Below are 56,809 nucleotides of genomic sequence, written 5' to 3'. Positions count from 1 at the left end.
GGAACAGATCGACTACACCCGTGCGCACGAACGAGAAGCCGACAACATCGGCATGCAAATCCTGGCTGGCGCCGGACTGGATCCCCACGGCATGCCACGTTTCTTCGAGCGGCTGCAGCAGGCCACCCGCTTTCTCGACCGGCCACCGGAATACCTCAGCACGCACCCGGTGACCGAGAGCCGCATTTCCGACTCGCGTGCTCGCGCCCAGGCTTATGGCGAACGCGATAGCAACGAGAGTCCGATGTTCGGCTTCATGCGGGCCCGGCTGATCGCGCAGAAGGCCGACTCAGGCGAGGCTGCGGAACGCCACTTCCGGGCGGCCAAGGAGAATGCGGGCACGGACGAGCAACGCGCCTATGCGAAATACGGCCATGCGATTGCATTGATTCGCAAGGAGCGATTCGCCGATGCCGAACAGGCGTTGGAAGGCGTCATGGAAACGCTCGGTGAACATGTCCCCATCTTCAGCGCCAAGGCCATGGCCGCGCGGGAGGATGGCCGCCTGTCGGAAAGCATCTCTCTCTATGAACTGGGCCTCAGCCTGTTTCCGCACAACTATCCGCTGACCGTTGGCCTGGCCGAAGCCCTGCTGGAGGCCGGCGAACCGATGGAGGCCCGAGAACTGGTGCGCCGCCAGCTGCGGCGCAGTGGCCCGGACGCGCATCTCTACCGCCTGCACGGCCAGGCCGCCTCCGAGGCCGGCCGACCCCACGAGAGCCGCTTGGCGATGGCCGAGCATTACCAGATGTACGGCAGGCTGCAACTTGCCGTGGAACAGTTGAACCAGGTCATCGACGCGTCAGATGCCGACATCAACATCCGCTCCCGCGCCATCTCCCGACGGGACGAACTGGTACGGCTGTTCGAAACGCAGAGCGAGTTTCGCTGATCATGCATGGTGGATTCCTCGATCAGTGGCTGACCTGGTTGCAGCATGCCGGCGGTGACACCCCCGATGGCCAGGCGCCCTGGCAGGGCGGGTTGCGCGCGGCGATGCAGCAGATGGCGCACCATCTCCGTCAGCAGGCCAACTGGCAGGATGCCTTGTCGGACCAGACCCGGGATCTGCTGGATGGCTTGCGCCACTACGTGGAGGAAGCCGACCAGGTCAGCCGGCGGCTGGCCGACTGGCTGCAGCAGGTTGCTGGCGGAAGCGCCGACCCGGGGTCGCCGGAGGCTGCGGCACTGCTTGGCCCGCTGCTCTGCCAATGGCCCGCACTCGGGCTCACCGCCTGCCGCGACCGGGAATGGCGGCAACTGCGGGAGGCGCTGCCGGAGTTCCAGCGGGCGCAACGTGACTACGGCATCTGCCTGTTGCAGATGAGCGAGGATGCGAGCCGGCGCTGGCGCGAGGACCTGACCGCGAGCGACGAGCCCCCGGATGCCGAACGACTGGAGCAGGCCTGGCTCGCAGCCCTGGAGTCGGCCTGGCAGGAATTGCTGCAGGATCCAGCCTACCAGCGCTGCCTGCGGCGTCTGAACACGGCACTGGCGGCCTTGCGCGATGCGGGCGGGCGGCTGCTGGAGGACGTACTGCAGATGTTTCGACTGCCCACCCGCCGTGACCTGCTGTCCACCCAGCAGCGCCTGCAACAGCTGCGTCGCCAGATGCCAGACCCGACAGTCCCCGTCGAATTGGCGGAACTGCAGGCGGACGTCCAGCGCCTGCGTACCGAGCTTGCCGCCTTACGGCGTCAGGTCGCCGCACACCAGTCATGACGTTCATCGGCCCGGAGATGTTGCAGGCGCTCCGCCGCTGCAGCGCCCGACAGCCAGTGCGCCGTGACGCCACGCCCTTCGATACCGTACTGCGGCAACTGCCCTTCAGCCTGCGCCGCTACCATCTGCCAGAGCAGGAGCCCGGCGGCACGCCGTTATTGCTGGTCTATTCAACGGTCAATCGACCCGATCTGCTGGACCTGTCGCCACGCCGCTCCATGGTACGGCGCCTGCTGGAAGCCGGCCACGACGTCTACCTGGTGGACTGGGGTCGACCACTCGCGGCCGATACCCTGCTGGACCTGGATGACTATGTGGATGATTTCCTTGGCCGAGTGGTTCGCTGGCTGCGCCACCGCAACGGCGGGCAACCGCTGAATGCCATTGGCGTCTGCCAGGGCGGCATTTTTCTCAGCTGTTACGCGGCATTGTATCCGGAGGCAATCGGGCGCCTGGTCAACATGGCAGTGCCACTCAACCCGCCCGCCTGCGGCCACGGACTGGGGCATCTCGCGGCGACCTGGCAGCCGACCACGGCCGCAGACGGCAATATTCCCGGCCCGGCGCTTTCCGCCGCCTTTACCGCATTGAAACCGACCGACCTGTTGATCCGCCGCTACAGCAACCTGCCCGAGATCACCGGCAACGATGAGGCGCTGGACGACTTTTTGCACCTGGAAGCCTGGATGTACGACTGTCCGGACCAGCCGGCCGCCCTGTTCAACCAGTTCGTTGAGGAGATTTACCAGCGCGGCGCCCTACTCGCCGGCGAGCTTCGGATTGCCGAACGGCAGGTGGACCTGTCCGCGATTCAGGCCCGGGTCCTGTCGGTCATTGCCGATGCCGACCACCTGGTGCCTCCGGCGGTCACCAGGGGCCTGGAGCACCTGCTGCCCGCCGAGCGTTACAGCAACCACTGCCTGCCGGGTGGTCACCTCGGCCTGTTTACCGGCGGCCGGCAGGGGCGAGCGGCCGTCGCGCGCATCCTCGACTGGCTCGCTTGAGATGCCGCCCGACCCTTTCCACCGCGGCACAACTGATGCGCCGCAGCATCAAAAGGGCTTGCGACTGTCGGTACATCGCGTACACTTCAAACCAGTTATCCGTTCGGCTGAATACCGGACAAAAAAAACCCCCTCGGGCGAGGGGGCGAAAGAGGCGGCACGGGTGCCGCCTTGGAGGAGATGGTTCCAGGTCCGAGAACCTGGTTTCCGGAAGCACCAACTTACAAAGCGCTCCGCTGGTCGCAAATGGCCTTCAGGCCGATAACAATCAATAAAGCCAGACTCCAAGAGAGCGCCATGCCAGGGACCATCCGGTCCCTTTCTTTTTGTCTGCCTTTGTTGCTTTGCAGCATAGCCAGACCTGACTAGGCTGTCAACATATTTTTGCACCGCATCCGAAACCCTGCAGGTCTGGCGCTTAACGCTTTCGGGCATCCACCGCCAGACCTGGAAGACCCTGACGGGATTGTCAGAAACTGGTGAACAGGCCGCCATTCACCGGGATGTTGGCGCCGTTGATGTATTCCGCTTCGTCGGCGGCGAGAAACACGACGGCACGGGCGATTTCATCCGGACGACCCATCCGGCCCGCCGGCACCTGGGCAACGATACCGTTACGCACTTCTTCCGGAATCGCCGCAGTCATTGCGGTTTCGACATAGCCCGGCGAGATGGTATTCGCGGTAATGCCCTTGCGTGCGCCCTCTTTGGCCAGCGCCATGCTAAAACCGTGCATGCCTGCCTTGGCCGCAGAGTAGTTGGCCTGACCGAACTGGCCGGTCTGGCCGTTTACCGATGCAATATTGATGATCCGGCCAAAGCCACGCTCGCGCATGCCCTCGACAAACTGCCGCGTCACGTTAAAGACGCTGTACAGGTTGGTCTGGATAACCGAGTCCCAGTTCTCCAACGGCATCTTGTGGGCAAAGGCATCGCGGGTGATACCGGCCGCATTGATCAGCACATCCACCGGACCGAATTTTTCGGTAACCTCCGCGGCCATTGCCTTGCAGGCTTCGAAATCGGTGACGTTACATTCCACCCAGTCCACCTGGGTGCCCGCCGCGGCGAGTTCCTTCTGCCAGTCGGCAATCTTTTCACGCTCGGCATCGACACAGGTCGTGACCACCCGATAGCCCGCAGTGGCAAGCTGCTTGCAGATCTCGGTGCCGATACCGCCATTTCCGCCGGTGACCAGAGCAACACGATTCGCCATGGATAAACCCCTTGCTATTCAATTAACTATTAAACACCGACCGACCCACCGGAGACGGCGTCGGGTCGATGAAGACAATCAGGATTTGATGCAACGCAACAATTGAGGGGCACAGTAAAGACAGGTGGTTCACCTGTCAACTTTGCCCGCGGAAAAACCGGAGCCGCGGGCTCAAACCGGCAGCCAGGTACCGTCGGGGCTATTTACCGCTGGCCTGGCGTCGGGAATCCGGCGTGGGCTTGTCGCCGCCGGTCTGCTCTTCGGTGTTAGCCGCTGACCTCTGGCTGGAGGCGTCGGCGCCTTTGCCTTCCTCGCCGGCAACGCCGCTCATGGCACGCCACATGGCAAGATTGCGCTCGGCGATCTGGGTCAGCATGGTCATTGGGTTGCCATCAATGAACTCGCGCGTCCGCTCACGGAATGCGCGCTGCTGCTCGGACCACATGTCCATGCTTTTTTCCAGATAGCTGGTCAGCAGATTCTGCATGTTGCCGCCGTACGAGCGAATGATCTGGGCCAGCAACTCACTGCTGAAAATGGGCTCGCCGCCCTCCTCCTCCTCGCTGATGATCTGCAGCAGGATGGTGCGCGTAAGGTCGTCCTTGCTCTTGGCATCGATGACCTGAAAATCGACACCGTCGATGACCAACCGCTTGACATCCGCCAGCGTGATGTAGCTGCTGATCGCGGTGTCGTAGAGGCGGCGGTTCGGATACTTCTTGATGATACGGACGTCCGTCATACCCATTCACTCTCGCAGTGTTCAATAACGGATCGCGTCGTCATGACGCGATCCGGGCCAGGCAGTCGGTTTTATCGTTCCACCGCCAACGCAACACCCTGGCCGCCACCGATGCACAGTGTGGCCAGGCCCTTGTTAACGTCCCGGCGCGTCATCTCGTGCAACAGCGTGACCAGCACGCGGGCACCGGAGGCCCCGATCGGGTGACCCAGTGCGATTGCGCCGCCATTGACGTTGACCTTGGCCATGTCCCACTTCATTTCGCGCGCCACGGCCAGGGCCTGAGCGGCGAACGCCTCGTTGGCTTCCACCAGATCCAGTTCGTCAACGGTCCAGCCTGCGCGCTCGAGGCAGCGGCGGGTGGCCGGCACCGGGCCGGAACCCATGATAGCCGGGTCGACGCCGGCACTGGCGAAGGCCTTGATGCGGGCGATCGGCTTCAGCCCGAGAGACTCCGCCTTGCTCGCCGACATCACCAGCAGGATTGCCGCGCCATCGTTGATCCCGGAGGCATTGCCCGCGGTCACGCTGCCACCATCGCGTTTGAAAGCTGGCGGCAGCTTGGCAAGTCCTTCCGCCGTCACGCCGCTTTTTGGGTATTCATCCTTGTCGACGACCACCGGATCACCCTTGCGCTGAGGCACGCTGATCGGAACGATCTCGGCCTCGAAATGGCCGGCGCCGATAGCGGCCTCGGCGCGCTGCTGCGACGTCGCCGCCAGTTCGTCCTGCTCTTCCCGCGAGATCTGGTATTTCTCGGCCAGGTTCTCGGCCGTGACACCCATGTGATACTGGTTGAAGGCGTCCCACAGACCGTCCTTGATCATGGTGTCTTCGAGCTTCCAGTCGCCCATTCGCTGCCCGGTGCGCGACCGCGGCAAGACGTGCGCCGACTGCGACATGCTCTCCTGGCCGCCGGCCACCACCACCTCGGCATCACCGGTGGCGATGGCCTGGGCGGCCAACTGCACGGTCTTCAAACCGCTGCCGCAAACCTTGTTGACGGTCATTGCCGGCGTGGTGTCCGGCAAACCGGCGAGCAGGGTCGTCTGCCGCGCGGGATTTTGGCCGACACCCGCGGTCAGGACCTGCCCGAGAATGACTTCATCGACCTGATCGGGCTGCACGCCGGTACGCTCCAGCACGGCCTTGAGAACCTGGGCCCCGATCTGGGCGCCGCTGAGCGATGCCAGCGCTCCGTTGAAACTCCCAACCGGACTGCGGCCGGCGGCGACAATGACGACATCTTGCATGTTCATCTCTCCAGTTTGCGGCGGTTCGGAGCGCACTGTCCGGCGATTACAGGTTCGACATCACGTGACGACATACGCTTGCCCACCCGCCGTCTGCGTCTTGGGAACGGCTCCGGGGACGGCAGACTCGCACGTTTGGCGGTCCCCGAGTCAGGATGACGGGTCTTGTCGACCGGATGTTGCGCAGCAAGCTGCGTTGACGCGGCGCAGCATCCCAGGCCAGAAGATAGGTGTGGGGCGGCCTGGGTGTCAAGCGAAACGGGCCGTGCAGACGTCGCAAACAGCAGCATTCACGCCACGTCGTCGGCACCTTCCGCCAGTGCGTAGAAAGCGCGAGCCTTGTCCACCGTTTCCTGGAATTCCTCGTCCGCCCGCGACTCGGCAACCAGCCCGCCACCGGCCCAGTAGCGGGCCACACCGTTGTGCCAGACCGCGGTACGTATCGCGATGCTGGTGTCCATTGCCCCGTCCAGACCGATATAACCGATCGCTCCGCAATAGGGGCCGCGCTCGCGCGGCTCGAGCTCGGCAATGATCTCCATGGCCCGCCGCTTGGGCGCTCCGGTGATCGAACCGCCGGGAAAACAGGCCCGCAGCAGGTCACAGGCATCGGCGTCAGCGCGCAGACGACCGGTTACCGTGCTCACCAGATGGTGCACCGTGGCGTGACTCTCGACCCGGAACAGTTCAGGCACCGAGACCGAGCCGGTCTCGCAGATCTGGCCGAGATCGTTGCGCAGCAGATCGACAATCATGACATTTTCGGAGCGATCCTTCGGACTGTCGCGCAGAGACTGCACCAGGGCCCGGTCGACCGCCTCGTCCTCGCCCCGTGGCCGGGTCCCCTTGATTGGCCGTGTCTCCACATCGCCGTTGCGCAGCAACAGGAAGCGCTCCGGCGAAATGCTGAGGACCGCCGCCTCCGGCAACAGCAGACACGCCCCATGCGCCGCCGGCGACAGGGCACGCAAATTCAGGTAGGCATTCGCCGGGTCGCCACTGCATGCAGCGCGCAGCGGACGCGCCAGATTGACCTGGTAGCAATCACCGTCGTGGATGTAGCTGCTGACCCGCTGGAAGGCACGTTCGTAACCCGCCCGATCCTGTTCCGGTGTCACGGCGGCCAGGCCGTAACCGGCCAGCGCCGGCGGTTCCACCGCCAGCAGCGCCTCGATGCGATGCGGCGTCATCGGCGCCTGCGGCAGATGCGCAAGCCAGGTTCGCTGCTCGGCATGATCCAGCACCAGGGCCCAGTCGTGCAGCCCCACCACCATATCCGGCACGCCGGCACTGCCACGCGGCTGACGTGCCAGCTGCTGGCAGGCGTAACCAAGTTCGTAGCCGAAATAACCGACCGCGCCGCCGGCGAAGGGTCCGCGCACGGCCTGCGCCGGCCATCGGGCCAGCCGCTGCTGCAGCAGCCGGAACGGGTCTCCGCGCAGCACGGACTTTTGGCCATCGCGCTGCTTCAGGCGAACCTCACCATGGGAAGCCACCAGCACCTCGGCCGGTTCCGCAACGAACACATCGTAGCGGCCGAGTTCGATGGCCGGGCGACCGGAATCCAGCCATTGCAGGCGCCGCAGACCTGCCAGTTGCCGAAAGGCGCGGACCGGATCAGGCTGGTAGGGCAAGGCATGATAGGAAAAAGCTGACATCGTTCCTCGGATCTGGAGGCTTGCATCCGCGCCGGCGCGGCGCCCCGTTACAGACAACGCGCCAGCGGTGCCCGGCACCGCGGAGAACCGTCTAAACCCGTGCCGGCCATTAGCCCATCGCCCGGGCTACAGCCTGATGCGCCGGCCGACAGGAGGTAGCAGAGCATGGCCGACAACGCTGCAGATGCCAAGACAGCCTACGCCCGACAACCCTGGCGGCAAGCCTACGCCAGCGATATCTCGCCGGATTTCGAACCGCTTGCCGATACCAACCTGGGCGCGCTGATCCGGCGAAGCAGCGAACGCTTTGCCGATCGCACGGCGTTCACCACCTGCCTGGACAACGGGCTCAACGGCTCGCTGCGTTTTGCCGAGGTCGAGCGCCTGTCAGACCAGTTCGCACGCTTCCTGCTCGGCGAACTGGGGCTGAGCCCGGGTGACCGGGTCGCGATCCAGATGCCCAACTGCCTTGCCTATCCGGTGACCGCCTTCGGCGTGTTCAAGGCCGGACTGGTGCTGGTCAACGTGAACCCCCTCTACACGGCGCCGGAGATGCAACAGCAGTTGAAGGACAGTGGCGCCCGCGCGTTGGTCCTGATCGACCTGTTCGCAGACAAGCTGGAAACGGGATTGCAGGATACCGACGTGGAGCAGGTAATCCTTGCCGGCGTGGCCGATTTCTTTCCGCTGCTGTCGCGGGCCCTGATCCGCGCCGTACTGACCCTGAAAAGGGAACTGCCGCGCCCCGCCCGACCGGTGACCCGTTTCACCCGTGCACTGGAACTTGGCCGGACTCACGCCGGGCAACAATTGCCGGAGCCGAACCAGAAGGACCTGGCGGCGCTGCAGTATACCGGTGGCACCACCGGCGTACCGAAAGGCGCGATGCTGAGCCAGGCCAACCTGCTGGCCAATCTTGCCCAGATCCAGGCGATTGCCCGCCCGGCCCTGCGCGAGGAAGGTGAGACCGTTCTCACCGCGCTGCCGCTTTATCACATCTTTGCCTTCAGCTTTAACCTGATGACCTTCTACATGAATGGCGCGCACAACATCCTGTGCCCGTCGCCGCGACCGCCGTCCAAGCTGCGCAAGGCATTCGAGAAGTATCCGGTCACCAAGTTCTCCGGCGTCAACCTGCTGTTTCGCGGCCTGCTGAAGGAGGACTGGTTTCGCAGCAATCCGCCAGCCATCGACATGAGCATTGCCGGCGGCACCGCACTGCACGAGGCGGTGGCCGAGGAATGGCAGGAACTGGTGGGCAGCCCGATCTGCGAGGGCTACGGCCTGTCGGAAAGCAGTCCGGTGGTCAGCGTCAACCAGCCCAGCGGCGAAATCCGGCTCGGCACGATCGGCCTGCCGGTGCCCGGTACGGAGGTGCTGATCCTGGGCGATGACGGCTCCCCGGTCCCGCTTGGCGAGGAAGGCGAACTGGCGGTACGCGGGCCGCAGTTGTTCTCCGGCTACTGGCAGCAGGAGGAAGAGACCCGCAACGCCATCCGCGATGGCTGGTTCCTGACCGGCGACATGGCCTGCATGGGCGAGGATGGCTTCCTGCGCATCGTCGACCGAAAGAAGGACATGATCGACGTCGGCGGCTTCAACGTTTACCCGAACGAGGTTGAGCAGGCCCTGGAGCGGCACCCGGGCATCGACGAGGCGGCCGTGATTGGCCATCGCGACGAGGAAGGCAATGAAAGCGTGCTTGCCTTTGTCGTGCGCAACGATGCAACGCTGGACGAGGATGCGGTCAACCGGCATGCGAAGGACAACCTGACCGGCTACAAGCGGCCACGGCACGTCGTGTTCCGCGATGAGCTCCCGAAAACCTCGGTGGGCAAGGTGCTGCGCAAGACGCTGCGCGACGAGGTGAGCGCAGACTGATGCAGCGCTCGTTGTTGCGCCCCCTGCTGCGCATCCTGCGATCACGGCCGCGAAAACTGTCGCTGGCGCTGCAGGGCGGCGGCAGCCATGGGGCGTTTACCTGGGGTGTGCTCGACCGACTGCTGGAAGAGGACATCCTCGTCGATGGCGTCAGCGGTGCCAGTGCCGGGGCGCTGAACGCAGCAGCGCTGGTGGATGGTTGGTCACGCAACGGCCGGGAGGGCGCGCGCGAGGCCCTGGAACGGCTCTGGCAGACGATCAGCCGCACGCTGCAGGGCACGCCCGCCCGCAGCACCCCGCTGGATTACCTGTTGTCCGGCTGGAACCGGGATCTGTCTCCGGGCTTTCTATTCCTCAACCGGCTGACGCATCTGGCCTCCCCCTACGCGCTGAACCCCTCCGGCTACAACCCGATCACCGACATCGCGGAGGACGTCTTCGACATGGAGCGCCTGAACCGAAGCGACGGTATCCGGCTGTTCGTCTCGATGACCGATGTGCGCAGTGGCGAACTGGCGCTGCGACGGAACGGCGCAATCAATGCCGATGTCCTGGCCGCCTCCGCCTGCCTGCCGCTGCTGTTTCAGGCCGTGGAAATCGATGGGCGGCCTTACTGGGACGGTGGCTACACCGGCAACCCGGCGCTCTACCCCCTGTTGTTTGAATGCCGGGCCCGCGACATCTACCTGGTTCAGTTTACCCCCGCCGATTGCCAGCAGGCACCGCGACGTGTCAATGATATTGTCGCCCGGGCCCGGGAAATCGCATTCCACGCCAATCTGTCCCGGGAACGGGCGTTTGTCGAAATGCTGCAGCAGCAGGGACCGGGCTGGTTCGGCTTGCGCCGTTGGCGGCCACGCCTGCATCGCATCGAGTCCGGCGAAAGCATGCAGGGGCTCGGCAGCTCCAGTCGCCTGAACACCGAATGGGCCTTCCTCTGTCATCTGCGCGACCTGGGCAGGCAGCACATGGACAACTGGCTGCAGGGACAGGCCGGCGAGGGGCCGTGAGGCCCCGCCTCATGGTACTCTTGCGCGGTTTATCGAACGCGTCCCACGACAGTGAACGAGGACTCAGACCCATGGCAGGCCATAGCAAGTGGGCCAACATCCAGCATCGCAAGAAGGCCCAGGATGCCAAGCGCGGCAAGATCTTCACCCGCATGATCCGTGAAATAACCGTCGCCGCGCGCATGGGCGACCCGGATCCGGCAAGCAATCCCCGACTGCGACTCGCGGTTGACCGGGCGCTGTCGGTCAACATGCCGAAGGACAACATCGAACGTGCGATCAAGCGTGCCTCGGGCCAGGAGGAAGGTGTTGTCTACGAGGAAATCCGCTACGAGGGTTATGGCCCCAACGGCGTTGCGGTCATGGTTGACGTGATGACCGACAACCGCAACCGAACCGTGGCCGAGGTACGCCATGCGTTCACCAAGCATGGTGGCAACCTGGGCACGGACGGCTCGGTGGCGTTCCTGTTCAGCAAGGCCGGGGTACTCAGCTACGGTCCGGACACCGATGAAGACCGCCTGATGGAAGCGGCCCTGGAGGCCGGCGCCGAGGACGTTCTGAGCCATGAGGACGGCTCCTTCGAAGTGCTGACCGAACCGGACGAGTTCATCACCGTCAAGGATGGCCTGATGGCGGCCGGGCTTGAGCCGGCAGATGCCGAAGTCACGATGCGGCCGGCGACCACGGTGGCGGTAGGCGGTGACGAGGCCGCGGGCATGGTCAAGATGCTGGAGGCGCTGGAAGATCTGGACGATGTGCAGCAGGTATACAGCAATGCGGACATCGACGAAGAGGCCTATGCCTGAGCAAGCCTTACCGGGGCAGGCGCATGCCACGCATACTCGGCATTGACCCCGGCTCCCGGGCAACCGGCTTCGGCCTGATCGAGGGCGACGGCGCCGGGGCCAGCTACCTCAGCAGTGGCGTGATCCGCACCAGCGGCGATTTTGCGCCCCGCCTCCGCACCATTTTCCTGGAGCTGCAGCAACTGATCGCGGCACACAGTCCGGACGCGGTTGCAATCGAGCAGGTCTTCGTGCAGCGCAATGTGGCCAGCGCCCTCAAACTGGGCCAGGCGCGTGGCGCGGCAATCTGCGCCGCCGCGGTACTCGACCTGCCGATGGCCGAATACGCACCGCGCACCATCAAGCAGGCACTAACCGGCTCCGGCGGCGCGACCAAGGACCAGGTGCAGCAGATGGTCAGGCAGTTGCTGTCGCTGCGCGGTACGCTGCAGGAGGACGCCTCGGATGCGCTTGCGGTGGCGCTGTGCCACGCCCAGCAGGCACGGCTCAGCGAGCGAGTCCGCAGCCTGCGATCAGGAGCAGCACGATGATTGGACGGCTGCACGGCGTATTGCTGGAAAAGGATCCGCCACACCTGCTGATCGATGTCCAGGGCGTCGGCTACGAGCTGGACGCGCCGATGTCGACCGTCATCGATCTGCCGACCACCGGTGCCGAGGTGACGCTGCATACGCATCTGGTGGTACGCGAGGACGCGCAGAGCCTGTTCGGCTTTCTGAGCCTGACCGAACGCAACCTTTTCCGCAGCCTGATCCGGATCAGCGGCGTCGGCCCGAAGATGGCCCTGGCGCTGCTCTCCGGCATGTCGGCGGAGGATCTGATCCGCTGTGTCGAAAACCAGGACGCGGCCCTGCTGACCCGCCTGCCCGGCATCGGCAAGAAAACCGCCGAGCGGCTGGTCATCGAACTGCGTGACCGGGTCAGCACACTGCCGGCGCGGGCGACATCGATTGGCCAAGGGTCACGGCCGAAGGACGGTGACGCGCGCGCTGACGCGGTCAGTGGCCTGGTGGCGCTTGGCTACAAGCCGGCCGAGGCCAGCCGCCTGTTAAGGGACTTGCCGAGTGACGGGCTCGCCAGCGATGAGTTGATCCGGCAGGCTTTGCAGAAATCGGTCCGCTAAGGAAGGGTCCTCCCCCATGATCGAATCCGACCGTCTCGTCACCGGCGAAAGCGCCCCGGAGGAGGCCGAGCTGGACCGCGCCATTCGGCCGAAATCACTGGCCGAATACGTTGGCCAGCCTGCGGTTCGCGAACAGCTCGAAATCTTCATCCCGGCGGCGCGGCGGCGCGGCGAGGCGCTGGACCACCTGCTGATCTTCGGCCCCCCCGGCCTGGGCAAGACCACCCTGGCGCATATCGTGGCCAATGAAATGGGCGTCAATCTGCGCCAGACCTCCGGACCGGTGCTGGAGAAGGCCGGCGACCTGGCCGCGCTGCTGACCAACCTGGAACCGGGCGACGTGCTGTTCGTCGACGAGATCCACCGGCTCAGCGCGCCGGTCGAGGAAGTGCTGTATCCGGCGATGGAAGACCAGACCATCGACATCCTGATCGGCGAGGGACCGACGGCACGCTCCATCCGCATTGACCTGCCGCCGTTCACGCTGGTCGGGGCGACCACACGTGCCGGCCTGCTGACCTCACCGTTGCGCGACCGCTTCGGCATCGTGCAACGGCTGGAGTACTACGATGAAACAGACCTGACCACCATTGTGCTGCGCTCGGCCGGGCTGATGAATCTGCCCATCGAGCAGGACGGCGCACGCGAGGTGGCCCGGCGATCACGTGGCACACCGCGGATCGCCAATCGGCTGCTGCGGCGGGTCAGGGACGTGGCCGAGATTCGCGCCGATGGCCGGGTCACCGCGGCAATCGCCGATGAAGCCATGCGTCTGCTGAAAGTGGACGACAACGGATTCGACACCCAGGACCGGCGCCTGCTGCTGGCAATCATGGACAAGTTCGATGGCGGCCCCGTGGGCCTCGACAACCTGGCGGCCGCCATCGGCGAGGAACGTCACACCATCGAGGAAGTGGTCGAGCCGTTCCTGATTCAGCAGGGCTTCATGATGCGCACGCCCCGCGGCCGCATCGCAACGCGAACCGCCTATCAGCATTTCGGCCGGGTCCTGCCGCAGCGCCCCGAGGTGGACCTGTTCGCGCCGAACGGCGATCCGCGCGACTGAGCCGACAGAGAACGCAACGTGGCCTACCAGCCGAAATCACTGCGCAAGCTCATCCTTTACGGTTTCGGCATCGTCTCGCTGCCGTTGCTGCTGGCACTGGCCTATGCCGTGGTGCACATGGACCGAGTCGCACAGAAAAGCCAGCATGCCGTCTATCAGGCGGTGCAGGCCACCACCAGCAGCCATCAGTTACTGGACCGGCTGACCGACATGGAGCGGACTGCCCGGCAGTTCCTGATCCTCGAGGACGAGGCGCTGCTGGAAGACTATGCGGAAACCCACGTGGAAACCGCCGAGATCCTCCGCCGCCTGCAGCGGCTGCCGCTGGAAGACGGCCACCGGCAGCAACTGAACAGCTTTTCGGTGACGGAACTGGAACTTTACCAGCAACTCCAGGACGGCGAGGTCGGCAGCCAGGAAGACCTGGTGCAGACGTTCCAGAACCTGAACCTGCTGGCCCGCCGGCTTCTCGCCAGCAGCAATCGCCTGGTCGACCGCGAGGCGGACGCCATGCGCGAGACTGCCGCAGACGCGCGGCGCATGCTGCTGCTGACCGCGGCCACATTGCCGCCGCTCACCGTGCTGTTGGCAATCCTTTTCGCCGTGCTGATTACCCGGCCGGTCAAGCAACTTGACCAGGCAATCCATCAACTCGGCGACGGCCGCTTTGGTCACGAGGTCGCGGTCGGCGGCCCGCAGGACCTGCAAGACCTGGGACGGCGGCTGGACTGGATGCGGTTGCGGCTGAAGGACCTGGAAGAACAGAAGAGCCGTTTTCTGCAGCACATGTCGCATGAGCTGAAAACACCGCTGACGGCGATCCGCGAAGGGGCCGAATTACTGCAGGACAAGGTGGTCGGGCCACTGAATGCCGAGCAGCAGGAGGTCGCCCTGATCCTGCAGAGCAACACGCTGGCCCTGCAGCGCCTGATCGAGGACATGCTCAATTTCGGAACCTCCAGGGGCGAGCGCCGAAGCCTGCACCTGGCGCATGTACAGCTGGCGCCGCTGATCGACGCGGTCTGTCGTAATCACAAGCCGGTAATGATCAACCGTTCTCTTCACCTGCAGACCGACCTGCGGGACGTTCGCCTGGAGGCCGACGAGGAAAAACTGCGGACTATCGTTGATAATCTATTGTCGAACGCGGTGAAATTCTCGCCCTCGGAGGGCGTGATTCGCGTCCTGACCGAACGCCATGGAAACACTGTTGTCATCGAGGTCAGTGACCAGGGACCCGGAATACCGGACAGCGAGCGGGAATCGGTCTTTGGCGCCTTCTTTCAGGGCAGTCACCGGGCCAGCGGCTACGTCAAGGGTTCAGGGCTGGGGCTGTCCATAGCGAAGGAGTATGTGGATGCCCACGATGGCAGCATCGAAGCCTTGCCGGGCGAAGGCGGCGGCACAAGAATGCGCGTCATTCTGCCGCTGGGCCAGGCTTGAGCAGATGTGTCGGGATTTTACGTCGTGTTGACCCGCGGCGCAGCGGTAGCACTATTGTCCGCCCTGGTCCTGTTCGGTTGCGAGCATCTGCCGCAGGTTGAGGACAAGGTTCGCGAGCGGCCGGCGGAAACGGCACCGATTGCGGCCACGCCAGCCGAGGTGTTGCTGCGCAGCGAACTGGACTGGTTCCATCAGGCGGACCTGGACGCCCGCCTGGCCCGTTACGAATCCATGCAGCGGACCGGCCGGTTTGATCGCTGCGGCCAGGAAAGCCTGGTGATGGCCCTGGTCCAGTCCGGCCGGGACCCGGTGCCGGTGGAGGACCGACCTGACCTGATCCGTGCGATGGAGCATTGTCTGGATGACGAGCGCCGCGCGGTGCCGGGCGGCATGGCCGCAACGCTTCTCAACCAGTTGCAGGTCCGAGAATCGGAGCGCCAGCGGCGGGCCGAGTTGCGCCAGGAGTTGAATGCCCTGCAACAGCGGGAGGAGACCACCTCACGGCAGCTGCAGGAGCTACGAGAAATCGAACGGAGTCTGCGCGAACGCGGCAATTCCAACGACTGAGGAGACGCTGCCGGCGCCCGCGAGCCTGCGGAGCCGTCAGTCCATCCAAGCGAGGTGAAGCGATGAAACACGGTTCAATTCTACTGGTTGACGATGATCCGGGATTGCTGCGGCTGCTGTCACTGCGCCTGAAATCCGCGGGTTACGAGGTCACCGCCGCCGAGAGCGGCGAGCGGGCGCTTGCGATCCTCGCAACCTGGCGTCCGGACGTCATCATCACCGACCTGCGCATGGACGGCATGGACGGTCTGGCCCTGTTTGATACGGTGCACCGCCAGCATCCGACGCTGCCGGTCATCATCCTCACTGCCCATGGCTCGATCCCGGACGCCGTCGAGGCGACCCGCAACGGTGTTTTCAGCTTCCTGACCAAACCGTTCGAGAGCCAGAACCTGCTGGAACACGTCGCCAACGCCATCGAGGCGGCCGGCGGCAGCACCGGCACGGTGTCCGACACCGTGGACTGGGCGCGGGACGTAATCACGCGCAGCGCCCTGATGAAGGATGTGCTGAGCAAGGCGCGCAAGGTTGCCGACTCCGACGCAAGCGTGTTCATTCGCGGCGACAGCGGCACCGGCAAGGAACTGTTGGCACAGGCGGTGCACCGTGCCAGCGGCCGACACGAGGGGCCGTTCATCGCGCTCAACTGCGCCGCCATTCCGGAAGATCTGCTGGAAGCGGAACTGTTCGGTTACGCCAGGGATGCCTTCCCCGACGCGACCGAAGACAAGCCAGGTCTGTTCGCAGCCGCCGACAAGGGCACCCTGCTGCTGGACGAGGTCGGCGAATTGCCGTTGCCGCTGCAGGTCAAGCTGCTGCGTGTGCTGCAGGACAGGGAGGTCCGGGCGCTCGGGGGCCGTCATGCGGTGCCGGTGGACGTGCGGATCATCTCGGCCACCAACCGTGACCTGGAAGAGGACATGAACGAGGGCCGTTTCCGGGAGGATCTCTACTATCGGCTGAATGTCGTGTCGCTGGAGGTGCCGCCATTAAGTGAGCGCCGCGAGGACATCCCGCTGCTGGCCGCACGGTTCCTGGGAGAGCTCAACAGCAAGTACAAGCGATCGGTGCGTGGTTTTGCCCCGGACGCGATGGAACGGCTGGTGAGTGCGCCATGGCCGGGCAATGTCCGCGAGCTGTACAACGTCGTGGAACAGTGCGTCACCCTGAGCACCACGCCAATGGTCAGCGACAAGCTCGTGCAAAGCGCCCTGCACGACCAGCCGGCGGACATCCTGGCATTTGCCGATGCGCGCAAGCACTTCGAGAAGGATTACCTGGCCCGGCTGCTGCAGACCACCGGCGGCAACGTCAGCCAGGCCGCGCGGCTGGCCAAGCGAAACCGCACGGAATTCTACAAGCTGTTGCACCGGCACAAGATCAACCCATCGCAGTTCAAGAACGTGGACCGCGCCTGAGCCTGGCTGATCCCGGTGCGCGCCGTCGCGGGCACGCACCGGGGTCACAAGCCACCCGAAAGCTCCATTCCCTACCGGTCAGCGGACCAACCGGCCGCGGACTCCAACGCAGGCGCGCGAATAATTCAGTGTTTCCTTTAGGCAACGCGTTTCAGCTCGCGAGCTGCCGCATTACCATCCGTCGAAATAGCACTGGCGTGCCGGCGACCTGTCCTGCAAACTAGCAAACGAGTTCTTCATGTACATTATTGGGATGTAAAGCTAAGGTTATGAGTTAAATTGCGTTATGGCCGCAAACACACTGGTCAACGAAATCAATCGTTCAGCCGGCGTGCGGCACAACGATGAAAGCAGGCACCGCATTTCGTTCGAGGGCCACACAGCTCCACTGAGGGGAACGTGTTTCGACTTCCAATCCGGATTTACTACGAGGATACCGATAGCGGAGGTGTGGTCTATCACGCCAATCACATCCGCTTTTTCGAGCGCAGCCGCACCGAGTGGCTGCGCCAGCTCGGCTTTGAGCAGGACGAGTTGCTGCAAGAGCGGCGCCTGGTGTTCGCGGTACATTCCATGGAGGTGCGTTACCTGAAGCCGATCCGTTTCAACGCCCTTGTCAACGTCACCACCGAATTGCTGGAGCAGCGGCGGACCAGCCTGAATCTGGATCAGCGGATCCTGAGCGAGGACATGGAAACCATGTTCTGCCTGGCCACCGTGCGTGTGGTTTGCGTCGACGCGGACCGCTTCGTCCCCACCCCCCTGCCCGACGACCTGTCCGCGGAGATCGCCCATGCATGACGAGATGTCTATCCTGCGTCTGATTCTGGATGCCAGCCTTCTGGTTCAGTTGGTCATGCTGATCCTGGTCCTGGCCTCGGTGGCGTCCTGGGCCATGATGTTCCGCAAGCGGGCGCAGTTGCGCCAGGCCGTCGAGGAGGCCGAGGAATTCGAGGACCGCTTCTGGTCCGGCGGCAACCTGGCCGAGATCTACGCGCGGATCGAGCCAACCGAGGAGGTCGACGGCGCCATGGAGCGCATCTTCCGGGCCGGCTTCCGAGAATTTTCCCGCATGCGCAAACAGACGGGTGTTCCCGGTGAGGCGCAGGTGGAGGCGGCACAGCGCGCCATGCGGATTGCCCTGGCGCGGGAAGAGGACGACTTGGAGCAGCACCTGCCGTTTCTGGCGACGGTGGGTTCGGTGAGCCCCTACATCGGCCTGTTCGGTACCGTCTGGGGGATCATGAATTCCTTCCGCGCACTGGGTATGCAGCAACAGGCGACCCTGGCCACCGTGGCACCGGGCATCGCCGAAGCCCTGATTGCGACCGCACTGGGGCTGTTCGCCGCGATTCCGGCCGTGATCGGCTACAACCGCTACGCCAACGCAGCAGAGCGCACCGCAGGCCGCTACGAGACGTTCATGGAGGAGTTCATCAGTATCCTGCAACGGCACTCCCATAGCACACCGGCCATGCCGGAACGCAGCACGGAGCGACGGAGCGACTGATGGCAACCGTGAGCCCACCACGCAGCGCACGACGCGGTCGCCGCAAACCGATGTCGGAGATCAATGTCGTACCCTACATTGATGTGATGCTGGTGCTGCTGGTCATTTTCATGGTGACCGCGCCCCTGTTGTATCAGGGTGTAGCCGTGGATCTGCCGCAGGAGGCCGCCGAACCTCTGCCGCAGGACGAGAGGGATCCGGTGGTCGTCACGGTGAGCCGTGACGGTGAATACACACTGAGCATCGGTGATGATCCGGATGCACCGCTGGGCATGGACGAGATCATGGATCTGGTCAGCCGGGTCATGCGCAACAGCCCGGAAACACCGGTGCTGGTACGCGGAGACCGCAACGTCGCCTACGGACACGTGCTGCAGGTCATGTCGACACTACGTGGCGCAGGAGTGCCACAGGTGGGGCTGATGACGGAACCGCCCCGGGAGCAGCAGTAGTGCCGCACAAGGCATTTCGCCCCAGCGAAGGCCGCTATCTGCTCTACTCCCTGCTGGTTCATGCCGGGCTGCTCGCTATTCTGCTGATCAACCTGAGCCCGATCACCAGCGTGCAGCAGGCACAGCCGCCGGAGATCATCCACGCCATCACCGTGGATGAAGAGAGCCTGGCGCAGGTCCAGCAGGAACGCGAACAACGCGAGGTCGAACAGCGTCGCGCCGAAGAGGCTGCAGAACGGCAGCGGCAGGCCGAAGAGGAACAGCGCCGGGCGGAGGAGGAACGCCAGCGCCAGGTCGAACAGGAGCAGCGCGAGCGCGAACAGCAGGAGGCCGAGGAGCGGCAACGCCAGGAACAGGCGGAGCAGGAACGCCAGGAGGCCGCCGCCAGGGAACAGGAACGGCGCGAGCAGGAGGCGCAGCAACGCCGCGAGGAAGAAGCTCAACGCCAGCGGGAGGCCGAAGAGGAGCAACGGCGCCAGGAAGAAGCGGAAGCACAGCGCCAGGCGGAGAAAGAGGAACGCCGCCAACGCGAGGCCGAGGAGCAGCGTCGCAGGGAGGAGGAAGAACGGCGTCGCGCCGAAGAGGAGGAACGGCGACAGGCCGAGGAAGAGGAGCGTCGCCGGCAGGAGGAAGAGGCCCGGCGGCAGCGCGAAGAAGAGGAACGGCGCCGCGCCGAGGAAGAGGCACAACGCGAACGCGAGGCGGAACTGCAACGTCAGCTCGAGGAAGAGGCGGCGCAGCAGGCGGCGGAGCGGGCCCGCACCCGGTTCGTGGATGCCTGGGGACAGGCCGTGCGCCGCGCCTGGACCCGGCCACCGGGGTCGGAATCCGGGCTGACTGCCGATGTACGGGTTCGCGTCATGCCGGATGGAGAGGTCACCAGCGTGGAGATCGTGCGCAGTAGCGGCGACGCCGTTTTCGATCGCTCGGTGGAGTCTGCAATTCGACGTGCATCGCCGCTGCCGGTGCCCGATGATGCGGCTGCATTCCGCCGCGCCGGGCTCGATAACATCACCTTCAGGTTCAACCCGGATCAATGATCATGCGCAAGACATTCGCCCGACTTCGCCCCCTGCTTTTCGGCCTGTTGCTGCTGCCGGTGCTGGCCCGCGCCGAACTCGTCATCGAGATCACCGGCGGAGCAGAGGCAGCCATTCCAATCGCCGTCGTCCCCTTCGCCTGGGACGGTGACGGTGAACTGCCGGAGGACATGGCCCGCGTCATCGACGCCAACCTGGCACGCTCCGGCCAGTTCGAGCCACTGGCCCGCAGCGAATTCATCGAAACGCCGGCCCGCCGCGAGGACGTGCGCTTCCCCAACTGGCGCGCGCTTGGCATCGACAACCTGGTCGTGGGCGCGGTGGAACGCGACGGCAACAGCTACCGCGTGCGTTACGAGTTGCTCGACGTGTTCACCGGCCAGCGCCAGGAAGGCAAGAACTTCCGTGTGGCGGATGACGCCCTGCGCACCCTGGCTCACGTGATCAGCGACGAGATCTACGAGATCCTGCTGGGCCGCCCCGGGGCATTCAATTCCCGCATCGCCTACGTAACCATGGAAGATCGCGACGGCGAGCGCCGCTGGCGGCTGCTGGTTGCCGATGCCGACGGACACGAGCCGCAAACCATCCTGACCTCGTCCGAACCACTGATGTCGCCCGCCTGGTCGCCGGATGGCGAGAAACTGGCGTATGTGTCGTTCGAGGGGCGCCGCTCGGAGGTGTTCGTGCAGAACGTCGGCAGCGGCGACCGCGACAAGGTCGCGAGCTTCGAGGGCATCAACAGCGCGCCGGCCTGGTCGCCGGACAGCAGGCGCCTGAGCATCACCCGCTCCCGCGGCGGGCAGACGGATGTCTACGTCCTGAACCTCAACAGCCGGGAAACCCGCCAGGTCACCGACAGCATGTCCATCGACACCGAGGCCGTGTGGATGCCCGACGGCCGCAGCCTGCTGTTCACCTCGGACCGTGCCGGAGGACCCCAGATCTATCGCGTCAACGCCGATGGTTCCGGCACCCGCCGGATCAGTTACGAAGGCAACTACAACGCCTCCCCAACCGTTTCACCGGACGGCCGCCACGTGGCCATGGTCCACCGCCGCTCCAACGGCCGTTTCGCCATCGCGGTGCAGGATGTCGATGGCGAGAATTTCCGTGTCCTGACCCCGGGTGGTCATGACGAAAGCCCGAGTTTCGCGCCCAATGGTGCCATGGTGCTGTACGCCACCCGCGCCGATGGACGCAGCGTCCTGGGAACCGTCTCCCTGTTCGGGGACGCCAGGCAAACCATGTCCACGGCCGGCGAGCGCATTCGCGAACCGGCCTGGTCACCCTGAAGACGTCGACACACGACGAACCGTTGCCCGTTCATACACCGGAGAACACGATGAACCGCAAGAGTTTTTACCGCTGGCTGCTGATTGCCCTGATGGCATTGGTACTCGCCGCCTGTGCCACCACCGACGAGGAACGCGTCGACGACGATGAAGGCCTGACCGATGAGGAACTGGCTGAGCTCGAACGTGATCGCGCTTCCGAAGCCCGCGGCGTTGAAGGCCGCCGTTCGCTGGAAGGATCGGAGCTCGAGGAGCTTCTCAACGATCCGAACAGCCCGTTGTCCCGACGCACTGTCTATTTCGAGTTCGACAGCAGTGAGATCCGGGAGCGGGATGTCAGCATCCTGGAGGCCCACGCCGCGTTCCTGTCGGATCATCCGGACCAGCGCATTGCCGTAGAAGGCCATACTGACGAGCGCGGCTCGCCGGAATACAACCTGGCGCTCGGTGAACGTCGGGCGATCGCGGTCAAGCGGGCGCTGGTCCTGTATGGGGCCTCGGACGACCAGATCCGCGTCACCAGCTACGGCGAGGAAAACCCCGCCGCACTGGGCAGCGACGAGGAAAGCTGGTCGCGCAACCGTCGCGGCGAGCTGGTCTACCGCTAGTCGCCCTCAGGCATCGCCACGCGGGTCTGACCCGCGTGGCGAACCGCCTGTGCCTGTGACAGACTGAATCGCATTCTATACACCCCTCTCGCTCGGTTGATGCCAATCATGTTGAAAACAGCCTTCGCCGCCATTGCCATTTCCGCCCTGCTGGTCACCGGATCGGTGCACGCACAGTCCACCGAGGAACGGCTGGATCGCCTGGAACGGCGGCTGGAGAGCAGCGCGCTGCTGGAACTCAGTAACCAGAACGAGCAGTTGCGCCGGGAAATCCAGCGGCTGACCGGACGTATCGACGAGCTGGAGCGGGAAATCGAGGGTACGCGGCGGCAACAACGCAGCCTGTATCAGGATCTCGACCAGCGCCTGCAGGCACTGGGCGCGGAAGGCGTTGACATGCCTGACGAGGAGATCGCCGAGGCCGACGAGGAAGCACCCGTGGTCGCCGAGACGCCGCGGCTGGATGACGCTGTGGAAGGTGACGTGGAGGTGCCGGACACCGAGGCCGACGAGGTCGCCGAGCCCGAAACCACCGCGCCCGAAGATGAACGCGACGCCCTGGCCGAAGCGGAAGAGATGCTGGACCAGGCGGAAGAGGCCGAGACCGAAACCCGCCGTGAACCCACCGGCGATGCCGGCGAAGCCTACCGCGAGGCCTTCAACCTGCTACGCGACGGGCGCTATGCGCAGGCCGGCGATGGCTTCCGCCAGGTTATCGAGGACCATCCCGATACCACCGAGGCGGACAATGCACTCTACTGGCTGGCTGAATCCTACTACGTGGTTCGAACCTTCGAGGAGGCCAAGGGCTATTTCACCGAGGTCGCCGAGGACATCGACAACAACAAGCGCCCCGACGCGATGCTGAAACTGGGCTACATCCATTATGAGGAGGGCGACTACGCCGACGCGCGTGAAATCCTCGAAACGGTGCGCGACGAATTCTCCGGGACCACGGTCGCCACCCTGGCCGAGAACCGGCTCAATCGCATGCGCGACGAGGGTCGTTGACACTCCGGGAACATCCAGTATTATTTCGCGCCGGTCGGGCCGTTAGCTCAGGTGGTAGAGCATCGGACTTTTAATCCGCTGGTCGTAGGTTCGAATCCTACACGGCCCACCATTTCCTCTAGGGTCTGTACCGGACACATGGGTTACAGATCATCAGGAAGGGTACTCGCCCCGCACACACTCCCGCCTCACCGATCGGTCGTACCACGGCCTGCCCCCCCCTGTACCAAGGCCGCATCACGGCATTGGTCCCACCCCGGAACAGCAATCGGACTCCCGCTGCTTTAAGGAGAGATGCCCCGGGGATAGCGTTTTCAACCAACGCTGACTACCATTGCCGGTGAGGCAACAAATAAACATAAGATTATCAAAAAGCGCACGAACGTTTATTTTACTTAATGGGTCGTCCGCTGCGACCCTTTGCGGCCTGTCCGTTTTTCAAACCCTTGGATATCTACAACTATGTCGAGTCAGGACACGAAGACCACTCGCCTGGCGGATATCGCCACGGCAATGACCGCAGTTACCGAAGCTGCCGCGATCTCTGCATCCCGCTGGATCGGCCTTGGCCGCAAGGAAGATGGTGATGGCGCTGCCGTGGAAGCCATGCGCGCCGCCTTCAACGAACAGGCCATCGACGCCACCATTGTCATCGGCGAAGGCGAGAAGGACGAGGCGCCGATGCTATACAGCGGAGAGCGCCTCGGCCTGGGCGGCCCGGCGGTGGACATCGCGATCGACCCCGTCGAGGGCACCACACTGCTGGCCAAGGGTATGCCGGGCGCGATTGCCGTACTGGCGGCGGCGCCAGCGAATACCATGTTCCGTCCCGGTCCCGCCTTCTACATGAACAAGCTGGTCGTGCCGCCAGCGGCACGCGGTGCGATCGACCCGAATGCCCCGGTGGAGGCACAGCTCAAGGCACTGGGCAAGGCCGTTGGCAAGCCGGTTTCGCAGCTGCGCGTGTTCGTTCTTGAACGCCCCCGGCACGAGAAGTTGATTGCCGATATTCGTGCCGCTGGTGCATCCTGCCGACTGGTCAGTGACGGCGATGTGCTGGGCAGTCTGTTCGCGGTGCTGGGTGACCGGGTTGACGCACTGATGGGCGTTGGCGGTACCCCGGAAGGCGTGATCTCCGCCTGTGTCGCCCGCGCGCTTGGTGGCGACATGTTCGGCATGATGGCCCCCCAGAGCGACGAGGAGAAGGCCAAGGTCGAGGAGTTCGGGCTCAAGCCCGGGCAGATCCTGACTCGCGACGAGCTGGTGTCCTCCGATGAAGTGATCTTCGCCGCCACCGGTATCACCGGAGACGACATGCTGGGTGGCGTTCGCAAGGTCAATGGCCGCACGAGGACCGAGACACTGCTGATCGGCGGCGGCAACCAGATGCTACGCTGGTTGACGACGGACCGGCTGCTGAACGATTAGGCTGCAGGTTTTACGGTCGCGGCGACATGGCTGCCGCGACCGGCGTATATTCGGGAAAGAGGGACGGCATGGCCGCCTTTTCGGGCGACGCCGGGCACAAAGACGGTGATCGGGCCCCACAAGAGCCCGCACCGGTCGGGGCGCGACCGCCGGAAGCACTGCGGGGGTGCGAGGTTGATCAGCGCCGCCGCGAAGGATCACAACATGATTTTCACCGGCCGGGTAATCGACCCGGGCCGGCGACGTCGGGTCGACCCCGCTGGTCGGCCCGACTGCCTTTATTTATTCAACTGGAGGTAGTCTGACATGCGTTATGTACCGAAACATGCTGATGAATTGCGCGCCACGGCCAAGGCCATGGTCGAGCCGGGCAAGGGCGTCGTCGCGCTCGACGAGAGCAATGCCACCTGCACCAAGCGGTTCGAGGATGTCGGCGCCCAGTCCAGCGAAGAAACCCGTCGCCAGTATCGGCAGCTGCTGATCACCGCGCCGGAGGCGCAGAAGTACATCAGTGGCGCGATCCTGTTCGACGAAACCATCCGCCAGGCCACCGACGACGGCACCCCGTTCGTCAAGGTACTGAAGGATCGCGGCCAGATCCCGGGCATCAAGGTCGACACCGGCGCCAAGGACCTGCCCGGCGGCCGTGGCGAAAAGATGACCGAGGGCCTGGATGGCCTGCGTGATCGTCTTGCCGAGTACTACGATCTCGGCGCCCGCTTCGCCAAGTGGCGTGCGGTGATCACCATTGGAGACGGCATGCCGACCATCGGCTGCTACAAGGCCAACGCCCACGCCCTGGCCCGTTATGCCGCACTCTGCCAGGAAGCCGGAATCGTGCCGATGATCGAGCCGGAAGTGCTGATCTCCGGCGATCACAGCATCGAACGCTGCCAGGAAGTCACCGAGCAGAACCTGCGCATCGTGTTCCAGGAACTGGCCGAACAGGAAGTCATGCTGGAAGGCACTATCCTGAAGACTTCGATGGTCATTTCCGGCCTGAAGGCGCCGAACCGCGCCGGCGTCACCGAAGTCGCCGACCGCACGGTCGAAACCCTGATGCGGACCGTTCCGCCGGCGCTGGGCGGCGTGGTGTTCCTGTCCGGCGGCCAGGGCCATGTCGAGTCCAGCGCACATCTGAGCGCTATGAACCAGCGTTGGGGTGACAAGACCCCGTGGAACATGACCTTCTCCTATGCTCGCGCGCTGCAGCAGCCGGCGCTGGACATTTGGGGTCCGGACAACAGCAAGGTGAAGGAGGCGCAACAGGCCTTCCTGACCCGGGCCAAGATGAACTCGCTGGCCTCGACTGGCGACTACACCGAAGCCAGCGAAAAGGCCGCCTGAACGCGCATGCGCTGACGACAACCGCCCGGGATCCCTGCCCGGGGCGGCCGAATGACGGCTCCTGCCCTGTACGTTTCCGGCGTGCAGGGCATTGTTGTGCAGAGGGGCCAGCGAAGCGCAATCGATATTGCAACCGCGACCAGCGGAGGAGTTTTCCATGTCCAAGAAATTTCCGATCATCGCCGTGACCGGCTCATCCGGTGCCGGCACCTCGACGGTCAAGACCGCGATGCAGCACATCCTGCGTCGCGACGGCTTCAAGGCCGCGATTGTCGAAGGGGACAGCTTTCATCGTTACGACCGCCAGCAGATGAAGGCCGAACTGGCCGCGGCGGCCAAGGAAGGCCGGAACCTCAGCCATTTCGGGCCGGAAGGCAATCTGTTCGAGGACCTCGAGGCACTGTTCCGGGAATACGGCGAGAGCGGTACCGGCAAGCGGCGCTTTTACGTGCACAACGATGAGGAGGCGGAACTTCACGGCACCGCGCCCGGCACCTTCACCGATTGGCAGGACATCCCCAAGGGTGCCGACCTGCTGTTCTATGAGGGCCTGCATGGTGGTGTGAAAACGGATACCGTCAACGTGGCCCAGCATGTGGACCTGCTGGTCGGCGTGGTGCCGATCGTCAACCTGGAGTGGATCCAGAAGTTGCATCGGGACACCTCCGAACGCGGCCACGACCGGGAAGTGGTGACCAACACCATCCTGCGACGCATGCCGGACTACGTGAACCACATCGTGCCGCAGTTCTCGCAGACCGATATCAACTTCCAGCGCGTGCCGACGGTGGATACCTCCAACCCGTTCATCGCCCGCGAAGTGCCATCCCTGGACGAGAGCATGACCGTGATCCGCTTCCGCAACCCGAAGAAATTCAATGTGGATTTCCCGCACCTGCTGACCATGCTGCACGACTCGCACATGAGCCGGCGCAACACCATCGTGACGCCCGGTGGCAAGATGGGCATGGCGCTCGAGTTGGTGCTGCAGCCGATCATCGAGAAGCTGGTCATGGAAGGGCGCGAACTGCGCGGCTGATTCCGGCTGCCGAGGCGGCGGTTGCCTGGTGGGCGCCGCCGCTCACCGTGACTTGCCGGAACTGCGGCGTTCAGGGCCGCGACTGCGCCGGAATCTGACTGAACACGAAGGACTTGAAAGCGAGGGCGATGGGCGACAGGCGCTTGCCTTCACGATAGACCAGGTACCATTTCCGCTGGATCGGGAAATGCTCCACGTCCAGCACCATCAGGCGGCCACTCTGCAAATGCAGATCGACCGTGTGCAGCGAGACGACACCCAGCCCCAGGCCGGCGGCCACCGCTTCCTTTAGCGATTCGTTATCGGCGATCTCGGCCTGAATGAGCGGCTTTAGGCCGTGCTCCTGGAACAGGCGTTCCATGGCGGCACGGGTACCGGAATCAGGTTCGCGCAGTACGAACGGCTCCCGAGCCAGCTGCTGCAGACTGATCCGCTCGCGTCCGGCAAGGGGGTGACTCGACGGCGCGATGACCACCAGCGGGTTGGTCATGAACGGTTCCACGACCAGGTCCATATCGGATGGTGGCTGGCCCATGATCACGAGATCCTTCTCGTTGTCCCGCAATTGGCGCAACAGGGTTCCGCGGTTGCTGACATCGAGCCGCACCGTGGCCCCGGGCATCTGGTCGAGGAACGCCGCTACCAGCCGGGAGGTGAAGCTGCTGGCCGTGGTGGCGACCGACAGCAGCAGCGTGCCGCGCGAGATATCCTTCATCTGCGCCAGCATTTCCCGCGCCTCGCCAAGCTGACCGAAAATCTCGCGGCTGTAGCGCAGCAGTTCCTTGCCGGCCTGGGTCAGGTAGATCTGCTTGCCCAACTGCTCGAACAGGGGCAGTCCGACCGAGTCCTCGAGCTTGCGCACCTGCAGGGAAACCGCCGGTTGGGTGAGATGCAACTCGGATGCGGCCTGGGTGTAGCTAAGTTTCTCGGCAACCATGTTGAAAATGGCCAACTGGCGCAGCGTGACGTGCATGCACAACTCCCGACGGGCATTGATCCCTGGCGCGGGACGCGGCAGCATCAGCGCTTGTGTCCGGCGCGACGGGCAAAAGCGGATCAGCCGCGAATCCATAACGTAATACTTATAATACGCGTCATTTAGACTAGGGAAACACTGATTCATTTCCACCGCTGCCTCCGGGACTCGTCCCGGCCATCCAACAGCGTGCGGGAATCGGTCAGTTTGTCCCCTGAACACCATGAGCCGGAGCCGTCGAGGCCCGGCGGCAACCTATCCCAATGCGGAGAAAACCTATGGCTTCCGATCTACTGATTGCCCCGTCCATCCTGTCTGCCGACATGGCCCGCCTGGGCGAGGAAGTGGAGAACGTGCTCGAGGCAGGCGCGGACATCATTCATTTCGACGTCATGGACAATCACTATGTGCCGAACCTGACCTTCGGCCCGGTGATCTGCACCGCGCTGCGCAACTACGGCATCAAGGACATCATCGACGTGCACCTGATGGTGGAGCCGGTGGACGACCTGATCGGCATGTTCGCCGACGCCGGCTGCGACTGGATCTCGTTCCACCCTGAAGCCAGCAAGCATGTTCACCGCAGCCTGCAACTGATCCGCGACAAGGGCTGCAGGACCGGGCTGGTGTTCAACCCGAGCACGCCGCTGGACCACCTGGAATACCTGACCGACCTGGTGGACATGGTGCTGATCATGTCGGTGAACCCGGGCTTCGGTGGCCAGAGCTTCATCCCGGCCTCGCTGCAGAAGCTGCGCGACGCCAAGGCAATCATCGAGCGCAGTGGTCGCGACATCCGGCTGCAGGTGGACGGCGGCGTCAAGCCGGACAACATCCGCGAGATTGCCGAAGCGGGCGCCGACACCTTCGTCGCCGGCTCGGCGATCTTCAACAAGGACGACTACAAGGCCGTCATCGACGAGATGCGCAGCGAACTGGGCAAGGCCAGGCGCTGATACGCCGGGGCTTCGACATGCCCCGGCGGGGGTGGACCGTCCTCCGCTACGGAAACGCCGTGAACCCGTCCCTGGGGGCTCGACGGCCGCATCCCTGCGGCCGACGTTCCTCCGCGGAGGCCGCCCCACCCCGCGGTAATTGCAACGGCTTAGCGTGGCACCCGCGAATCAATCAACCAACAGGATCACAAACGCCGGATGGCATGACAGGCTGTGGTGGGAGTTTTTCCTCGGGCCTGTTGGCGCGAAGCGTCGTCAGCCCGAGGAAAAAATCCCACCGCGGCCGGGGGCATCTGGTGCTTTTACGAGAGCTTCCACTGCCCCTACCAGGCAGCAAATGCGGCTGCTCCGACCGGAACGGGGGCGCGGGATTCCGACGCACTTGGGACGACCACTGCCATACCGGTCGCCGCTGACTGCCGGGGGAGGAGAAAGTTTTTTCCGGCGCTGTTGACGCGGAGCGTCGTCACCACGGAAAAAGCTTGTCCTCCCCCGGCACAAAGTCTGACTGGAACCGGGGGATCAGAGGAGGCTTTGCTTCAGCGCCCCACCAGCCTCTGCAGCCAATCCACATCCACATACCGTCCATCGGGCAGCTCTCCGGCCAGCACGTCGAACGGCAAGCCAGGCTCGCCCAGATGACTGATCACCGCGGTGGCACCGGCGAAATCGTCATCGCGCGTATACAAACCGGGCGTGACCAGCACCGGTAACTCGGCGGCACGTGACGAGCGCACGCCATTGGCGGAATCCTCGAAGGCGATACAGGATTGCGGCGGCAGCGCCAGCTCCCGCATCACCCAGTCATAGATGTCCGGCGCCGGCTTCTTCTCCGGCACGCAGTCGCCGGCACCGATGGCGTCGAACCAGCCCATGGCATCCGTTCCCAGGGTCGGCGCCAGCAGGGCCTCGACATTTTCCGGGGTCGTCGTGGTGGCGATGGCCAGGCGCAGACCCGCTTCCCGCGCGTCGCCCAGCAGCCGGGCCACACCGGGATTCAGGCTGACCTCGCCACCGGCCAGGATCTCGCCGTAAAGCCGCGTCTTGTGCTGGTGTATACGCCCGACCAGGTGCGGAAATTCCGGATCGGCTGCGATCGCCAGTTCCCGCGACTGCGCGTAATGCCGCATGCGCTCGCGCCCGCCGGTGACCTTCAGCAATTCACCGTACAGCGCGCGATCCCAGACCCAGTCAAGCCCGAAGGCCCGAAACGCCTCGTTGAAGGCCTGGCGGTGGACCTCCTCGGTTTCCGCCAGCGTACCGTCCACATCGAAAAGCAATGCCTGTAATGCCATGCCATCATCCCTGTTGGTCATCGAAATAGGGAAACCGGGGAAACGCTGCGCTATTGCTGGGCCTGCTCGTTGCTGAAGTCCAGCCTGCCCACGGCACCCGTGGCTTCGGGCCACTGCCGTTGCAGGAAGGTTTGCAGCGCCTCGGGTTCGCCGGTGGTGAAGAATGCAATATTGCGATCCGCAGCCGCTGGCGCCAGCAACCCGGCCCGATCCAGTCGGCGCTGCAGTTGCCGGGCGACCGCCGGGCCCGTCTCGATCAGGTGCAGCGCCGGCCCGGCCAGGGCCTGGATCCGATGCCGCAGGAACGGGTAATGGGTGCAGCCCAGGATCAGGGTATCGACGCCGGCGTCCAGCAGCGGTTGCAGGTACGACCGTAGCAGGCGATCCAGCAGCGGGCTCTCGGTATCCCCCTGCTCCACCCGCTCCACCAGGCCGGGACAGGGCTGGGTCAGCACCCTGACCGAACCGGCATACTGGGACACCAGCCCGCTGAAACGATCGCTGGCCAGGGTGCCCTCGGTGGCCAGCACACCGATGATGCCAGTGCGGCTGACTGCCACGGCGGGCTTGACCGCCGGCTCCATCGCGATGATCGGCAACTCGGGCCAACGCGCGCGCAATGCAGGCGCTGCGGCCGCCGTTGCCGTGTTGCAGGCGACCACCACCGCCTTGACCGGGAGCTCCCGGAAAAACCGCACAAGCGCTTCCGATCGCTCGCGAATCATCGCCGCGGGCCGGCCGCCATAGGGCACACACCCCGCATCGGCAACATAGGTCAGCGATTCATGCGGCAACAGCGCGCGGATATCCCGCAACACCGACAATCCACCCACGCCGGAGTCGAAGACACCAACCGGCAGCGCTGCCCTGCTTTCAGGAGTTTCCGTTCCGCCCATTCCCGGTATCCGTGTGAGGTTGCGGCATGGTTACCGCAGACCGCACGGGATGCAAGCTGCCGCGTCGGGCCAACAACCGGACAGGTGTCACCGTCCGGCCGTGAGCCGATCAGCAAGACGCGAGAGCAGATCGCCACAACTGCCACGGACCCGCAGGGCCGCCTCGTCATCGCCCCGCGTTCTGCCAAGACCGAGAATGTACACTGGCACCCCCTGCTGCACCGCTCGGCGCACGAACCGGTAACCGGACCAGACCATCAGGGAACTGCCGACCACCAACAAGGCATCCGCCCGGTCCAGGGACTGAAAGGCTTCGGCAACCAGCGGCTTGGGCACGTTTTCGCCGAAGAACACGACATCCGGCTTCATCAGGCCGCCGCAACGCTCACAGTCCGGCACTCGAAACGCCTGATAGGCATCATCGGCCAGATCCGCATCGCCGTCCGGCGCCGCCGCCCCTGTCGCTTGCCAGCCCGGATTGAGTTCCTGCAAGCGCTGCTGGAATAAGCGGCGATCACCGAGCGCCGCACAGTCCAGGCAGACCACGCGATCCAGGCGGCCATGCAGATCGATTACGCCGCTGCTGCCCGCCCGTGAATGCAGGCCATCCACATTCTGGCTGACCAGGCGCATAACCGGCCCGTCGCATTGCAGGCGGGCCAGGGCCCGATGCGCCGGATTCGGCTGCGCCGCGGCAACCACCGGCCAGCCCACCATGCTTCGGGCCCAGTACCGACGACGCATGGCCTCGCGGCGCAGGAAATCGGCAAACTGGATGGGCCGCCGCCCCCGCCAGGTCCCGTCGGTGGCCCGGTAGTCCGGTATGCCGGATTCGGTGCTGCAACCGGCGCCGCTAAGGACGAGGACGTGCCGGCACTGCTCCAGATGATCGCTCAGGGCGTCCAGCGCGGCGACATCCGGACGCACGGTCTCCTGAGGTTCGGCCGGATCCAGACCAAGCGTCGAGAAACCGCGATGCACTCTCGCCATGCAACCATCTCCGCTTGAAACGCGTCGACAGGCGCAAACCGTCGGCGCCCCCCGGCCAGGGTGGAATCAGGCAGTGTGGGTTCGGCGCACCAGTTCGCGGTCATCCCGCTCCCACGGCGGCACCGGCGTGAACTTCTCCACGAGGAAGTCGACAAAGGCCCGCACCTTGCGGGACAGGAAACGGCCCTGCGGGAAAAGCACGTAGTATGCTGATCCCTCATGCGCGTACTCCGGTAAAACTTGTACCAGACGTCCATCCCGGATCGCCGGCGCAACGAGCCACGTCGGTAGGCGAGCAAGCCCGACGCCCCCAAGACACGCATCGTAGAGTGCGCCCGCCGTATTCGATCGCAGGTTGCCATTCACCTGGATTACCCGGCTATCGCCGCCCGACAACTTAAACTCCCAATCGTTGAACCGGCTGACGTTGTACATGACCAGGCAGTTGTGGTTGAGCAGATCCTCCGGCGTCTTCGGCTCACCCTGACGCTCCAGGTAGGACGGCGCGGCAACGATGATACGCCTGTTCACGGCGAGCTTCCGAGCCACCAGAGACGGATCATCCACCTGTTCCTGAAGCATGATGGCGCAGTCGACACCCTCGTCCACCAGATCGACGGCTCGGTCGGTCAGCTCCAGTTCCAGCCGGATTTCCGGATAGCGGCCGAGAAACTCTTGAATTCTTGGCAGGACTTCCCCGCGGGCGAAAGCCACTGTTGCGCAGACCCTCAGCATACCGTGGACACGGTCCTGCAGAGAGCTGACGGACTCCTCCGCAGCCTCAATATCCGCCATGATCCTCGAGCAGCGTTCGTAGAAATTCCGTCCGACCTCGGTGACATTGATCTGCCGCGTAGTACGGTTGAACAAGCGGGCACCCAAGCGATCCTCCAATCGGCGGATTTGTTTACTGATTGCCGACGGCGTCATGGCCAGCGAGCGGGCCGCCGCCGAGAAACTCCCGTCCTCGACGCAGCGTATAAAGATCATCATTTCGGAGGCTCGATCCATAGGCATACTCCCGGCAGAACTTTATTCCACATAGGAACAGATCCTATTCCTATATTCAACTTGTCGGACAAGCTGAGCATCCCTATCATCTGCAAACATTCAATGACGAAGCTCACAGACTCGTTGTTGGATGTATTCTCCTCCTTCTTCGTGGACTTCAACGAAGCTTTGACGGAACCCCTTGCGGGTTCCGTTTTTTTTGCACTGCACCACTATGCAGGGCGCATTAGAAAGGGTAGACTCTCAGTCAGGTGAAGGAAGCCCGCAAATATCGGGTTTCACGAAGAAAATGCGACATTGTCAGTGATGGCCGCGGTGGCCATCCAACCATCAGAAGGAGGTGTCGACATGCATGAAACGACCCGTAATACCGCCCCTGTCGTCACCGGCATCCGGCCGCTGCACGAAATCCGGCTCGAGGCTGATATGCTGCGTGGCGAACTGGCCGCGGCGGTGATTACCCGAGCGGTCCGCGCAGTGCGCCAGCTCTTCCCCCGCAGGAAGCTGGCTGCTGCCTGAGCGATCGGTCATTGCAATGCAATCAGCAAAAGCCCCGGCCAGTCGGCCGGGGCTTTTTTCGTTCAGGAGCGCCGCACGAGCTGCGGGAAGTTGCGCCGGGTGCCCATGACCTTGGGTTCGACCACCAGCTGACAGTAGGGCTGCATGGCATTGTTGCTGAAATAGTCGTGGTGGTAGCGCTCCGCGGGATAGAAGGTCGGCGCGGGGGACAATTCGGTGACCACCGGACCGCTCAGCCGACCCGAGGCCTCGAGCGCATCAATGACGTCTCGGGCAACGTCGCGCTGGGCTTCGTCGTGCCAGAAGATCACCGAGCGGTACTGGGTACCGACGTCGTTGCCCTGCCGATTGAGCTGGGTGGGGTCATGGGCAGCGAAGAAAACCGCGAGCAGATCCGCCAGTGGCAGGCGCTGCGGATCGAAACGGACCTGCACCACCTCGGCATGACCGGTGGCGCCGGTGCAAACCTGCTGGTAAGTGGGGTCAGCACGCCGGCCGCCCGCATAGCCGGGGATGGCGTCGTGCACGCCGTCCAGCTGCTGCATCACGGCTTCCAGGCACCAGAAACAGCCGCCACCCAGGGTGATGACTTCCAACTCATCCGCAAGCTGCGACATCCGAACCCCGTCTCTTCACTACAAGGTACCGGCTAAGACAACGGCACCGCGGTCAAGTTTTACTGGGTCGCGGGCTCCGTCTCGACAGTGGCGGTCCGACGCAGCCGGATGTGGAGTTCGCGCAACTGCTCCTCGGCCACGGTGGACGGCGCCTCGGTCAGCAGGCAGCTCGCCGTCTGGGTCTTGGGGAAGGCCATGACGTCGCGGATTGAACCGGCACCGGTCATCAGCATGACCAGGCGGTCCAGGCCGAAGGCGAGCCCCCCGTGCGGCGGCGCGCCGTACTCCAGCGCATCCAGCAGGAAGCCGAATTTCTCCCGCGCTTCCTGTTCGCCGATACCGAGCATCTTCAGCACCGCCATCTGCATGTCGGGCCGATGGATACGGATCGAGCCGCCGCCGACCTCGGTGCCATTGAGCACCATGTCGTAGGCGCGGGACAGGATCCGCTCCGGGTCGCCCTGCCGCAGTGCTTCGATGCTGTCGACACTGGGCGCGGTAAAGGGATGGTGCAGCGAATACAAGCGGCCGTCCTTGTCGTCGTACTCGAACATCGGGAAATCGACCACCCACAGCGGCCGCCAGCCCGCCTCCACCAGACCGCGGTCATGGCCCAGCCTGACCCGCAGCGCGCCCAGTGACTCGTTGACCACGGTCGTCTTGTCGGCGCCGAAGAAGATCAGGTCGCCGGCCTCGGCACCGGTACGCTCGAGTATGCCGCTGACCGTGGCGTCGGGCAGGAACTTGATGATCGGCGACTGCAGGCCCTCACGACCCTGGGCCGGTTCATTCACCTTGATGTAGGCCAGGCCCTTGGCCCCGTAACGGCCGACGAACTTCGTGTAGTCGTCGATTTCCTTTCGACTCAGATCGCCACCGGCCGGCAGGCGCAGGGCCGCGACGCGACCCTTGGGGTCGGCCGCGGGACCGGCGAAGACCTTGAAGTCCACATCGGCCATCAACTCGGAGACATCCACCAGTTCCAGCGGGATACGCAGATCGGGCCGGTCGATGCCGAACCGGTCCACGGCCTCCTGCCAGCTCATGCGCGGGAACGGGTTCGGAATTTCCTCGCCCAGCACCTCGCGGAACAGCTCGCGAATCATGCGCTCCATCAGCGACATGATCCCCTCTTCATCCATGAACGAGGTCTCGATATCGAGCTGGGTGAACTCCGGTTGACGATCGGCGCGCAGATCCTCGTCACGGAAACAACGCACCACCTGGTAGTAGCGGTCCATGCCGGACATCATCAGCAGCTGCTTGAACAGCTGGGGCGACTGCGGCAGGGCATAGAAGCTGCCCGGATGCACGCGGCTAGGCACCAGGTAATCCCGGGCCCCTTCCGGGGTTGCCCGGGTCAACATCGGGGTCTCGATATCGAGAAAGCCCTCGGCATCCAGGAACCCTCGCAGGGCCGTGGTCACCCGAGCGCGGGTGCGCATGCGTTCCTGCATCTCGGGTCGCCGCAGGTCCACATAGCGGTGCCGCAGGCGCACGTCCTCGCCAACATCCTCGTCGTCGAGCTGGAACGGCGGGGTCTTCGCGGTATTCAGGATTTCCAGCTGCTGACCGAAGACTTCGATCTGTCCGGTCTTCATGCCGGCGTTCTCGGTGCCCGCCGGCCGCCGCCGCACCCGTCCGCTGACATGCAGCACGAACTCGCTGCGCACGCTCTCGGCCAACGCAAACACGTCCGGGTTGTCCGGATCGAACACCACCTGGACCAGGCCATCACGGTCGCGCAGATCAATGAAGATCACACCGCCATGATCGCGCCGACGGTGCACCCAGCCGCAGAGTGAAACGGTGGAATCCAGATGCTGTTCCGTCACCTGTCCGCAGTAATGCGTGCGCATAGCCAGTCCCCGATACCTGAGTAGAATTCGCGAAAACGACGGCCACCCGCGACGGCGAATCGACCGAAAACGGCGATACCGCGCGTCCCCGGCGCTCCGTCTGCGAAGGGAAATCGCTATCGGACGCAGCTGGGAAGTACGTTCGGTACCGCCTCAGGCCCCGCCGGAACGGGGCTTTTCCAAGGCGTGGAATGGTACGGGGTGCCCCAAGGGGGCGCAAGGCGGGCGGCCGGGCTCAGGCCCCGGCTTAGACGGCCGCGGAGCTGCTCGCCGCCTTGCCGGCATCGCTCTTGCCGGAACTGGATCCGGCACCGGAGTCCGCCTGCTTCGACTTCGACTCACCGGCCTTTTGGTCGCCGGCCAGATTCCGCTTGTTGGCGGACTTGAAATCCGTTTCGTACCAACCGCCTCCCGCCAGCCGAAACCCGGCAGCAGAAATCTTGCGCCGCAACGAGGCACGGCTGCATTCGGGGCAATCCGTCAGCGGTGCATCGCTCATGCGCTGGATCGCCTCCAGCTCATGCTGACATGACTCGCATTGGTATTCGTAAATCGGCATCGCACGCATCCTCGAAGCCCGGCAAAACAACACAGATTCCGGGGTTGAATGGAAACGCCATTTATATACGGGCATGCGTCGGCAGAAACAAGTGAGACAGTGATTTATTTCTGTCCGCACCCGCCGGGTTCCGGTTCTTCGGCAGGTCCCGGGAAGGGTTCGGTCTGCCACCCGACCGGTGTAGCATGCCGGCATGACTGACCCGCATGACCACCGCCGACCCGCCCTGCTCATCTCCGGATGCTCCAGTGGTATCGGCCTGTGCTGCGCGCATGCCATGCAGAAACGCGGCTGGCGGGTCTTTGCCGGCGTCCGGCGTGATGCACAGATCACCGACCTGCACGAACGCGGCCTTGATGCGGTCCTGCTGGACGTGGACGACTCCGCCAGCATTCACGCGGCGGTGGAAACCGTGCTTGCCGCCACCGACGGGCGCCTCGACGCGCTGTTCAACAATGCGGGCTTCGGCCAGCCCGGGGCCCTGGAGGACGTGCCCCGCAAAGCGTTACGCGAGCAGTTCGAGACCAATGTGTTCGGTGCAATGGAGCTGACGGCGAGCGTGCTGCCGGCAATGCGCAGGCATGGCCATGGCCGCATCGTGTTCAACAGCTCAGTTCTGGGTTTCGCGGCACTGCCCTACCGCGGTGCCTACACGGCATCGAAGTTTGCGCTGGAAGGCATGGCCGACACCCTGCGCATGGAACTGCGCAGTAGCAGCATCCAGGTCAGCCTGATCGAACCCGGCCCCATCAGCAGCCGTTTCCGGGCCAACGCCTACGCACGCTTCCGCCAGCACATCCAAACCGAGGACAGCCCGCACCGGGACGCCTACCGCGCGGTTGAGTACCGCCTGGCAAAAGACGACGAACCCGCCTCCGGACCCTTCACGCTGCCACCCGAGGCGGTACTCAAACGGCTCGTGCATGCGCTGGAAAGCCGCCGGCCCCGGGCACGCTATTACGTCACCGTGCCGACCTACCTGTTCGGTTATCTGCGCCGTCTGCTGCCGAGCCGGGCGATGGATGCCGTGTTGATGCGGGCAACCGCCGACGAGCGGCGACTACCAAGGCAACGCCGGGAGCAACGGCCATGAGATGCCTCCTGCTCCTGACCGGCCTTGCCATGGCCGCGGTTACGCAGGCGGATGACGGACGCATGGAATGGGGCACCCTGGTGCTGGAGTACGAAAATGACCTGTTCGGTGGCGAAGACCGCTACTACACCAACGGCATCCGCGCCACCTGGCTGTCGCCCGACGATCACGTCCCCGACCTGGTTCGGCGCGGGGCGGATCAACTGCCGTTTTTCTCCCAGCGTGGCGAACTGAAGGTCAGCTACTCGCTGGGCCAGAACATGTACACGCCCGATGACATTACGCTGGTCGACCCGCCGAAGGATGATCGGCCCTATGCCGGCTGGCTGTACGCCACTGTCGGTCTCGGCTCGGAAACGGAGAATCGGCTGGACCGGCTGCAGCTCAGCGTCGGCGTGGTCGGGCCGGCCTCGGGCGCCGACAAGATTCAGAAGGAGGTCCACCGCTTCACCGGCTCACCGCAGCCGAGGGGTTGGCGCAAGCAGCTGCGCAACGAACCCGCCCTGTTACTGGCCTACCAGCGCCAGAACCGCGCCTGGATTGGTCAGGGCGAGGATGGCTGGGCCTGGGATGGCACGCCGTTCTGGGGTGGCTCGGTGGGCAACGTCTTCACCCAGCTCAATGGCGGCTTCACGGTCCGGGTGGGCAAGAACCTGCCCAACGACTGGGGGCCGCCGAGAATCAGCCCCACCCTGCCCGGCTCCGGCGTATTCCGTCCCACCAGCCAGTTCGGCTGGTACCTGTTCGGCAGCCTCGACAGCCGAATCGTGTTGCACAACATCTTCCTTGACGGCAACACCTATCAGAACAGCCGCAGCGTAAACGACAAACGCTATCTCGTGGGCGAGCTGCAGGTTGGCGGCGCGATGAACATCGGCCTCCGCACCCGCATCACCTACACCCACGTGTTCTCCACCCGTGAATTCAGCGCGCAGAAGGGCAAGACCAATTTCGGCAGTGTGTCGTTGTCTTACCGCTTTTGAAAAAAGCGGAGATTTCAGGTTTCAGTGTTCAGTTTTCAGACAAATTCCGCGGCGGCGCGACTAAGGTTGGGATTGCCCGTCTGAAAACTGAATCACTGAACACTGAAAACTTCGTCCGGCAAGCGCCGGACGATAAATTAAACCTGCGACTGCTGATAGTTCTCCAGCCCCAGACGCTCGATCAGTCCGAGTTGGGTTTCCAGGTGATCCACGTGTTCCTCCTCATCGGCGAGGATGGTCTGGAACAGGTCGCGGCTAACGTAATCCCGGATGGATTCGGCGTAGGCGATAGCCTCACGCAGGTCCGGGATGCCTTTTTCCTCAAGCCGCAGATCGCATTCCAGAATCTCCCGAACGTCTTCACCGATCAGTAGCTTGCCGAGATCCTGCAGGTTGGGCAGCCCGCCCAGGAACAGGATGCGATCAATCAGCTTGTCGGCGTGCTGCATCTCCTCGATGGATTCCTGGTATTCGTGGTCGGCCAGCTTGGTCAGCCCCCAGTCCTTCAGCATGCGGGAATGCAGGAAGTACTGATTGATCGCCGTGAGTTCGTTGAAGAGGATCGTGTTCAGGTGCTCGATGACCTTCGGGTCGCCCTTCATGGCAAGCCTCCATTGAAACGGTTTCAAGGTATATAACCCGAGTGTAGCGCGAGCGCGCCGGGGAAGGGCAAGGACAACCGCGGCCGAAAACGCGGGCGTACGAATAAATCCGTGTTTCCCTAGCCGGCAGCCCAGGCGGGCTGGGTCAGGGCGGGCACCGGCGGCAGATCGATGGTCACCTTTTCGGCGGCGACCCGGCATTGCGTCTGGCAGAGAATTTCCCGCGCCTCCGGGCCGCAACGGCCGCAGTTCCCGCAAACGCCGAGTTGCCGGCGCAGCTCGCGCATGGACGACGCGCCATCTTCCACCGCCTGGCGGATCTGGCGATCGGTAATGCCGTTACAGAGACAGACGTACATGGCAAGACCTCGGCTGCGTTAGCCAAAGCATGAATGCAAATGAGAGTGATTGTCAATTACAAATGAGGGTGCTCGGACAAGGAGGTTTTCGTATTTTGTCGTAGTGTGCATTAAGCGACGCGAATGCACGCGGTGTCAGGCGCACCGATCACGGCAAAAAATCCCTCAGGTGACCGCAACAGCCAACTCGCGCCCCGGCTTCGCCTGGTCCGAACACCTTCCATGTCTGAAAACGTTCCTTGTCCCTTCGACGGATCACACCGCGCGGATCCACTTCGCTTGATCCGCCCTACGCCGCCTGGAGGTCGTATAGGGTGAATTGAACGCAGCGAATGTGCGCAGTGTGCTCCACCATGATCGCGGCACAAGTCGTTCGGTGACCACCCCGGCCAATCCGCGCCCCGGCCTTGGTCCAGTCCGAAAACCGAACACCTTCCTTCTCCGAAAACCCACCCGGCGGTCGCCGGGTGCCTCTACTTCCCGGCGCGAATCAGGCCGCCGAGGCCCGCTTGGTCCAGGGCCTGGTTCAACATCTTGCGGATCTCGGCCGGATCGTCCATCAGCAAGGCGCGCTCCAGCAATTCGCTGGCATCGTCGCAACTGAAGCTGCGGATCACCCATTTCACCTTCAGCAGGCTGGAGACACTCATACTCAGTCCGGTGACGCCCATGCCCAGCAGCAGGATCGCCGCGGCCGGATCGCCGGCCATGGCACCGCAGACGGTCACCGACTTGTCATGGCGGCAGGCGGCATCGACGGTTTGACGCAGGGCCTCCAGCACCGCCGGGTGCAACTCGTCATACAAATCGGCGACACGGGCGTTGTTGCGGTCCACCGCCAGCAGATACTGGGTCAGGTCATTCGAGCCAATGGAAATGAAATCGGCCGACTCCGCCAGGCGCTCGGCCTGATAAACGGCCGACGGGACCTCGACCATGACGCCGACCTCGGGCATGTCGACGGCAACACCCTCCTCCTCCAGCTCCTCGCGGGCCCGCTCGAGCAGGGCGCGGGTCTCGTCCAGCTCCGACATGCGGCTGACCATGGGCAACAGCAGGCGCAGATTGCCGCAGCCACTGTTAGCCCGCAGCATGGCGCGCAACTGGGTCAGGAAGATTTCGGGGTGGTCCAGTGTCAGGCGGATGCCGCGCCAGCCGAGAAACGGGTTCTCCTCCCGCACCGGAAAATACGGCAACGGCTTGTCTCCGCCCACGTCCAGCGTGCGCAACACCACCGGTCGGGGTGCGAACGGTTCCAGGACCTGGCGGTAAACCAGGGTCTGCTCGTCCTCACCGGGGAACCGTTCCCGCACCATGAACGGAAACTCGGTGCGGTGCAGGCCGATACCGTCGCAGCCGCTGCCAATCGAGGCGTTGATGTCGGACATCAGGCCGGTATTGGCGTACAGGCCCATACGGAATCCGCACGGGGTCTGCGCCACTTCGTCACGCAGCGGCTCCAGTCCGGCGGCCAGTTCGGAATCCTCGCGCAGCAGGCGTCGGTATTCCTTGCGGACGTCCTGTCCCGGCTCGACATGGATGCGCCCGGCGTAGCCATCGACGATCATTTCCTTGCCTTCCAGCCGGCCCACGGGCAACTCGCTCACCCCCATGACCGCCGGAATATTCAGCGCCCGCGCCAGGATGGCCACATGCGAATTGCCCGACCCGCGAGCGGTCACGACACCGGCCAGCCGGTCCGTCGGAATCTCGGCAAGCTGCGAGGCACTGATCTCCTCACCCACCAGCACCGTACCCTCGGGAATGGCGCGGCTGTCGCCGGTGTCGAGCTGCAGCCGCATCAGAATACGCCGGCCAATATCGCGGATATCGCTGGCCCGCTCGCGCAGGTACGGGTCTTCCATTTCGTCGAACACGCTGACGTACTGGGAAATACTCTCGCGCAGGGCGCCGCTGGCCCAGTTGCCGCCACGAATCCGCTCGATGGTGCCCTCGGTCAGGCTTTCACTTTCCAGCATGCGCAGATACACCTCGAACAGACGGTGCTCATCCGACGGCACGGCATCGGCCAGTCGATCTGCCAGTTCCCTGACTTCTTCCTTTACCCCCTCCAGCGCCGAGGTAAACAGCTCGATCTCGCGCCCGACATCTTTGACCGGGCGGTCCGGTACCGCGTAAAGATCCGCCGGAGAATAGGCCACCATGGCAGTTCCCATCGCGACACCGGGGCTGCCCGGCACGCCAGTCAGGGCACGGCGGCGCAGGGAATGGCTGGAGGGCAGGGCACCGCCCTGGGCGTCACCGCTGGCCTCGCTGTGGGCGATGGCACCGGAGAGCTGGGATGCCATGGTGACGATGAAGGCGACCTCTTCCTCATCGAAGCGGCGACGCTCGGTCTGCTGCACCACCAGCACGCCGAGCAGACGGCGGAAATGGATAATCGGCGCACCGAGGAAGGAGTGGAAACGTTCCTCGCCGGTTTCAGGGAAATAGCGGAACCGGGGATGGGCCTCGGCATCCTCCAGGTTCAGCACTTCCTTGCGCTCGCCCACCAGGCCGACCAGACCCTCGTCGAAGCGCAGCCGCACCCGGCCAACCGACTCCGGATTCAGGCCCCGCGTCGCCATCAGCACGTACTCCTGACTATCCGGGTCGACCAGGTAGACGGAGCAGACATCCACATGCGTGGAATCCGCCACGCGCTTGGCAATGATCTTCAGCGCATGATCCAGCCCGCGAGCGGCGTTCACCTCCTGGATGATGCTGTGCAATGTCTGAAGCATGAACTCGCCTTGCCCGCCTGCGGGCCAAAATCATCGGGAAACCGATACGGAGAAAGCCGCTCAGGCCGGTCGGTTGGCCTTGTCGCGCCGCCGGCGGGAGCCGTTGACTCCAGCCCGCCGGCCACGCCGCTCTCGCGCCGGGGGCTCGGGCACCTCGCCTTCCGGGAACGCCAAGGGTGCCAGCTCGCCAAGCGCACGCCGGTAGACATGGCGCTTGAAGAACACCACCTCGCGCACCGGACGCCAGTAATCCACCCACTGCCAGTGGTCGAACTCCGGCTTGTCGGCGGCGTCGAGCCGCACATCCGATTCATCACCAACCAGGCGCAGCATGAACCAGCGCTGTTTCTGGCCGATACACAACGGCCGCCGGTGGCGGCGGATCAGGTGGCGGGGAAGATGGTAGCGGAGCCAGCGGGTCGTGGAGCCGACCAACTCGACCTGCGAGGGGCCGAGACCCACCTCCTCCATGAGTTCCCGGTAGAGGGCCTGTTCCGGCGTTTCGTCGGCATCAATGCCGCCCTGCGGAAACTGCCAGGCATCCTGCCCGATGCGCCGCGCCCAGAAAACACGCCCCGCGCCATCCGTCAGGATGATCCCCACATTTGGCCGAAAGCCGTCGGAATCAATCACTTGGCGCTTCACCCTAGCCTTGAAAGATGCCTTGATTCTTCCACATTTCCGGCACTTGCGGCAAATTGAATCGATGATGTCTAGCCGCAGAAAAGCACTCAAACCCGCACCAGGACTTGAACCCCGGTCCACTAGCCCCGACTCTTCCCAACCATGAAACTTGCGATCTTTGACCTTGATAACACGCTTCTTGCCGGCGACAGCGACTACCTGTGGGGCCGGTTCCTCGTCGAGCGCGGCCTGGTGGACGCCGAGGCCTACGATCGGGCAAACCGCGACTTCTATGCCCAGTACAAGGCCGGCACGCTGGACATACACGAGTTTCTGCGTTTCTCGCTGAGGCCCCTGACCGAACACCCTGCGGAAGCATTGCACCGATTGCGCACGGAATTCGTCGACCAGGCGATCCGTCCGATCATCACGGAGGCCGCGCAGGCGCTGGTTTCGAATCACCGGGACAGCGGTCACCGGACCCTGATCCTGACCGCCACCAATCGCTTTATCACCGCGCCCATTGCCGAGCTGTTCGGGGTTGATGCCCTGCTGGCAACGACGCCTGAAATAAGGGATGGCTGGTATACCGGCCGGGTCATCGACACGCCGACCTTTCGCGAGGGCAAGATCACGGCGCTGGACGGCTGGCTGGTGGAGCAGAACAAACCGGTTACCGAAACCTGGTTCTACAGCGATTCCCTGAACGATCTGCCGCTGCTGGAACGGGTCGATCGCCCCTTTGCCGTGGATCCGGACGACACCCTCCAGGCCGAAGCCGAAGCCCGCAACTGGCCGATCCTGAGCCTGCGCGGGCCGGCGGTGACAGATTTGCGGACCGGAGAGCCGGTCCTGGGACCGCCCGCCTGACGGCGGGCTTCCGGACAAGGAAGGTTTTCGGTTTTCGGACGAGACATGGCCCGCTGCCGCGGGCCTAAACCTCATTGGCATCGCCCGCGCCTCGTAGGGTGGATTAAGCGCAGCGAATCCACGCGGTGTCAGGCCCATCGACCACGGTACCGATTTGGCGGCGACCGCTCCGGCCAACGTCTACCCCAGGCGTGTCTGGTCCGAACACCTTCCTTGTCCGAAAACCTTTGTTGTCCCGCCAACGAATCACACCGCGTGGATTCGCTGCGCTTAATCCACCCTACAAAAAACTCGGAAACCGCTAGGACCTAAAGCGGCCCTCCGTCCGAAAACCGAAAACCTTCCTTGTCCGTAAACCCACGCGCAAAGCGCGTGCTCATAAAAAAAGGGCCGCGTCAGCGGCCCTTGAGGTCATACATGGGTCACACAGCCTTGTGTGATTATCGGAGCCGTCCCGGCCCCCTTTCTTTTAAGCGTTACTACCCGATTCGAACCTTAGAAGAACAGGATGCCGCCGACGGCGACGTTGTGCTCACGGTTCTTTTCGCTGTCATGGTTTTCGGCAACGGTACGGGTGTACTCGGCCACCAAGGTCAGGTTCGGGGTCAGCGGATGATAGATACCACCGATCCAGGAACTGTTGTTGTCCAACAGAGTTCCTTCGTCGCCGCTGTTATCGTCCAGACGGGACTCACCGTAGCTCACGCCCAGCTTGGAGCCGATGACCGGGACTTCATACATGCCCTGGAGGTAGAAACCATCGGATTTGCGAGCCGACTCGCTGTTGATGGAATAGCCATCCAGCAGCTGCGCAGTCGTGCCGATACCCTTACCCCGATAGTAGTAGGCCACGCCCGAGATCGGACCGACACCGGCAGAAATACCGACTTCACCCGCATAGGCGTTGTGGCTTGCGCTGTTTTCATTGGCCAGTTCACCACGGACACGCTGCTGGATACCACCAACCCAGAAACGGCCTTCCAGACCGTCCGGCAGGGCAAAGTCGTAAGTGATCTTGCCTTCGAAAGCCGGCCGATCATTGTTCTGGTTGCCGTTCACACCATCCGCGAAGCTGTAGGTGCGATCCGGGTCGCCGGGAACATTCGCAAGCGAACCGGCCGCCAGCGGCTCGGAAATGGCAACAGTTGCCTGAAGACCATTGTAGTCAGGCGTCTGATACTGGAACTGCGCCTTGAAGTCGGCATAGACATAGCCGGTACCGATGCGGCCCAGGGTCGTGTTGCCGCCATTCAGGGTCGGACCAACGGTCCCGACGCCCATGATGGTCATATCATTCAGGATGGCGTCAGAGCCGAAAACGCCCAGGTCACGACCCATCTTGATCGTACCCATGGTTTCGTTACCGAACGCCAGGTAGACCTGACGGAAGTTGGCACCGCCGAAGCCGAGGGCCGCGGAGCGATCGGCGCCGGTTACCGGGCTGCCATCAACACCAGGCCAATAGGAAACATACGCCTCGACGTCAAAACCGTTCTGACGGGTGGAGGCGCTGAAGCCCAGCTTGGACGGCAGCAGACCAGTACGGATGTTGTGGGTCTTGGAACCGCGATCATCGACAGAGGCCAGACCGCCGTCAACGTCATTCGGATCAGACTCGGAATCGGTGACCGTGTAGAAGGCGTTGACGTTACCGTCAAAGCCAACGGTCCAGTCGCCGGCCTGGAAGCTGAGGTCGGCCTGGGCCGGAGCGGCCAGGGCCAGGGCGGTGACAGCGGCACCCGCCAATGCAGTGTTCTTGATGCGCATGGAATTTTCCTCCCCATGTACGATTGTTCATGCCCGTTCGTCACTGAACGGTGCACTGACCTAAGCAGAAGCCGTGCCAAACGCTGTTTTTGTTGTTTAACAGCCTGTTAGCCGGTTTTCTGCATAAAGCACCTGATCAAAGATCAGGACAGTGAACTGTGTCACTCGCAACGAACTGTGACACCTGTGCAACACTAATGCAAGCAAAAAACAACAACGCTGTTGTTCATAAGCCACACACGGAGTCTACACCATGCATGCGCTGCCGGGCATCAGCCTGATCCTGCTCTGCCAGCTGGCCGGAGAGACCTTCGTGCAACTGCTGGAACTGCCGATACCCGGCCCGGTGGTAGGCATGCTGATCATGCTGGCCGGCCTTGTCTGGCATGGTGCGGTGCCGCATTCGCTGCGTCTGGTCGCGGACACCCTGCTGCGCTACCTGGCCCTGCTGTTCGTGCCGGCCGGCGTGGGGCTGATGGTGCATTTCGATCTGATCGGCAGGGACTGGCTGGCCATCGGCCTGGCGTTGCTTATCAGCACCGGGCTGGCCATCGCGGTCACGCTGTTGCTGTTCAATCTGTTGCTGAAGAGCAACAACTCGGCGGAAGGAGAACGGCGTGGCGGATGAGATCGTCGACATCTGGGTCTACCTGTCTGCCACACCGCTGCTCTGGCTGGCGGCAACCTTCATCGTCTTCCAGGGAGCGATCTGGCTGAACGCCCGCCTGGGCTCCAACCCCGTGTTGCATCCGGTGCTGCTGGCCATGGCCGGACTGATGCTGATTCTTCTGCTCACGGGCACCGACTACGACACCTACTTCGAGGGTGCACAGTTCATCCACTTCATGCTCGGCCCAGCCACCGTGGCACTGGCAATACCGCTTTACGATCATCGCCACGCGATTCGCCGGCTGATCCTGCCGCTGATCCTGTCCGGCGTGGTCGGTGCCGGCACCGCGGCATTGAGCGCGGTCGGCGTTGCCTGGCTGCTTGGTGCCGATCGCCTGACGCTGCTGTCGCTGGCCCCGAAATCCGTCACATCACCCATCGCCATGGGCGTTACCGAGAAGCTCGGCGGCCTGCCATCGCTGACGGCCGCACTGGTTCTGATCACCGGCAGCCTTGGCTGCATGCTGGCGCCCCCGTTGATCCGCCTGCTGGGCATCCGGGACGACAAGGTGAAGGGCTTCGCGATGGGGCTCGCCGCTCACGGTTTCGGTACGGCCCAGGCCTTCGGCATCAGCGCCACGGCCGGCGCCTTTGCCGGCCTGGGCCTGAGCATGGCGGGGGTGATCACGGCGTTGATGCTTGCGCTGGCCGGGGCATGGATATAGGGAAAGGGTTTTCGGACAAAGAAGGTTTTCGGTGTTCGGACACGTCGGTGGCTCTGCAGCGTGCGTGCTGTGTCAGTTTTCGTAGGGTGGATTAAGCGGCAGCGAATCCACGCGGTGTCAGACCACAGACCGCGGCACCGATCTTGCGGTGACCACCCCGGCCATGGCCCGCCCCGGCCTTGTCTGGTCCGAACACCTTCCTTGTCCGAAAACCTTTTTTGTCCCGCCAACGAATCACACCGCGCGGATCCGCTGCGCTTGATCCGCCCTACGCCGGGCGGGAGCCTCGGTGCCCGCCCACCTTCATTCCCGGGCAATTGCGCGGTGGCCGATGTCGCGGCGGTGGAAGGCGTCGTTCCAGTGGATGGCATCGACCCACTGGTAGGCCCGGTCACGGGCGATGCTGACGCTTTCACCCAGCGCGCAGACGCACAGCACCCGGCCACCGGCGGTCACGGTGCGGCCCTGTTCGTCCTGTGCGGTACCGGCATGGAACACCTTGCGGTCCGACTCGGCATCCGGCGCGGGCAGGCCCTCGATTGCATCGCCCTTGCGGTAGCTGCCAGGATAGCCGCCGGCTGCCATGACCACGCCGAGGCTTGCACGGGGCTCCCAGTCACAGTCCACCTGGTCCAGCCGGCCATCCAGCGCCGCCTCGCACAACGCCGTGAGATCGGAACGCAGGCGCAGCAGGATCGGCTGGGTCTCCGGGTCGCCCATGCGGCAGTTGAACTCCAGCACCTTGGGGGTGCCGTCGCCGGAGATCATCAGACCGGCATAGAGAAAACCCGTGTAGGGGTGACCCTCGGCTGCCATGCCGCGGACCGTTGGTTCGATCACTTCGCGCAGCGCGCGGGTGTGGATGGCCGGGCTGATGACCGGTGCCGGGGAATAGGCGCCCATGCCCCCGGTGTTGGGGCCGGTGTCGCCCTCGTCACGGGCCTTGTGGTCCTGGGAGCTGGCCAGGGGCAGGATATGTTCGCCGTCCACCATGACGATGAAGCTCGCCTCCTCGCCGTCCAGGAACTCCTCGACCACGACCCGGGCACCGGCATCGCCGAAGGCGTTGTCCTCCAACATGCTGTCGACCGCAGCCAATGCATCGTCGACGGTGCGTGCCACGACCACGCCCTTGCCCGCCGCAAGCCCGTCCGCCTTGACCACGATCGGCGCGCCGCGCTCCATCACGTAGGCGCGCGCCTCGGCCGGGTCGGTAAAGCTTGCATACTCGGCGGTCGGAATGCCGTGCCGGGCCAGAAAGTCCTTGCTAAACGACTTCGACCCCTCCAGTTGCGCCGCGCCGGCATCCGGACCGAAACAACGCAGGCCGGCCTCGCGAAAGGCGTCCACGACGCCCATCACCAGCGGCGTCTCCGGCCCGACGATGGTCAGATCCACGGCATTGTCCCGGGCGAAAGAGACCAGCGCCGGAATATCGGTCACGCCGACATTGACGTTGCGGCACTTGGGCTCCTGCGCGGTACCGGCATTGCCCGGCGCCACGAACACCTGTTCAACGCGATCCGCACGCGCACAGGACCAGGCCAGCGCATGCTCCCGGCCACCGTTGCCGATTATCAGAACGTTCATACAGTCGATTCCGGAATCGTTGTTTTAAAGTTTTAAGGTTTAACGTTTTAGGTCCTAAAACCTAAAACCTTAAACGTAAAACGCAGCCTGCTAATGGCGAAAATGCCTCATCCCGGTAAACACCATCGCCATGTCGTGTTCGTCGGCGGCGGCGATCACTTCCTGGTCGCGGATTGAACCGCCGGGCTGGATCACTGCGGCGATGCCGGCCTCGGCGGCCTGGTCGATACCGTCGCGGAACGGGAAGAATGCATCGGAGGCCATCACCGCGCCCTCCACTTTCAGTCCGGCATCGATGGCCTTCTCGCGGGCGATGCGTGCACTCCAGACACGGGACATCTGGCCGGCGCCGATGCCGACGGTCTGGCCGTGGTGACCGTAGACGATGGCATTGGACTTGACGAAGCGCGCCACGTCCCAGACAAAGCGCAGATCACGCAACTCCTGCGAGGTCGGCTGCCGCTTGCTGACAACGCGCAGCTCGCCGTCGGACACCAGGGCGATATCCGCATCCTGCACCAGCAGACCACCGGTGACGCGTTTGAAATCCAGCCGCCCCGCGCGACTGGCGGTCCACCCATCGCACACCAGCAGACGCACGTTCTTCTTGGTGGCAACCAGTTCCTGCGCCGCTTCCTCGGCGCCCGGCGCAATGATCACCTCGACAAACTGCCGCTCGACAATCGCCCGCGCCGTCACCGCATCCAGCGGCTCGTTGAATGCGATGATGCCGCCAAATGCCGATGTGGGATCACAGGCGAAGGCCCGCTCGTAGGCCTCGATCTGGCTGTCCGCGACGGCCACGCCACAGGGGTTGGCATGCTTGACGATGACGCAGGCGGGGGCGCTGAACGCCTTGACGCACTCCAGGGCCGCATCGGTGTCGGCCACGTTGTTGTAGGACAAGGCCTTGCCCTGGACCTGGCGCGCTCTGGCCACCGACGGTTCGGCGCTATCGGCCTCGCGATAGAAGGCTGCGGACTGGTGAGGATTCTCGCCGTAGCGCATGTCCTGCACCTTGTGAAACTGAAGGTTCAGCGTTCGCGCATAACCTTCCGGCCGGCGCCTGGCATTGAGACGGCCGAAATGGTTGGCAATCGCGCCATCATAGGCCGCTGTATGTTCGAATGCCTTTACCGCAAGCGCCAGGCGACGCTCGAATCCGAGCCCCTGATGCGCCTCCATCTCGGCGATCACCGCAGCGTAATCCTTGGGGTCGGTCACGACGGCGACACCCTCATGATTCTTGGCCGCCGCGCGAACCATGGCTGGTCCGCCAATATCGATGTTCTCCACCGCATCCTCGAAGGTGCAACCCGGTTTCGCCACGGTTTCGCGGAAGGGGTACAGATTGACCGCCAGCAGGTCGATGGGCGCAATGCCGTGTTCCTGCATCACCGCGTCATCAATGCCGCGCCGCCCCAGCAAGCCGCCGTGGACCATTGGATGCAGCGTCTTGACGCGGCCATCCATCATCTCGGGAAAGCCGGTGTGTTCGGACACATCCTTGACCTCGAGTCCCGCCTCGCGCAGGGCCTTTGCCGTGCCGCCGGTGGACAGCAGCTCGACCCCGGCGGCAGCCAGCGCCCGGGCGAAATCGGTGACGCCCGTCTTGTCGGACACACTGAGGAGGGCGCGCCGCACTGGGCGAAGACCGGGAATGGCAGTCATGGCGAATCCTTTAGTTCAAGCAGTCGGCCGCGAACCCAACCGATCCGGTGTTTCCCTAATGATCGATGCCGTACTGAACCAGCTTCTTGCGAAGGGTCCCCCGGTTCAGGCCGAGTAGTTGGGCCGCCTTGGTCTGGTTACCGTTGCAATGCGCCAGCACCGTGGCCAACAAAGGCGGTTCCACCTCCGCCAGCACCAGGCTGTGGAGATTGGCGCAGTCGTGGCCGTTGAGTTGATGCAGATAGGTTTCCAGGGAGTCGGCGACGCAGGCCCGGATCGCTCCAACATTGGTGTCGGAGTCGGCATCCTTGCCGCAGACAGTCTCTTTCTTTTGCGCGCTGCTTTGCTCAGTCATGGCTTTCTTGTCTGCTGTGCCCTTTGCTCCACGCAAGCCCGCGCTCGACCGATGAACGGACATGATCAGTGCCATGCCGGCCTGCCGGTGACGAAAGCGTTTGCGTCTCCTCGGAGCTGAGAAACGAACAGTTAGCGATCATACCTCAAGGTGGCGTCGATGTGTGCCCCCTTACCGTTCGCCTCAGCGCTTCCTTAAGCGGAACCGGAACTGATCCGGCGCCATGCCCGCGCCCTCCAGCCGAAATTCGATGGCGAGGGACTCACCGGGGGCCAGCCCCCTTGTCCAGTCCTGCGCCGCCATCTCGGCGTCCAGATAGGTATCGGCAGAGAACACGCCCTGATGCGCAACTCTGCCGCCGGCGTCGAGCAGCTCGATCTGCAAAAGCGGCAATTCCAGCCGCTGGTCCGCGTCGTGCCGCAACCGCCCCGTCGCCAGTAGCGTGCCGGGCTGCCCTGAATCCGGCATCAACTCCGCGTCGCTCAACTGCCATGCGTCAAGCTCTCGCAGCGGCCGCAGCGTGCAGCCCGCAATATCGCACAGCGCAGCCAGCAACGGGCGCAGCGGCCGGTGGTCGGCCAGGTTATCCCGCTGCAGCAAAAGCCCCTGCGCCAGTAACCCGATCGACAACAGCAGGCTGGCCACCAGCCAGGACGCGCCGGCGACCCGACCCGTCGGCCGGCGGCGGCGAACAGGCGCCGCGGCCCCGTCGGCGGCCGGATGCCCTGCGGCCCGGCCGGGCGACGGCGTAACCGTGGTCGGCGCTTCCGGCGCGGGCATCACGGCAGGCAGGGCCGTCAGGCGAAAGGCTTCCGGGACGAACGGCTTGAATACCAGGGGCAGATGCTGGGCGTGGCGGCGCGCCGGATTGAAACAATTCCCGCACGCACCGCAGCGCGCCTGCTTCGGCAGCACGTCGACACGAAACAGCGTGGCGCATTCCGGACACTGGGTGTAATACGGCTGAGACGCAGTGGTCATGCCGGGCATTTTTCGGCCACGGTCGTCCGGAGTAAAGGAAACAGTCGATGGAACGCGAAGCCACACGTAGAGATTGGAACCCAGCCCCAGCTTCAGCGCTTCCGCCCGCTGAGGAGCATCCAGTCGCCGTCCTGCTGGGGTGGGTCGAGGGCGAAGCTGCCGGCATAGGCCTCGGTGACGGCATCCACCTGGGTGTCGAGGATGCCGGACAGCGCCAGCCGGCCACCCGGCCGCAGCAGCCGTGCCGCCTGCGGCTGCAGGCGAATCAGGATACTGGACAGGATGTTGGCCACCAGCACATCGGCCGGCTCCGGGTCCGGGTCCCCCGCATCGAGCAAGCGCAATCGCGCGGAGACGTCGTTGCGTATCGCGTTATCCCGGCTTGCGATCAACGCCTGTGGGTCGTTGTCGATGCCAACGCAGCGACCCGCGCCGAGCAGAAGTGCCGCAACTCCCAGCACGCCTGAGCCGCAGCCCAGGTCGATGACCGATTGCCCGCGCAGGTCCTGAGCATCCAGCCAGCGCAGGCAAAGCGCCGTTGTCGGATGGGTGCCGGTGCCGAATGCCAGGCCCGGATCAAGTTTCACGACCACCGCATCGGTGGCGTCCACCTGGTGCGTGCTGGGGCAGATCCACAGGCGGCGGCCGAAGCGCATGGGCGTGAAATCGTCCATCCAGACGCGCTCCCACACCCGGTCCTGCAGCGTTTCCTGCCGCCAGCTCGCTATCGTGGTTTCGCCAAGCGCGAGCGCTGCCTGTCGGCGCAGGGCCACCAGGTCCATACCGTCGGGGAACAGGGCACAGAGGGTCAGGCTGGGCCAGAGCGGAACATCGCCCGGAGCGGGTTCCAGCACTGGTTCGCCGCCCGGGTCACGCAGGGTCACGGCAAGAGCACCGGATTCCATCAGCAGGTCTTCCGCCGCCTGGGTATCTTCAGCGTCGAGTTCGAGAAAAACCTGGGTGTAAGCCATTCAGGCAGGGTAGACGGATTGCTGCTCAGCCGTCACTGGCAGCCATTGATGCAGCCGCTTCGTCGCGGGTGTAGAAAACGCCGTCGCGAACAAACCCCGCCTCCAGGGAAGGTTTCAGGATGGGCACGCCAGCCGCGTCCCGACCGACTATCAAGTTCGAGGGAAGGCCCTCGAGGCAATGGAATGGGGCGGGGCTGCCGCAGGCCCGCAGTGACAGATACACCGAACGATCATCGGTGTCACGGAAGGCGGGACGGAAGCCGAAGCCGCGGTTTTCCTGACTGACACCGCCGGTGAAGCGATAGGCCAGGTTCTCCCGTTCCAGGCGCTGCTTGGTGAGGACCCGCGTCATGGGCACCATCTCCGATTTCGGCTGCTGCATCCGTACGAGATATCCCGAATCAGCCCCTCCCGGGCCGATCCTCCCGATGCTCTGCCGCGTGGCCAGGGGCCGGACGCCGCGACGTCAGTGAACGTTGCATGGCAACCAACGTTCCAGGCCACTGATGCAATTCCGCCTGGGCAGGTTCACGGCACCGAAGCCCGACACCTGCCGAATGCGCGGATTATAGGGCCCATATTCTGCGTGTCCACAGTATTTGTCCCCAAAATCCTGCGCCTCAACAATTGACTTGCAACTTGCAAAAAACGTTCCCTCGCCGCGAATCCTGAAACGACAATGGCGCCAGGCCACGCAAACTGCGGCCTGGCGCCATCCAGGAGGCCGTTCCGATGGTTTATCCCTTGTTGTGGCGCTCCACCGCTTCGACAATCTCCTGACGCGCAGCGTCACTTCCTTCCCAGCCATCGACGCGAACCCACTTGCCCTTCTCGAGATCCTTGTAGTGCTCGAAGAAGTGGCTGACCTGATCCAGCAGGAGCTGGGGCAGGTCCTGCGGCTCCTTGACGTTGGCATACAGCGGGCTGAGCTTTGCCACCGGTACCGCCAGCAGCTTGGCATCCTCGCCGGACTCGTCGGTCATCTTCAGCACACCAACAGGCCGGCAGCTGATCACCGAGCCGGGGATCAGCGGAAACGGCGCGACCACCAGCACATCGGCCGGGTCACCGTCGCCACACAGGGTGTGCGGGATGTAGCCGTAGTTACAGGGGTAGTGCATGGCAGTGGCCATGAACCGATCCACCATCAGCGCGCCACTGTCCTTGTCCACTTCGTACTTCACCGGATCGGCAAACTGCGGGATCTCGATGATGACGTTCACGTCCTCCGGAACATTCTTGCCGACGTCAATCTGGTCGATGTTCATGCGGCCTCCACGACACTGCTCATTGAAAAAGGGGTCGCGATTATACCGATAACAACGGCTTATGTCGCACTGCGGAATTTCTGGCGGTGGCAGTCACTTGCCAGACAGGTATCCTTGCCATGGCGTGCGTGACGGATCGGGAGGACGGCTGCAGGTGGACATGCGATTGCTGATGGGGCTGCTGGGTATCCTGCGCTTGCAGAACGGTCCTCAGGATCTGCCGGGCACGAGTAGTGCGTTGGCGGCAACCATTGCCGTAAGTTGCGCCCTGTCACTGATTGCGCTCGGCATCATGGGCAACGACAACCCGGCCCTGCAGATCGCCGCCGCCGCCGGCTTCACATTGTTGTTCGTTGCCGTCGCGTTGCAGTTGCGCGGGCTCGGCAACCGGTTCATCCAGACCGCGACCGCCTTCTTCGGTACCGACGCCCTGCTGACCCTGATCGCGCTGCCCGCCACCGCTGGCCTGGACCGGGCGGCGGAGGAGATCTCGCCCGTGGCTGCCGTCTGGCTCCTGGGCGTACTGCTCTGGACGCTGGTCGTGGTCGGTCACATCCTGCGCAATGCGCTGGATCTGCCGCTGGTCGGCGGCGTGCTGGCTGCGATGCTGTACCTGTTCCTTTCGGTCAACGTTACGGCGATGATCGCCTGAAGCGGATTTTGCGTCGCAGGTCGAATGCAGGAGAACCACCCCCGATGCACATCCACATCCTCGGCATCTGCGGCACCTTCATGGGCAGCCTTGCGCTGCTAGCCCGCGAGGCCGGGCATACGGTCAGCGGCTGCGATGCCAACGTGTACCCGCCGATGAGCGATTTGCTGCGCGCCGGCGGCATCCGCATCACCGAGGGCTTCGACCCCGCCCAACTTGATCCGGCCCCGGACATGGTTGTGGTCGGCAACGCCATGAGCCGTGGCAACCCGCTGGTGGAGACGGTACTGAACCGCGGTCTGCCCTACACCTCGGGGCCGCAATGGCTGGCCGAGAACGTGCTGCATGATCGCTGGGTGCTGGCGGTCAGCGGCACCCATGGCAAGACCACCACCGCGGGAATGCTTGCCTGGCTGATGGAGTCGGCCGGACTGCAACCGGGATTCCTGATTGGCGGCGCACCCGGCAACTTTCCGGTATCGGCAAGACTTGGTGGTACCCGCTTTTTCGTGATCGAGGCCGATGAGTACGACACCGCCTTCTTCGACAAGCGCTCCAAGTTCGTGCACTTCCGGCCGCGGACGCTGATCATCAACAACCTCGAGCATGATCATGCCGACATCTTCCCGGACCTTGCCGCAATCCAGCGCCAGTTCCACCATCTGGTCCGTACCGTACCGGGCGACGGCCTGATCATCGCCAACGGCGACCAGGCGAGTATTGCCGAAACCCTGGCCATGGGCTGCTGGACGCCGGTGCAGCATGTCGGCCAGCACGCCGACAACGCGCTGCGCCTGGGTTCGACGGGAACCGCGCATCATTTGAGCGGCTTCGGCCTGCACCAGGCGGTACTCGACTCGGGCATGCCGGGCGCGCACAACGCGGCAAACGCCGCGGCCGCCCTGCTCGCCGCCCGCCATGTCGGCGTGCCCCTGAAGGACGGCCTGCGCTCGCTGCGCGAGTTTCGTGGCATGCGGCGCCGGCAGGAACTGCGTGGCGAAACCGCTGGCGTGCGGGTCTATGACGATTTCGCTCACCACCCGACCGCCATCGCTGCCACCCTGGAGGCAATGCGGCAGACGGATGATGCCGGCCGCCTGATCGCGGTGCTGGAACCGCGCTCCAATACCATGCGCCTGGGCACGCACCGGCAGCAGCTGCCGGCCAGTCTCGACCAAGCGGATCGCGTCTGGCTGTATCAGGGCCCCGAAGTGGACTGGCCGGTGGACGATCTGGCAATGGCAATCTCCGACGGTCGTGGCCAGTGCCGGGACGACCTGGACCGGCTGGTGAGCGACCTGGCTCGTGAAAGCCGCTGGGGGGACCGCATCGTGATCATGAGTAACGGCGGGTTCGGCGGCATTCACCAGAAGCTGCTGCAAGCGCTGGAAAGCCGTCAGGAAACCGAGGCATGAACTGGCGCAACGACGGCATCACGCTTGCGTTTACCGGCGCCTCCGGAATGCAGTACGGCCTGCGTCTACTGCAATGCCTGCTGCAGCTCGACCGGCAGGTGGCCCTGCTGATCTCCGATCCGGCACGGGTGGTCATTGGCACCGAGACCGACCTGCGCCTGCCCGCCCGCAACCGCGAGGCGGCACGCCACCTGTGCCAGCAGTTCGATGCCCGCGATGAGCAGCTGCGTTTGTTCGGTCCCAGCGAATGGACCGCAGCCGTGGCCTCCGGCTCGGGCGCACCCTCGCGCATGGTGATCTGTCCCTGCACCACGGGCACCCTGGGCAGTATTGCTGCCGGCACCAGCAACAACCTGATCGAGCGCGCCGCAGACGTGATCCTGAAGGAACGGGGACGGCTGATCCTTGTGCCCCGAGAGACACCGCTGTCGACCCTGCACCTGGAGAACATGCTGCGACTGAGCCGTTGTGGCGCGGTGATCCTGCCACCGAACCCCGGCTTCTATCATCGTCCCCAGTCGGTCGAGGCATTGGTGGATTTCGTGGTGGCACGCATACTCGATCATTTGGATATCGAACACAGTATGCTGCCCCGTTGGGGCGCACAGCCGGAGTGATTGCGGTGGTCGAGCGAATCAGGCTTTTCCCGCTGCGAACAGTGCTGTTTCCCGGCGGCCCGCTGCAACTCAGAATCTTCGAGACACGTTACCTGGAGTTGGTCAGCTATTGTCTGCGGGAGAATGCCTGTTTCGGGGTCTGCCTGATTCGCGATGGGCAGGAGGCCGGCAAGCCGGCCATTCCGTTCCAGATCGGCACAATGGCGCGGATCATCGACTGGGAGAAACGCCAGGACGGGCTGCTGGGGATTACCGTGGTCGGCGAACAGCGTTTCCGCCTGCTGGACACCTCGGTCAGCGATTCCGGCCTGCTGACCGGGCACATTGAGCGCCTGGATGACCCCCTGGACCTGCCCGCCCCCCGCCAGCCCGAGGCCATCGACAAACTTCTCGACCGCGTCATGCAGATCCGCGACCTGGGTTATCACCTGATCGAGGACCAGCGCGACCGCGCCCACTGGCTGGGCTGCCGGCTGGCCGAGGTCATGCCGCTGGAACTACCCGAACGACAGCAGTTACTCGAGACCCACGACCCGATGGAACGCCTGCGACTGCTGAAACGGTTATTACCTGATTTGGAAGTTTAACGTTTT

At 64.0% G+C, this 56,809-nt stretch carries 57 protein-coding genes and 1 tRNA gene (1 of these 58 cut by a window edge); 34 read left to right on the top strand and 24 right to left on the bottom strand.

Features of this window, described 5'->3' with window-relative positions; translation table 11 throughout:
* The 3 genes in view from M0534_RS07625 to M0534_RS07615 are tightly spaced (at most 2 nt apart) and all read left to right on the top strand, a layout consistent with a single transcriptional unit that may run on beyond the window.
* Positions 1-892: the 3' portion of a beta-barrel assembly-enhancing protease gene (locus tag M0534_RS07625; protein ID WP_248567829.1), read on the top strand. It extends 572 nt beyond the left edge of the window; 892 of the gene's 1,464 nt are visible here — the last part of the coding sequence; its start codon lies beyond the left edge, outside the window; the stop codon is at positions 890-892.
* A 2-nt stretch (positions 893-894) separates the two neighbouring features.
* Positions 895-1,722: a poly(R)-hydroxyalkanoic acid synthase subunit PhaE gene (locus tag M0534_RS07620; protein WP_248567828.1), complete on the top strand. Its 828-nt coding sequence runs from the start codon at positions 895-897 to the stop codon at positions 1,720-1,722.
* The gene (locus M0534_RS07615; RefSeq protein ID WP_248567827.1) at positions 1,719-2,726 is read left to right on the top strand and encodes an alpha/beta fold hydrolase; all 1,008 of its coding nucleotides are present in this window, start codon (positions 1,719-1,721) and stop codon (positions 2,724-2,726) included. Before M0534_RS07620 ends, M0534_RS07615 begins: the two co-directional genes overlap by 4 nt.
* A gap of 469 nt (positions 2,727-3,195) precedes the next feature.
* On the opposite strand, the gene phbB is transcribed toward M0534_RS07615, so the two are convergent.
* From phbB to pabB, 4 genes are all read right to left on the bottom strand, one after another.
* A complete protein-coding gene (gene phbB, locus M0534_RS07610) occupies positions 3,196-3,942 on the bottom strand; it encodes an acetoacetyl-CoA reductase (RefSeq protein ID WP_248567826.1) in 747 nt (248 codons plus the stop codon).
* A 199-nt stretch (positions 3,943-4,141) separates the two neighbouring features.
* On the bottom strand, positions 4,142-4,684 hold the full coding sequence (gene phaR, locus M0534_RS07605) for a polyhydroxyalkanoate synthesis repressor PhaR (RefSeq protein ID WP_248567825.1): 543 nt from the start codon (positions 4,682-4,684) through the stop codon (positions 4,142-4,144).
* A gap of 71 nt (positions 4,685-4,755) precedes the next feature.
* On the bottom strand, positions 4,756-5,937 hold the full coding sequence (locus M0534_RS07600) for an acetyl-CoA C-acetyltransferase (protein WP_248567824.1): 1,182 nt from the start codon (positions 5,935-5,937) through the stop codon (positions 4,756-4,758).
* A gap of 290 nt (positions 5,938-6,227) precedes the next feature.
* Complete coding sequence (gene pabB, locus M0534_RS07595; protein WP_248567823.1) at positions 6,228-7,595, bottom strand: aminodeoxychorismate synthase component I; 1,368 nt, start codon at positions 7,593-7,595, stop codon at positions 6,228-6,230.
* Between the two features lie 165 nt (positions 7,596-7,760).
* Between pabB and M0534_RS07590 the strand changes: the two genes are divergently transcribed.
* The 20 genes from M0534_RS07590 (at position 7,761) to M0534_RS07495 (ending at position 26,642) form a co-directional block, all read left to right on the top strand.
* Entirely contained in the window at positions 7,761-9,476 is a 1,716-nt protein-coding gene (locus tag M0534_RS07590) for an AMP-binding protein (protein ID WP_248567822.1), read from the top strand.
* Positions 9,476-10,486 (top strand): patatin-like phospholipase family protein, encoded by a 1,011-nt coding sequence (locus tag M0534_RS07585; protein ID WP_248567821.1) that lies wholly within the window; start codon positions 9,476-9,478, stop codon positions 10,484-10,486. Before M0534_RS07590 ends, M0534_RS07585 begins: the two co-directional genes overlap by 1 nt.
* Before the next feature lie 71 nt (positions 10,487-10,557).
* Entirely contained in the window at positions 10,558-11,295 is a 738-nt protein-coding gene (locus M0534_RS07580; RefSeq protein ID WP_248567820.1) for a YebC/PmpR family DNA-binding transcriptional regulator, read from the top strand.
* A gap of 23 nt (positions 11,296-11,318) precedes the next feature.
* A complete protein-coding gene (gene ruvC / locus M0534_RS07575) occupies positions 11,319-11,825 on the top strand; it encodes a crossover junction endodeoxyribonuclease RuvC (protein ID WP_248567819.1) in 507 nt (168 codons plus the stop codon).
* Positions 11,822-12,418 (top strand): Holliday junction branch migration protein RuvA, encoded by a 597-nt coding sequence (ruvA, locus tag M0534_RS07570; RefSeq protein WP_248567818.1) that lies wholly within the window; start codon positions 11,822-11,824, stop codon positions 12,416-12,418. Before ruvC ends, ruvA begins: the two co-directional genes overlap by 4 nt.
* A gap of 16 nt (positions 12,419-12,434) precedes the next feature.
* Positions 12,435-13,484, top strand: a complete 1,050-nt coding sequence (ruvB, locus tag M0534_RS07565; protein ID WP_248567817.1) for a Holliday junction branch migration DNA helicase RuvB — start codon at positions 12,435-12,437, stop codon at positions 13,482-13,484.
* 18 nt (positions 13,485-13,502) lie between these two features.
* On the top strand, positions 13,503-14,927 hold the full coding sequence (locus M0534_RS13775; RefSeq protein ID WP_248567816.1) for a HAMP domain-containing sensor histidine kinase: 1,425 nt from the start codon (positions 13,503-13,505) through the stop codon (positions 14,925-14,927).
* Between the two features lie 24 nt (positions 14,928-14,951).
* Positions 14,952-15,494 (top strand): hypothetical protein, encoded by a 543-nt coding sequence (locus M0534_RS07555; protein WP_248567815.1) that lies wholly within the window; start codon positions 14,952-14,954, stop codon positions 15,492-15,494.
* A gap of 62 nt (positions 15,495-15,556) precedes the next feature.
* On the top strand, positions 15,557-16,912 hold the full coding sequence (locus tag M0534_RS07550; RefSeq protein WP_248567814.1) for a sigma 54-interacting transcriptional regulator: 1,356 nt from the start codon (positions 15,557-15,559) through the stop codon (positions 16,910-16,912).
* 399 nt (positions 16,913-17,311) lie between these two features.
* Positions 17,312-17,713, top strand: a complete 402-nt coding sequence (gene ybgC, locus M0534_RS07545) for a tol-pal system-associated acyl-CoA thioesterase (RefSeq protein WP_248567813.1) — start codon at positions 17,312-17,314, stop codon at positions 17,711-17,713.
* Complete coding sequence (gene tolQ / locus M0534_RS07540; protein WP_248567812.1) at positions 17,706-18,422, top strand: protein TolQ; 717 nt, start codon at positions 17,706-17,708, stop codon at positions 18,420-18,422. The genes ybgC and tolQ overlap by 8 nt, the downstream gene beginning before the upstream one ends.
* On the top strand, positions 18,422-18,874 hold the full coding sequence (tolR, locus tag M0534_RS07535) for a protein TolR (protein WP_248567811.1): 453 nt from the start codon (positions 18,422-18,424) through the stop codon (positions 18,872-18,874). The genes tolQ and tolR overlap by 1 nt, the downstream gene beginning before the upstream one ends.
* Positions 18,874-19,914 (top strand): cell envelope integrity protein TolA, encoded by a 1,041-nt coding sequence (gene tolA / locus M0534_RS07530; RefSeq protein ID WP_248567810.1) that lies wholly within the window; start codon positions 18,874-18,876, stop codon positions 19,912-19,914. Before tolR ends, tolA begins: the two co-directional genes overlap by 1 nt.
* Before the next feature lie 2 nt (positions 19,915-19,916).
* A complete protein-coding gene (tolB, locus tag M0534_RS07525; RefSeq protein ID WP_248567809.1) occupies positions 19,917-21,209 on the top strand; it encodes a Tol-Pal system beta propeller repeat protein TolB in 1,293 nt (430 codons plus the stop codon).
* Between the two features lie 50 nt (positions 21,210-21,259).
* A complete protein-coding gene (gene pal / locus M0534_RS07520; RefSeq protein WP_248567808.1) occupies positions 21,260-21,817 on the top strand; it encodes a peptidoglycan-associated lipoprotein Pal in 558 nt (185 codons plus the stop codon).
* A gap of 108 nt (positions 21,818-21,925) precedes the next feature.
* Complete coding sequence (ybgF, locus tag M0534_RS07515) at positions 21,926-22,828, top strand: tol-pal system protein YbgF (protein WP_248567807.1); 903 nt, start codon at positions 21,926-21,928, stop codon at positions 22,826-22,828.
* A gap of 36 nt (positions 22,829-22,864) precedes the next feature.
* Positions 22,865-22,940 (top strand) — tRNA-Lys (locus M0534_RS07510).
* A gap of 350 nt (positions 22,941-23,290) precedes the next feature.
* Positions 23,291-24,256, top strand: a complete 966-nt coding sequence (glpX, locus tag M0534_RS07505; RefSeq protein ID WP_248567806.1) for a class II fructose-bisphosphatase — start codon at positions 23,291-23,293, stop codon at positions 24,254-24,256.
* Between the two features lie 306 nt (positions 24,257-24,562).
* Positions 24,563-25,603 carry a class I fructose-bisphosphate aldolase gene (locus M0534_RS07500; protein ID WP_248567805.1) on the top strand — a complete coding sequence of 347 codons (1,041 nt, stop codon included), beginning with the start codon at positions 24,563-24,565 and terminating at the stop codon, positions 25,601-25,603.
* 157 nt (positions 25,604-25,760) lie between these two features.
* Positions 25,761-26,642 carry a phosphoribulokinase gene (locus M0534_RS07495; RefSeq protein ID WP_248567804.1) on the top strand — a complete coding sequence of 294 codons (882 nt, stop codon included), beginning with the start codon at positions 25,761-25,763 and terminating at the stop codon, positions 26,640-26,642.
* A 70-nt stretch (positions 26,643-26,712) separates the two neighbouring features.
* Here the strand turns inward: M0534_RS07495 and M0534_RS07490 are convergent, their stop codons facing one another.
* Complete coding sequence (locus tag M0534_RS07490; protein WP_345894709.1) at positions 26,713-27,663, bottom strand: LysR family transcriptional regulator; 951 nt, start codon at positions 27,661-27,663, stop codon at positions 26,713-26,715.
* Between the two features lie 233 nt (positions 27,664-27,896).
* Between M0534_RS07490 and rpe the strand changes: the two genes are divergently transcribed.
* Positions 27,897-28,574 (top strand): ribulose-phosphate 3-epimerase, encoded by a 678-nt coding sequence (gene rpe, locus M0534_RS07485; RefSeq protein WP_248567803.1) that lies wholly within the window; start codon positions 27,897-27,899, stop codon positions 28,572-28,574.
* A 539-nt stretch (positions 28,575-29,113) separates the two neighbouring features.
* Here rpe and M0534_RS07480 read toward each other — a convergent pair.
* The 4 genes from M0534_RS07480 to M0534_RS07465 form a co-directional block, all read right to left on the bottom strand.
* The gene (locus M0534_RS07480) at positions 29,114-29,890 is read right to left on the bottom strand and encodes an HAD family hydrolase (protein ID WP_248567802.1); all 777 of its coding nucleotides are present in this window, start codon (positions 29,888-29,890) and stop codon (positions 29,114-29,116) included.
* A gap of 29 nt (positions 29,891-29,919) precedes the next feature.
* Positions 29,920-30,765: a glutamate racemase gene (gene murI / locus M0534_RS07475; protein ID WP_248567801.1), complete on the bottom strand. Its 846-nt coding sequence runs from the start codon at positions 30,763-30,765 to the stop codon at positions 29,920-29,922.
* Between the two features lie 87 nt (positions 30,766-30,852).
* Positions 30,853-31,755 carry an NAD-dependent protein deacetylase gene (locus M0534_RS07470; RefSeq protein WP_248567800.1) on the bottom strand — a complete coding sequence of 301 codons (903 nt, stop codon included), beginning with the start codon at positions 31,753-31,755 and terminating at the stop codon, positions 30,853-30,855.
* 66 nt (positions 31,756-31,821) lie between these two features.
* Positions 31,822-32,748: a LysR family transcriptional regulator gene (locus M0534_RS07465; RefSeq protein WP_248567799.1), complete on the bottom strand. Its 927-nt coding sequence runs from the start codon at positions 32,746-32,748 to the stop codon at positions 31,822-31,824.
* 366 nt (positions 32,749-33,114) lie between these two features.
* Here M0534_RS07465 and M0534_RS07460 point away from each other — a divergent pair, with 366 nt between their 5' ends.
* On the top strand, positions 33,115-33,285 hold the full coding sequence (locus M0534_RS07460; RefSeq protein WP_248567798.1) for a hypothetical protein: 171 nt from the start codon (positions 33,115-33,117) through the stop codon (positions 33,283-33,285).
* Positions 33,286-33,347: 62 nt separating this feature from the next.
* On the opposite strand, the gene msrA is transcribed toward M0534_RS07460, so the two are convergent.
* From msrA to M0534_RS07445, 3 genes are all read right to left on the bottom strand, one after another.
* The gene (gene msrA / locus M0534_RS07455; protein WP_248567797.1) at positions 33,348-33,902 is read right to left on the bottom strand and encodes a peptide-methionine (S)-S-oxide reductase MsrA; all 555 of its coding nucleotides are present in this window, start codon (positions 33,900-33,902) and stop codon (positions 33,348-33,350) included.
* Positions 33,903-33,961: 59 nt separating this feature from the next.
* Positions 33,962-35,761, bottom strand: coding sequence for an aspartate--tRNA ligase (gene aspS, locus M0534_RS07450; RefSeq protein WP_248567796.1), 1,800 nt, complete (start codon positions 35,759-35,761; stop codon positions 33,962-33,964).
* Between the two features lie 247 nt (positions 35,762-36,008).
* On the bottom strand, positions 36,009-36,320 hold the full coding sequence (locus M0534_RS07445; protein WP_248567795.1) for an FmdB family zinc ribbon protein: 312 nt from the start codon (positions 36,318-36,320) through the stop codon (positions 36,009-36,011).
* 193 nt (positions 36,321-36,513) lie between these two features.
* Here M0534_RS07445 and M0534_RS07440 point away from each other — a divergent pair, with 193 nt between their 5' ends.
* On the top strand, positions 36,514-37,413 hold the full coding sequence (locus tag M0534_RS07440) for an SDR family NAD(P)-dependent oxidoreductase (protein WP_248567794.1): 900 nt from the start codon (positions 36,514-36,516) through the stop codon (positions 37,411-37,413).
* Complete coding sequence (locus M0534_RS07435; protein WP_248567793.1) at positions 37,410-38,396, top strand: lipid A deacylase LpxR family protein; 987 nt, start codon at positions 37,410-37,412, stop codon at positions 38,394-38,396. Before M0534_RS07440 ends, M0534_RS07435 begins: the two co-directional genes overlap by 4 nt.
* Before the next feature lie 137 nt (positions 38,397-38,533).
* Here M0534_RS07435 and bfr read toward each other — a convergent pair whose 3' ends face one another.
* The 4 genes from bfr to M0534_RS07415 form a co-directional block, all read right to left on the bottom strand.
* A complete protein-coding gene (bfr, locus tag M0534_RS07430; RefSeq protein ID WP_248567792.1) occupies positions 38,534-38,998 on the bottom strand; it encodes a bacterioferritin in 465 nt (154 codons plus the stop codon).
* A 119-nt stretch (positions 38,999-39,117) separates the two neighbouring features.
* A complete protein-coding gene (locus M0534_RS07425; RefSeq protein ID WP_248567791.1) occupies positions 39,118-39,357 on the bottom strand; it encodes a bacterioferritin-associated ferredoxin in 240 nt (79 codons plus the stop codon).
* A gap of 473 nt (positions 39,358-39,830) precedes the next feature.
* Positions 39,831-42,101, bottom strand: a complete 2,271-nt coding sequence (gene ptsP, locus M0534_RS07420; RefSeq protein WP_248567790.1) for a phosphoenolpyruvate--protein phosphotransferase — start codon at positions 42,099-42,101, stop codon at positions 39,831-39,833.
* Between the two features lie 60 nt (positions 42,102-42,161).
* A complete protein-coding gene (locus M0534_RS07415; protein WP_248567789.1) occupies positions 42,162-42,734 on the bottom strand; it encodes an RNA pyrophosphohydrolase in 573 nt (190 codons plus the stop codon).
* 153 nt (positions 42,735-42,887) lie between these two features.
* Between M0534_RS07415 and M0534_RS07410 the strand changes: the two genes are divergently transcribed.
* Positions 42,888-43,595, top strand: coding sequence for a histidinol-phosphatase (locus M0534_RS07410; protein WP_248567788.1), 708 nt, complete (start codon positions 42,888-42,890; stop codon positions 43,593-43,595).
* A 495-nt stretch (positions 43,596-44,090) separates the two neighbouring features.
* Here the strand turns inward: M0534_RS07410 and M0534_RS07405 are convergent, their stop codons facing one another.
* Positions 44,091-45,362 (bottom strand): porin, encoded by a 1,272-nt coding sequence (locus tag M0534_RS07405; protein WP_248567787.1) that lies wholly within the window; start codon positions 45,360-45,362, stop codon positions 44,091-44,093.
* 253 nt (positions 45,363-45,615) lie between these two features.
* On the opposite strand from M0534_RS07405, the gene M0534_RS07400 reads away from it, so the two are divergent.
* Complete coding sequence (locus M0534_RS07400; RefSeq protein WP_248567786.1) at positions 45,616-45,990, top strand: CidA/LrgA family protein; 375 nt, start codon at positions 45,616-45,618, stop codon at positions 45,988-45,990.
* The gene (locus M0534_RS07395) at positions 45,980-46,696 is read left to right on the top strand and encodes an LrgB family protein (protein WP_248567785.1); all 717 of its coding nucleotides are present in this window, start codon (positions 45,980-45,982) and stop codon (positions 46,694-46,696) included. The genes M0534_RS07400 and M0534_RS07395 overlap by 11 nt, the downstream gene beginning before the upstream one ends.
* 303 nt (positions 46,697-46,999) lie before the next feature.
* On the opposite strand, the gene purD is transcribed toward M0534_RS07395, so the two are convergent.
* The 7 genes from purD to ppa all read right to left on the bottom strand — a co-directional run bounded on the left by purD (position 47,000) and on the right by ppa (position 53,532).
* Positions 47,000-48,286 (bottom strand): phosphoribosylamine--glycine ligase, encoded by a 1,287-nt coding sequence (purD, locus tag M0534_RS07390; RefSeq protein WP_248567784.1) that lies wholly within the window; start codon positions 48,284-48,286, stop codon positions 47,000-47,002.
* Between the two features lie 90 nt (positions 48,287-48,376).
* Positions 48,377-49,957 carry a bifunctional phosphoribosylaminoimidazolecarboxamide formyltransferase/IMP cyclohydrolase gene (gene purH, locus M0534_RS07385; RefSeq protein WP_282571342.1) on the bottom strand — a complete coding sequence of 527 codons (1,581 nt, stop codon included), beginning with the start codon at positions 49,955-49,957 and terminating at the stop codon, positions 48,377-48,379.
* A 55-nt stretch (positions 49,958-50,012) separates the two neighbouring features.
* A complete protein-coding gene (fis, locus tag M0534_RS07380) occupies positions 50,013-50,387 on the bottom strand; it encodes a DNA-binding transcriptional regulator Fis (protein WP_428348521.1) in 375 nt (124 codons plus the stop codon).
* Positions 50,388-50,495: 108 nt separating this feature from the next.
* Positions 50,496-51,302, bottom strand: a complete 807-nt coding sequence (locus M0534_RS07375) for a zinc-ribbon and DUF3426 domain-containing protein (RefSeq protein ID WP_248567783.1) — start codon at positions 51,300-51,302, stop codon at positions 50,496-50,498.
* 83 nt (positions 51,303-51,385) lie between these two features.
* Positions 51,386-52,264, bottom strand: coding sequence for a 50S ribosomal protein L11 methyltransferase (gene prmA, locus M0534_RS07370; RefSeq protein WP_248567782.1), 879 nt, complete (start codon positions 52,262-52,264; stop codon positions 51,386-51,388).
* A 25-nt stretch (positions 52,265-52,289) separates the two neighbouring features.
* Entirely contained in the window at positions 52,290-52,616 is a 327-nt protein-coding gene (locus M0534_RS07365; RefSeq protein WP_248567781.1) for a hypothetical protein, read from the bottom strand.
* 385 nt (positions 52,617-53,001) lie between these two features.
* A complete protein-coding gene (gene ppa, locus M0534_RS07360) occupies positions 53,002-53,532 on the bottom strand; it encodes an inorganic diphosphatase (RefSeq protein ID WP_248567780.1) in 531 nt (176 codons plus the stop codon).
* Positions 53,533-53,686: 154 nt separating this feature from the next.
* On the opposite strand from ppa, the gene M0534_RS07355 reads away from it, so the two are divergent.
* The 4 genes from M0534_RS07355 to M0534_RS07340 are packed head-to-tail and all read left to right on the top strand — an operon-like array spanning position 53,687 to position 56,803.
* Positions 53,687-54,184 carry a hypothetical protein gene (locus tag M0534_RS07355; RefSeq protein ID WP_248567779.1) on the top strand — a complete coding sequence of 166 codons (498 nt, stop codon included), beginning with the start codon at positions 53,687-53,689 and terminating at the stop codon, positions 54,182-54,184.
* Positions 54,185-54,228: 44 nt separating this feature from the next.
* Positions 54,229-55,599, top strand: a complete 1,371-nt coding sequence (mpl, locus tag M0534_RS07350; protein ID WP_248567778.1) for a UDP-N-acetylmuramate:L-alanyl-gamma-D-glutamyl-meso-diaminopimelate ligase — start codon at positions 54,229-54,231, stop codon at positions 55,597-55,599.
* Complete coding sequence (locus M0534_RS07345; RefSeq protein ID WP_248567777.1) at positions 55,596-56,216, top strand: flavin prenyltransferase UbiX; 621 nt, start codon at positions 55,596-55,598, stop codon at positions 56,214-56,216. The genes mpl and M0534_RS07345 overlap by 4 nt, the downstream gene beginning before the upstream one ends.
* 5 nt (positions 56,217-56,221) lie before the next feature.
* Entirely contained in the window at positions 56,222-56,803 is a 582-nt protein-coding gene (locus M0534_RS07340; protein ID WP_248567776.1) for an LON peptidase substrate-binding domain-containing protein, read from the top strand.
* The last annotated feature ends 6 nt before the right edge of the window (positions 56,804-56,809 follow it).

The organism is Methylonatrum kenyense (assembly GCF_023195885.1).
Lineage (GTDB): Bacteria > Pseudomonadota > Gammaproteobacteria > Nitrococcales > Aquisalimonadaceae > Methylonatrum > Methylonatrum kenyense.
This window is presented reverse-complemented; position numbering and strand designations above follow the sequence as displayed.

Bases quoted from the DNA above. Each gene is read 5' to 3' on its own strand.
- M0534_RS07620 (WP_248567828.1), top strand. From the start codon at position 895: ATGCATGGTGGATTCCTCGATCAGTGGCTGACCTGGTTGCAGCATGCC.
- M0534_RS07615 (WP_248567827.1), top strand. From the start codon at position 1,719: ATGACGTTCATCGGCCCGGAGATGTTGCAGGCGCTCCGCCGCTGCAGC.
- phbB (WP_248567826.1), bottom strand. From the start codon at position 3,942: ATGGCGAATCGTGTTGCTCTGGTCACCGGCGGAAATGGCGGTATCGGC.
- phaR (WP_248567825.1), bottom strand. From the start codon at position 4,684: ATGACGGACGTCCGTATCATCAAGAAGTATCCGAACCGCCGCCTCTAC.
- M0534_RS07600 (WP_248567824.1), bottom strand. From the start codon at position 5,937: ATGCAAGATGTCGTCATTGTCGCCGCCGGCCGCAGTCCGGTTGGGAGT.
- pabB (WP_248567823.1), bottom strand. From the start codon at position 7,595: ATGTCAGCTTTTTCCTATCATGCCTTGCCCTACCAGCCTGATCCGGTC.
- M0534_RS07590 (WP_248567822.1), top strand. From the start codon at position 7,761: ATGGCCGACAACGCTGCAGATGCCAAGACAGCCTACGCCCGACAACCC.
- M0534_RS07585 (WP_248567821.1), top strand. From the start codon at position 9,476: ATGCAGCGCTCGTTGTTGCGCCCCCTGCTGCGCATCCTGCGATCACGG.
- M0534_RS07580 (WP_248567820.1), top strand. From the start codon at position 10,558: ATGGCAGGCCATAGCAAGTGGGCCAACATCCAGCATCGCAAGAAGGCC.
- ruvC (WP_248567819.1), top strand. From the start codon at position 11,319: ATGCCACGCATACTCGGCATTGACCCCGGCTCCCGGGCAACCGGCTTC.
- ruvA (WP_248567818.1), top strand. From the start codon at position 11,822: ATGATTGGACGGCTGCACGGCGTATTGCTGGAAAAGGATCCGCCACAC.
- ruvB (WP_248567817.1), top strand. From the start codon at position 12,435: ATGATCGAATCCGACCGTCTCGTCACCGGCGAAAGCGCCCCGGAGGAG.
- M0534_RS07550 (WP_248567814.1), top strand. From the start codon at position 15,557: ATGAAACACGGTTCAATTCTACTGGTTGACGATGATCCGGGATTGCTG.
- tolQ (WP_248567812.1), top strand. From the start codon at position 17,706: ATGCATGACGAGATGTCTATCCTGCGTCTGATTCTGGATGCCAGCCTT.
- tolR (WP_248567811.1), top strand. From the start codon at position 18,422: ATGGCAACCGTGAGCCCACCACGCAGCGCACGACGCGGTCGCCGCAAA.
- tolB (WP_248567809.1), top strand. From the start codon at position 19,917: ATGCGCAAGACATTCGCCCGACTTCGCCCCCTGCTTTTCGGCCTGTTG.
- pal (WP_248567808.1), top strand. From the start codon at position 21,260: ATGAACCGCAAGAGTTTTTACCGCTGGCTGCTGATTGCCCTGATGGCA.
- ybgF (WP_248567807.1), top strand. From the start codon at position 21,926: ATGTTGAAAACAGCCTTCGCCGCCATTGCCATTTCCGCCCTGCTGGTC.
- glpX (WP_248567806.1), top strand. From the start codon at position 23,291: ATGTCGAGTCAGGACACGAAGACCACTCGCCTGGCGGATATCGCCACG.
- M0534_RS07500 (WP_248567805.1), top strand. From the start codon at position 24,563: ATGCGTTATGTACCGAAACATGCTGATGAATTGCGCGCCACGGCCAAG.
- M0534_RS07495 (WP_248567804.1), top strand. From the start codon at position 25,761: ATGTCCAAGAAATTTCCGATCATCGCCGTGACCGGCTCATCCGGTGCC.
- M0534_RS07490 (WP_345894709.1), bottom strand. From the start codon at position 27,663: ATGCTGCCGCGTCCCGCGCCAGGGATCAATGCCCGTCGGGAGTTGTGC.
- rpe (WP_248567803.1), top strand. From the start codon at position 27,897: ATGGCTTCCGATCTACTGATTGCCCCGTCCATCCTGTCTGCCGACATG.
- M0534_RS07480 (WP_248567802.1), bottom strand. From the start codon at position 29,890: ATGACCAACAGGGATGATGGCATGGCATTACAGGCATTGCTTTTCGAT.
- murI (WP_248567801.1), bottom strand. From the start codon at position 30,765: ATGGGCGGAACGGAAACTCCTGAAAGCAGGGCAGCGCTGCCGGTTGGT.
- M0534_RS07470 (WP_248567800.1), bottom strand. From the start codon at position 31,755: ATGGCGAGAGTGCATCGCGGTTTCTCGACGCTTGGTCTGGATCCGGCC.
- M0534_RS07465 (WP_248567799.1), bottom strand. From the start codon at position 32,748: ATGATGATCTTTATACGCTGCGTCGAGGACGGGAGTTTCTCGGCGGCG.
- M0534_RS07460 (WP_248567798.1), top strand. From the start codon at position 33,115: ATGCATGAAACGACCCGTAATACCGCCCCTGTCGTCACCGGCATCCGG.
- msrA (WP_248567797.1), bottom strand. From the start codon at position 33,902: ATGTCGCAGCTTGCGGATGAGTTGGAAGTCATCACCCTGGGTGGCGGC.
- aspS (WP_248567796.1), bottom strand. From the start codon at position 35,761: ATGCGCACGCATTACTGCGGACAGGTGACGGAACAGCATCTGGATTCC.
- M0534_RS07445 (WP_248567795.1), bottom strand. From the start codon at position 36,320: ATGCCGATTTACGAATACCAATGCGAGTCATGTCAGCATGAGCTGGAG.
- M0534_RS07440 (WP_248567794.1), top strand. From the start codon at position 36,514: ATGACTGACCCGCATGACCACCGCCGACCCGCCCTGCTCATCTCCGGA.
- M0534_RS07435 (WP_248567793.1), top strand. From the start codon at position 37,410: ATGAGATGCCTCCTGCTCCTGACCGGCCTTGCCATGGCCGCGGTTACG.
- bfr (WP_248567792.1), bottom strand. From the start codon at position 38,998: ATGAAGGGCGACCCGAAGGTCATCGAGCACCTGAACACGATCCTCTTC.
- M0534_RS07425 (WP_248567791.1), bottom strand. From the start codon at position 39,357: ATGTACGTCTGTCTCTGTAACGGCATTACCGATCGCCAGATCCGCCAG.
- ptsP (WP_248567790.1), bottom strand. From the start codon at position 42,101: ATGCTTCAGACATTGCACAGCATCATCCAGGAGGTGAACGCCGCTCGC.
- M0534_RS07410 (WP_248567788.1), top strand. From the start codon at position 42,888: ATGAAACTTGCGATCTTTGACCTTGATAACACGCTTCTTGCCGGCGAC.
- M0534_RS07405 (WP_248567787.1), bottom strand. From the start codon at position 45,362: ATGCGCATCAAGAACACTGCATTGGCGGGTGCCGCTGTCACCGCCCTG.
- M0534_RS07400 (WP_248567786.1), top strand. From the start codon at position 45,616: ATGCATGCGCTGCCGGGCATCAGCCTGATCCTGCTCTGCCAGCTGGCC.
- purD (WP_248567784.1), bottom strand. From the start codon at position 48,286: ATGAACGTTCTGATAATCGGCAACGGTGGCCGGGAGCATGCGCTGGCC.
- purH (WP_282571342.1), bottom strand. From the start codon at position 49,957: ATGACTGCCATTCCCGGTCTTCGCCCAGTGCGGCGCGCCCTCCTCAGT.
- fis (WP_428348521.1), bottom strand. From the start codon at position 50,387: ATGGCACTGATCATGTCCGTTCATCGGTCGAGCGCGGGCTTGCGTGGA.
- M0534_RS07375 (WP_248567783.1), bottom strand. From the start codon at position 51,302: ATGCCCGGCATGACCACTGCGTCTCAGCCGTATTACACCCAGTGTCCG.
- prmA (WP_248567782.1), bottom strand. From the start codon at position 52,264: ATGGCTTACACCCAGGTTTTTCTCGAACTCGACGCTGAAGATACCCAG.
- M0534_RS07365 (WP_248567781.1), bottom strand. From the start codon at position 52,616: ATGACGCGGGTCCTCACCAAGCAGCGCCTGGAACGGGAGAACCTGGCC.
- ppa (WP_248567780.1), bottom strand. From the start codon at position 53,532: ATGAACATCGACCAGATTGACGTCGGCAAGAATGTTCCGGAGGACGTG.
- mpl (WP_248567778.1), top strand. From the start codon at position 54,229: ATGCACATCCACATCCTCGGCATCTGCGGCACCTTCATGGGCAGCCTT.
- M0534_RS07345 (WP_248567777.1), top strand. From the start codon at position 55,596: ATGAACTGGCGCAACGACGGCATCACGCTTGCGTTTACCGGCGCCTCC.